Origin of the sequence: Sinomonas sp. ASV486, assembly GCF_030908215.1 — a bacterium.
Classification (GTDB): Bacteria; Actinomycetota; Actinomycetes; order Actinomycetales; family Micrococcaceae; genus Sinomonas; species Sinomonas puerhi.
Genome location: NZ_JAVFJK010000007.1, coordinates 114,648 through 158,095, shown reverse-complemented (window position 1 = coordinate 158,095; position 43,448 = coordinate 114,648). Strand labels below are relative to the sequence as shown.

Sequence of the window (43,448 nt, the reverse complement as noted above, 5' to 3'; positions counted from 1 at the left end):
GTGTTTGTGGTGTTTTTTTTTTTTTTTTTTTTGGGGGGTTTGTGTGGGGCGGGCCGGGGCCCCCCACCACTCAGCCTTTTAAGGCCAGAAGAGCCCGGCTTTAAGCCCGGAAGGCCCCTTTCGAGGCCCGGCCCCTTCAGGCCCGACGCAGCCGAAGGGTGACGAGTTCGAACGGGCGCAGCCTCAGGCTGGCAACGCCTTCGTCGCCGGACTCGATCGGCGTCGGCACGCTCCCCCTCAGGGGCCTCTCGAGCAGGTCCACCGCCTCGACGCCCGCACAGTCGAAGCCAGCCCGGACTGACGCCCGCGTCCTGGCCCCCAGAGACTCGTACAGGCGCACGATCACGTCTCCACTCCCGTCCTCGGCCAGTTTGACGGCCTCAACGACGGCCCCCGGATGGTCCACAGTCACGAGGGGCTCGATCCCCCGGCCGCCGCGCACCGTCCGTGCCGGGAGATTGGCGTTGTAGCCCTCACGCACGGCGTCGGGAATCCCGGCGTTCGGCACCACGACCACTGCAAAGCTGTGCGCGCCCTCGTCTGCCGTCGGGTCCGGGTACAGCGGCGCCTTGAGCAGCGAGAGCCGCACGGTCGTGGTCGTGCCCCCGTCGCCCTTTGCCCACTCGCCGGACGCTCCAGCGGGCCGCTCGCCGGTGCGCACCGTGCGAGTGACGTCGTGACCGTACGCCGTGCAGTTGGCAATCGCGACGCCGTAGCCCGGCTCGGCGACGTGGATCCAACGGTGGGCGCAGATCTCGAACCGTGCCGCGTCCCACGAGGTGGTGACTGGGACAGGCCGGAAGACGTGGCCGAACTGCGTCTCCGAGGCGCTGCGGTCCGCGCGCAGGTCGAGGCCGAAGCCGAGCTTGAGGAGCTTCTGCCGCTCGTGCCAGTCGACGTCCGTCTCGATCCGCAGCCCCGCCGCCCCTGCCTCGAGCACGAGCCGCTGCCGCACGCTGGACTCGCCGAACGCTCGCTCGACCTCCAGCACCGCCACGCCCTGCACGCCGCTTCCCTCGCCGTGCGGGGCGGCCGCGGCGGGCGCCACCCGCACCGCCCCGGTCAGCTGCACGACGTTATGCCGGTAGAACTCATCGAGGTCCCAGGCGTCCCACTCGTTGGGCGTATCCCGGTGGAGCTCGAGGAGGTTGCCGAACGAGCCCGGCGCGATCGCGTTCCGACCGGTCGCCGCGTCGACGAGCGCCACGAGGAGTCCATCACCGTCGATCTCCGCACGGACCACGCCGTTGTCGAGCACCCAGCCGCCCGCCGCACGTGGTTCGAGGCGCGCCTCGCCTCGCGCGTCATCTTCAGGTCCGCGCACGACGGCGCCCCCTCCGAGCGCGGGCACGCCGCCTCGCGCGTGGGGCGCCGCGTTGAGGAAGATGTCGCGCTCGCCCGTGCCGACGAGCGCCTTCGCCGCGCTGCCGATGAGGACCTCGAGGTCCCGCTCGATCGCAGCATAGTTCCGTTCGGCATCGCGGTGCACCCAGGCGATCGAGCTGCCCGGCAGGATGTCGTGGAACTGCTGTAGGAGCGTCAGGCGCCAGAGGCGGTGGAGCTCGTCCGCCGGGTAGGGCATACCGAACCGGACCGCGGCGGTAGAGCACCAGAGCTCGGCCTCGCGCAGGAGGTGCTCGCTCCGCCGGTTCCCCGCTTTGGTCCGCGCCTGCGCGGTGTACGTCCCGCGGTGCTTCTCGAGGTACATCTCCCCCGTCCAGACCGGCGCACTCGTGTACTCGGCCTCGGCCTCGAGGAAGAACTCCCGCGGGGTGCCGACTCGGACGCGGGGCGAGCCCTCGAGGTCGGCGTACCGGCGGGCCGCCGCCATCATCTCCCGCATGGGCCCCCCGCCGCCGTCGCCGAAACCGAACGGTACGAGTGAGACGGACGCGCGGCCGTGTTCCCGGAACGTGCGTTCGGCGTGGGCGAGATTCGAGGCGCTCAGGTCCGAGCTGTACGTGTCTGCGGGCGGGAAGTGCGTGAACACGAGGGAGCCATCGATCCCCTCCCAGAAGAAGCTGTGGTGCGGGAACCGATTCGCTTGGTTCCACGAGAGCTTCTGGGTGAGGAACCAGCGGCTGCCAGCGGCCCGGACAATCTGGGGAAGCGCGGCCGAGTACCCGAACGAGTCGGGCAGCCAGGCCTCCTCGCACTCGACGCCGAACTCTGCGAGGAAGAACCGCTTGCCCTCGACGAACTGCCTGGCCATCGCCTCCCCGCCGGGCATATTGGTGTCCGCTTCCACCCACATGCCGCCCACGGGGACGAACCGGCCCTCGGCGGCCTTCTCCTTGATCCGTTCGAAGAGCTGCGGATAACCGTCGCGGATCCACGCGAGCTGCTGCGCCGACGAGCAGGCGAACGTGAGGTCCGGGTCGCGGTCCATGAGGGCGACGACGTTCGAGAAGGTCCGGGCGCACTTGCGCTGCGTCTCGCGGAGGGGCCACAGCCACGCCGAATCGATGTGCGCATGGCCCGTGGCGACGATCCGGTGCGCGCTGGCCTCGGCCGGAGAGGCAAGCACCCCCGCGAGCGCCGCGCGGCCCGCGGCGGCCGTGCTGGCGACGTCGTGCGGGTCCATGACGTCGAGCATGCGCTCGAGGGCCCGCAGGATGAGGTGGCGCCGGGGCCGATTGTCGGGCAGCTCGTGCATGAGGCCCCGGATCGCCCAGACATCCTGGACGAGCTCCCACACGGTCGTGTCCCGCTCTGCGATGACGAGGGCACCGAGCCGGTACAGGGGCGCCTCGCCGGCCGTGGTCTTGTCCCCGAGCCGGGTCGGCTCGAAGCGCCAGTCCTGGGCCAGGTCTGGGTTCGCGGCCGCCTCGACGTAGAAGTCGACATCTTCTCGGCCAGCTGCGGCTTCCGGCCCCGCCGCGAGCGCGCTGACGGGGATGTACTGGTTGCGCGGGTTGAGCGCCTTGACGATGCCGCCGTCGCGGAGCCACACGAGTCCCTCGCACTGGAAGCCGGGCTGCTGATCGGTGTAGCCGAGGTCCACAAGGACCTCGAGATCGGTCCCAGGTCCGCCCCACCCCGGCGGGATGCGGCCGGTGAGGTGCAGCCACATGGTGCCCCACGCGGGGCCCCATTCCTCGCCCGAGGCGGCCGGCCGGAAGTCCTGTGCGAGGGCGTTCCCGAACGGCACCGGCTCACCGGGCGCATCCCATCGCTCGGCTCTGAGGGGCAGCGTGCGCCGATAGACGGCTGGAGTCAGGCGCTCCCGGAAGAACCGGTCGATGCGGGCCTCGGTGATCAGGCGATCGTCGTGCACGGGGCGAATATCCAATCAGTTGACTAACCGCTGGGTATCAAACTACTCCCCCGTACGGCGCGGCGGAACGCCGCACCTGTCACGATTCGGGCCCGGCCGCGATGTCATGCCACGCCGAGAGCCCGCTCACCTCAGGAGCCGGGGATGAGCCGCTCATGCCCCGCGTACACATTGAACCCGTCACCCCGGCTGAACCCGATGAGCGTCACGCCGGACTCCTCGGCGAGCTCGACGGCGAGCGTCGAGGGTGCACTCACCGCGGCGAGGACGGGGATGCCGGCCATCGCGGCCTTCTGCACGAGCTCGAAGGAGGCTCGTCCGGAGACCTGGAGGACCGTCCCGGAGAGGGGCAGCCGGCCCTCGCGGAGCGCCCAGCCCACCACCTTGTCCACCGCGTTGTGCCGGCCCACGTCCTCGCGGAGGCACTCGAGTTCGGCGCGGGTTCCGTCGTCGTGGATCGAGAACAGGCCCGCGGCATGCACGCCGCCCGTCCTGTCGAACAGGGCCTGGGCCGACCGCAGGCGAGCGGGCAGGCCGGCGACGAGCTCCGGGAGGAGGCGCACGCCGTCGTCCGCGGGGCTGTAGTGGGACGAGCGGCGGACGGCATCGATCGAGTCCGTCCCGCAGATCCCGCACGCGCTCGAGGTGACGACGTTCCGCCCGAGATCGGGGAGGACGACGCCGGGCCTCAGCTGCGCGTCGACCACGTTGAACGTCTGGTGCCCGTCGGCATCCTCGCCCGCGCAGAAGCGCTCGGAGACGAGCTGCTCAGACTCCCAGACCACTCCCTCCGAGACGAGGAACCCTGCCACAAGCTCGAAGTCGTTCCCGGGCGTGCGCATCGTGACGCTGTACTTGAGGGTGCCTGCGGGCCCGGTCAGGCGGATCTCGAGGGGTTCCTCCACGGCGAGGACGTCCTCCTTGTGCCGGACGGGATGCTCGCTGCCCAGGACGTACTTGTGCACCTTGCGGCGCTGGCTCAGCCGGCCCATGGCGTCCTCCTCGTCTTGTCCCTGAGGCGCATGCCTCAGCTCAATTGTCCCGCATGGGCCGTGCTGTCCCCGGGCGTGTGCCGCTCGAAGCGCACCGTGATCGCCTTGAAGCCCGGGGTGTTGGACTCGCGGGCAACGTTCTCCCGGTGCACGAGCGCGTTCGCTTCGGGGAAGTAGGCGGCCGCACAGCCCTTCGCGGTCGGGTACGAGACGAGGCGGAAACGGTCCGCGCGGCGCTCTTCGCCGTTGAAGACGCTCACCACGTCCACGAGCTCTCGGTCAGCGAGGCCGAGCGCCGCGAGGTCCTCGGGGTGGATCAGGATCACGCGGCGGCCGTCCTTGATGCCCCGGTAGCGGTCGTCCTGCCCATAGAACGTCGTGTTGTACTGGTCGTGGCTCCGGATGGTCTGGAGGATGAGGTACCCAGCGGGGGCCTCGAGGTACTCGAGCGGGCTGACCGTGAAGTGCGCCCGACCGGCATCCGTGGCGAAGGTCCGGGAATCGCGCGGCGGGTTGGGCAGCTGGAAGCCGTTCTTGTCGCGGACGCGGCGGTTGAAGTCCTCGAAGCCGGGCAGGACCCGGGCGATGTGGTCGCGGATCACGTCGTAGTCCTCGGCCATCGCGCGCCAGTCCACCGCGTGGTCCTCCCCCAGGGTGGCCGCCGCGAGGCGCGCCACGATCACGGGTTCGGAGAGGAGGTGCTCCGAGATGGGCTCGAGCCGTCCCTGGGTCGCGTGCACCATGGACATCGAGTCCTCGACGGAGAGGAACTGGCGGCCCTTGGGGTGCTTGTCGTCCCGATCGGTGCGCCCGAGCGTGGGCAGGATGAGAGACGTCTTCCCGTGGACCACGTGGGAGCGGTTCGGCTTGGTGGAGATGTGCACCGTGAGACCGGCGCGTTGCATGCCTGCCTCGAGCGCATCGGTGTCCGAGTTGGCCTGCGCGAAGTTGCCGCCGAGGGAGACGAACACATCCACCTCGTCCTTCTCGAAGGCCTCAAGCGTCTCGGTGGAGTCATGGCCGTGCTCGCGGGGCGTCGTGATGCCGAACTCACTGTCCAGGGCGGCGAGCAGCCATTCCTTGGGCTTCTCCCAGATGCCCATGGTCCTGTCGCCCTGGACATTGGAGTGCCCGCGCACGGGGCAGGCACCCGCGCCAGGCTTGCCGAAGTTGCCTTGGAGCAGGAGGACGTTGACGATCTCGCGGATCGTGTCCACCGAGTGCGGCTGCTGGGTCAGGCCCAGCGCCCAGCAGACCACCGTGGCCTTGGACTTGGCGAGGAGGTTCGCGACCGTGGCGATCTCGAGCCTCGACAGGCCCGTCGCGCGCTCAGTCTCGTCCCAGTCGATCTCGGCGCGGGCGGCCTCGTAGGCCGCGAAGCCATCGGTCCGGGCGTCGACGAACGCACGTTCCACGATGCTGCCCGGCACGCGCCGCTCCTCCTCGAGGAGGAGGTGACCGAGCGCCTGGAACAGCGCGAGGTCCCCGCCCACCTTGATCTGCAGGAACTCGTCCGCGATGGTCGCACCCTCGCCCACGTAGCCCGAGACGGTCTGCGGGTCCTTGAAGTGCAGGAGGCCGGCCTCGGGAAGCGGGTTGACGGCCACGACCTTCCCGCCGCGGTCGCGGCACTCCTTGAGCGCCGAGAGCATGCGGGGGTGGTTGGTCCCGGGGTTCTGGCCGACGACGAGGATGAGCTCGGCCTCGTGGATGTCCTCGAGGGTCACCGTCCCCTTCCCGATCCCGATCGTCGGGTTGAGCGCCGATCCGGAGGACTCGTGGCACATGTTGGAGCAGTCCGGAAGGTTGTTGGTCCCGAGGCTGCGGGCGAACAGCTGGTACATGAACGCTGTCTCGTTCGCGGTGCGGCCGGACGTGTAGAAGACGCAGCGGTCCGGCGTGGTCGCGTTGATGTGCTCAGCGACGAGGTCGAACGCGTCCGTCCAGGAGATGCGGCGATAGCGGTCGTCGCCGGGGCGCAGGACCACGGGCTCGGTGATGCGGCCATGCTTGGACAGCCAGTAGTCGGTCTTGTTGCGCAGGGTCTCGATGGGGTGGGACTCCCACCACTCGGGCGTCACGGCGGAGACGGTGGCCTCCTCGGCCACGGCCTTCGCACCGTTCTCGCAGAACTCTGCTGCCTTGCGGTGCCCGTTGGACTCTGGCCACGCGCAGCCGGGGCAGTCGAAGCCGCCGCGCTGGTTGATCCGGGCCAGGGAGCGCACCGTGCGCAGCGGGCCGGCCTGCTCGAGGCCGCGCTGGAGCGCGACGGCGACGGCCGTCAGGCCCGCCGCCGAGGTCTCGGGATGGCCGACGTGCAGGGAATCCTCGTTGATGTCCACAATGCGCGACTCGTTGCTCATGGGTCCATACTGCCCATAATCGAGGCCGATATCGACTCCGATACCATTTTCGACGGCGGCCCGCACCGCGGGGCGTATCACGCGTCGAGGGCGCTCCAGTCCACGGGGTCCTGGGAACCGACGGTCCGCCGCTTCGGCTTGGCCTTTTCGGTCGGCGCGGCCTTCGCCTTCGCGGAGGACGACGGCGCACCCTCGCCGAGCGGGCGCCCCCACGGGAGCGGGATGCACGCCACGGGAGCGCCGAGCTCGAGCCCGTGCGGCGGCACAACCATGAACCCGTCCGCGCGCGCGAGCCCCCGCAGCATGCCGGACCCGCTGCCGGCCGCGGGCGACGCCAAGCCGTACATGCGCCGGAACGGCAGGATCCGCGTGCGCCGGAGCTCGGGCTCGAACACCTCGCCCGCAGGAAGCTCGACGGCGGCGAGCGGCTCCCGTCCGGACAGCGCCGCCAGGAGAGGCTCGCCTACCGTCACGAGTCCGACGACGGCCGCGAGGGGATTCCCCGGGAGCCCGACGAAGAACCGGCCGTCCGGCAGCTCCGCCAGCACGGTGGGGTGGCCGGGGCGCATTGCCACGCCATCCACGATGAGCCGCCCGCCCATCTGTGCCACGATGTCGCGGAAGTGGTCCGACCCGCCGCGGCCTGTGCCGCCCGTGGTGATCACGACGTCCGCTGGGCCCGCGGGTGCGGCCGGCGACCCGGCGCCGTCGTGCGCGGCCCCGGCACGCGAGGCACCCTCAGCCGTGGCGTGATCAGCCGCGGCGTCCTCATCCGAGAGCGCCGCAGCCCACTCGGCGGCGGCGTCGCCGATTTTCCGGTGGCCCACAAGGATCCCGCCGTACGCCTCGACGAGCGGGGGGATGAGATAGCTGAAGACGTCCCGCACGAGGCCGGGGCCTGGGAGTCCGCTCTCGACCACTTCTCCGCCCGTGCGCACGATCCTCACGAGGGGTCGCCCGGTGACGTTCACGGCGTCGTACCCGGCGAGGGCGGCGAGCGCGAGCTGGGCCGGGCCCAGAAGGGAACCGGCCTTGAGGAGGACGTCTCCCCCGTGGGCCTCCTCGCCCGCCTGCCGGAGGTCCGCGCCGCCGCCGGGCGAACCGGGCGGGGCCGAGGGCGAAACGCGCAGGTGCGGGAGTCCATCCTCATCGGGCAGGACCTCGCCATGCTCGCGGCGCAGGACCGACCGCGCACCAGGCGGGAGCGCGCCCCCCGTGACGATCGGCACGGCCTGGTGCGCGGTGAGGGGCTCGCCCGGGTCGGCGAGGATCCAGGGTCCCGTGCCGCACACAGCCCAGCCGTCCATCGCCGAGGACGTGTAGTGCGGCATGTCGCGCAGGGCTGTCAGCGGTTCTGCGAGGGACCGCCCGGCGGCGCGGACGAGAGGGACCTCGGCGGGGGGCAGCGCCCGGGCCGCCGCAGCCGCGGCCTCCCGCGCCTGTGCCCACGTGAGATGGAGCGCGTGCTCGTCGCCGGCCGCATGAGGGCCGGAGGTCATCCCTCGGTACCGGCCGTCCCGCGGGCCTTCGCGGCCGTGAGCGCTGCAGCGATCGACGATTCCATCGCGGCGCCCGGCTCAGTCTGGCCGCTTCCGGCCGCGAGGCCCGCCGCGTAGGCCGCAAGGAACGTGGTCAGGGGCGCCGCCGGGCGCACTACCGAATGCGCTGCGACGCCGGCCAGGCCGAGTACGGCGTCGATATCGATATCGAGTCCGCCCAGCCCGAGGACCTCGGAGAGCTCTGCGCACCACGCCCGCAGCACCGCGTCCTTATCGGGCGCGTCGTTGGGCTCGTCCCTCGACGGCTCACTCATGGGGCTTCCTCCTGCCGTGGCGCTGCACCCGGCACTCGTTCGGTGCCCGGCCGTTCGATGCCCCAGCGCCGCGCCGCATCCCAGGTGTCGACGTCGTCGGACACCCCCGGGGGCAGCTTCAGGGGCAGCAAGTCCAGCCTAGCAATGAGGTGCCTCATCGGACGGTCGGCGAGGCCGCCGTCCGTCGAAAGCTGACTCAGCGCGGCCGTCAGCGCCTCCCGTCGGTACACCGCCAGAAGCGGTTGGATGCGGCCCTCGCCGTCCTCGCCGACCACGCCGCCGAGGGATCGTTCGGGCCTCACGGGATCCGGCGTCGCCGCATCACGTGCGCGCCCGAGGAGTGCTGCGACGGCGTCGGGGGCGCGCGGCAGGTCTGCCGCAACGACGACGATCCAGTCCGGCGCTACCTCCGCATCGTGGCCGGAGGACTGCCCCACATCGTGCACCGCATCCTGCCCCGAAGGAGACCCGAGCGCTGCCACACCCGCGCCCAGCGCCGCGAGCGGCCCGGCGTAAAGGGGCACCTCGCGGGTGTACAGCACGTGGCGCGAGGGGCGCGGCACCGCCCCGGGGGTTACCGGCGTTGCCCGACCCTCGACCGGCACGTCGGGACCGCCCGGCTCTCCCGGTCCGGGACCGACGACGACAGTGAGACGCGCGCCGTCGACCGCGTCGAGGGCATGGTCCAGCAGCGTCGCGCCCCGGTAGGTGAGCTGCGGCTTGGGGTGCCCGCCGAGTCTGGACGCGCGCCCTCCTGCGAGGACGATGGCGTCGAAGCCGAAGATCAGGCCGCCGTCTCCGGCACGAGGAAGGCGCTCCACTGTGCTGCGGGCTTCTCCAGTTCCTTGATCTGCCATACGACGCCGACGGGTTCGGCAGGCGTGAAGCGCAGCTTCCAGCCCATTTCCGACGGGGTGTGGTCTCCCTTGACGTTGTTGCACCGGAGGCAGCAGGCCACGAGGTTCTCCCACGAGTCTGCACCGCCGCGGGAGCGTGGGAGTACGTGGTCCACCGTGTGTGCCGGCTTGCCGCAGTAGCCGCAGGCATGCGCGTCCCGGCGCAGCACCCCGCGTCTGCTGACAGCGGTGACGTAGGTCCGCCGGGGCCTGATGTAGCGATGGAGGAGAATCACCGACGGCCGCCCGAGCACATCGCGCGGTCCGACGACTGGTTCGCCGTCTTCCGCGACCACGCTCGCCTTTCCGGCGAGCACGAGCACGAGCGCGCGGCGGAAGGTGACCACCGCGAGCGGTTCATATCCAGCATTGAGAACGAGTGTGCGCATGCGCATTCCTCACGGCCGCACCCGGTCAGGGGCACAGGGCCGGCTGCCCTGTGCTTAGCCGGGCTGATCGACTCTCCAAGAGTACTGAACCGTGCTGTGATTCAACGAACTGCCGGCCACGGCGAGCCGAGGTGTCCGGGAACGTTAACCGTCCGGTTACCTGGGAGGGCCCCCGCCGCGGGGCGAAAGCAGGCTGCGGCATGCGCTCACCCGCGGGGTGAAAAGGACGCCCCCTCCCGTGCGGGAGGGGGCGTCCTTGACTGGATCCGGAGGCCGTTCGCTGCCCCGGAATTCGGGGGGTGATCAGCCGCCGACGCGGATGAACACCGGACCGGAACCGACGTTGACGCTGAAGAGCGCCGTGGTGCCGCCGTTCCAGCCACCGTGGACGGCCATGCCGTTGCCCACGTAGACCGCGATGTGGGCCATACCCATGCCGCCGTTGGCGTAGTAGGCGAGGTCGCCCGGCTGCGCCTCGGCGGCGCTCACCGTGCGGCCGAGGGACAGGTAGCCTGCCGGCCAGCCGTGGTAGTGGATGCCGACGGCGGCCAGGGAGTTGGTCACAAGCATCGTGCAGTCCTGCGCCACGCCGAGCTGGGCGTAGGCCGCAGCGGCGATCGCCGCGCCCATGCCGGAGGACGAGGCCGGAACCTGCGTCGTTGCCGGGGTGGTCGAGGCGGCCTTGACGATGGTGGTTGCCGTCTGCGCCGCCGGAGCGGCAACGGGGGCCGGAGCCTCGACGACGGGAGCCGCGACGGACTCGACCGCGGGACGCTCGAAGCTCACGCTCGCGGTGGCCTCTGCCGAGATCGGAGCCTGGACGGCGCTCTCGACGTCGAGCGATGCCGGGGCCGAAGCCTCGCGCTGAGTGGAGACAGTCGACGCGTTGGCGGCCATGCCGCCGGTGAGGACGAGGCCACCGGCCGCAGCGATGACGGCAGCCTGACGGCCGACGCCGCCGGCGTTGTCGGTCACCGCCTTCGCGATGACGGCCAGCGAGGAGGTGTTGTCCGCGCGGTGGCGGGCAATGCCTGCACGAGTGGTCATAGGGAATTTCTCTCTTTCGTGTCCATCAAGCCGCAGGGGGTCGGCCTTCAGAGGACGACGCAGTCAGGAGAGGACCGCGCCGCCCGAGTAGCGGATAGTTCTCAGTGGCCCAGCGTGTAGAAGACCGACGTACCGGTGGCAGCAACGGCATGGAGCAGCGTGCCCTGCGAGGGGTTGAGGGCGCTGATCATCATTCCGTTGCCGACGTAGATGCCCACGTGGGCACCGCCGTTCTGGACCACCAGGTCCCCGGGCTGCGGGGTGGAAGTCGGGGTCATGATGGACCAGGCCTGCACGCGGGGGATGCTGATGCCAGCCTGTGCGTAGACCCACTGGGTGAAGCCAGAGCAGTCCCAGCCGGCGGGGGTGGTGCCACCCCAGACGTAGGGATGACCGATGCCCGTGTAGGCAATGGCTGCAAGGGTCGAACCGGCAGCGTTCACAGTGGCGGCCGCGCGGGGCGCGGACGACTGTGCGGTCAGTGCGGTCTGGGAGGCAGCAGCAGCCGTGGTCTGGACGACCGGGGCTGCGACCGACTCGACCGCGGGGCGCTCGAACGAGATCTGGGCTTCATTGGACGCGACGACGCTTGGCGCGGAAGCGCTGGCCACGTCGGAGAGTGCGGAAGCATCGCGATGGGCTTCCGCTGCCTGGGCGGGAAGCCCAGCGCTGATGATCAGACCCGACGCCGCTGCGATGACGGCCGCCTGGCGACCGATCGTGCCTGCGTTGTCGGACATGGCATTCGCAACGGCCTCAAAGGGACGCGTGCGAGCCACAGGCGCGCGGTGGCGCGCAGTCAACGTACGAGTCGACACAGAAATAGCCTCTCCCAATGCCTACGAGGTGAGCTGTCGGGTTCGGATGGAAAGTATCCGGCCTCCTGGCGGACCAGGCTGCTTAACCCCAAGGCCCTCCGAAGAGGACCAGAAGTGGTTCCCCCGCCTCTGCCAGACGGATATGTGCGAACGGCTCCAGGAAGTGGCAGAGCTCGGCGATCTTCCCGGATGTTCCAACTTGGTAGGAGCTGGAACAGTGACGACCCTACCCGACCTCGGACGAAAAGTCACATTCGGATCACGGCCAAAAAATCGACCGTTACAAAGAGGGAACGGCGTTCTCAAGCGTGGACGAGAGACTCCACAAGAGGATCCGGAGAGACGCCCGTGGCCCGAGAACACAAGGCGAGCGGCGCCGTCGTGCGCTCAGCGCCACCCACCGGGGCGGACGGTCCAGCGGACTCCCTCACGGCTCACGGCGCTTCCTGTCCGTAATATTTCCGTGATCTTTAGTGAGACTCAGCTCACAAGACGAGTCGTCGCCCGGGTTTATCCATCGGGTAGAGTTTTTGTTGCTTTGTGTGAGACCGTGTGCGTTCAGCCCGCAGGACAACCCGCAGAACAGAGGGCGGCGGCTCAGCTGACGGCGACGAAGACGTGGGCAGCAACCTCGGCCGGCAGCTCGAGGGCACCGTCCACGCTGGGCACACGCACCGAGATGTAGTCGCCCACACGCTCGAGAGAGACCTTCGCGCCGGGGCGGATGCCGCCCTCGTCCAGCTGTGCCAGGAGCTCGGGGTCCACCTGGATCGGCTCCGCGAGGCGGCAGACAACAACGCGCTGGCCGGGCGCATAGTCACCCATGGCCTCGACGAGGGTCACCATGCCGTCACTGAAGCCCTCCGAGGCCTCGCCGCCGAGTTCCTCGAGACCCGGGATCGGATTGCCGTAGGGCGACTCCGTGGGCCTCCCGAGCAGCTCGTACAGTCGGCGCTCCACCCGCTCGCTCATGACGTGCTCCCACCGGCACGCCTCGTCGTGGACGTAGGACCAATCCAGACCAATGATGTCGGAGAGCAGACGCTCAGCCAGACGGTGCTTCCGCATGACCTCGACGGCCCGTTTGCGGCCCATGTCCGTGAGCTCGAGATGCCTGTCCCCGGAGACCACCACGAGTCCGTCCCGCTCCATGCGGGCCACGGTCTGGGAGACGGTGGGGCCCGAGTGCCGAAGCCGCTCAGCGATGCGCGCACGCAGGGGCGTGATCCCCTCCTCCTCAAGCTCGAGGATGGTGCGCAGGTACATCTCGGTGGTATCGATGAGGTCGGACATGCGGGTTGCGAGCTCCTGGCGGCGAGTCGTGCGGCGGGGTTGGCCGCTTGCTTCGGAGTCTATCTTATTTTGATCTGCTCAGATTTAGCCCGAACAGGGCGGCGCCACGAATTCGCACGGTCCCCTGACGGTGCGGCACACTTGATCCGGGGTGGATGGACATGGGCCCCCACCCCCAACCCGGATCCCCCAAGGAGGCGCCCCCGTGAGCGAAACCAGCCAGCTTAAGATCCCCGCCGAGCTCCTCCCGGCGGACGGCCGCTTCGGCGCCGGACCGTCCAAGGTCCGCAAGGAGCAGGTCGACGCGATCGCCGCGGCCGGTGCAGCGCTCCTCGGCACGTCCCACCGCCAGGCGCCCGTCAAGAACCTGGTCGGCAGCGTCCGCGAGGGGCTCAAGTCCTTCTTCAAGGCCCCCGAGGACTACGAGGTGATCCTCGGCGTCGGAGGGTCGACGGCGTTCTGGGACATCGCCTCGTTCGGCCTCGTCCGTTCCAAGGCCCAGCACCTCTCCTTCGGCGAGTTCGGCTCGAAGTTCGCCAAGGCGACGGACAAGGCGCCCTTCCTCGAGGCCTCCTCGATCATCGTCTCCGAGCCCGGCACCCGGCCCGCCCCGAAGGCGGAGGCCGGCGTCGACGTCTACGCGTGGCCCCAGAACGAGACGTCGACCGGCGTCGCGGCCCCCGTGCAGCGCGTCGAGCGCGCGGATGAGGGCTCGCTCGTGGTCATCGACGCGACGAGCGCAGCGGGCGGCCTCCCCGTGGACGTCACCGAGAGTGACGTCTACTACTTCGCGCCCCAGAAGAACTTCGCCTCCGACGGCGGGCTGTGGCTCGCGCTGTTCTCTCCCGCCGCGCTCGATCGCGCCGAAGAGATCAAGGCGTCGGGCCGCTGGATCCCGGACTTCCTCGACCTCAAGACCGCGATCGACAACTCGAAGCTCAACCAGACGTACAACACGCCGAGCCTCACCACGCTCGTGGGCCTGAACAACCAGGTCGAGTGGCTCAACGCCAACGGCGGCCTCGACTGGGCCACCGCCCGCACCGCGGATTCCGCCGGCCGCATCTACTCGTGGGCCGAGGCGTCCTCGTTCGCCACGCCGTTCGTCGAGAAGCCGGAAGAGCGCTCGAACGTCATCGCGACGGTCGACTTCGACGAGTCCATCGATGCCGCACAGGTCGCCAAGATCCTCCGCGCCAACGGAATCGTGGACACCGAGCCCTACCGCAAGCTCGGCCGCAACCAGCTGCGCATCGCGACGTTCGTCGCGATCGAGCCGGACGACGTCACCAAGCTCACTCAGGCCATCGACTGGGTCGTGGGCCAGCTCAAGGGCTAGGCCCGCTCAGCTGCCTGAAGCAGCCGACGCATGACACGGGCCCCCACCTTTCCAGGTGGGGCCCGTGTCACTCTGATCCGCGCGTTCTGATCCGCACGTTCTGCTCCGCGTACTGGCGGTGGGGCGCTTCCCGCTCAGTCGTCGTGCTCGTCGGGGCCTTGCGGGCCGTCGTCGTGAGAGGTGGCGGCAGCGCCGTCGTCGTGCGTCTCGGCAGCATCCTGCTCGGAATCCTCAGGCGCGGCGTCATCCCCGTGCGCCGCGGCGTCGCGCTCTTCCGGGCGTATGCGCTCGGACCACGGCAGCCACTCGGGGGCGAGGAGCGAGCCCTCGGACGGTACGAGGCCGATCTCGTTCACCGTTGCCACCTTGGAGCGCGCGACCCGGGCCACCGTGACGAACCACTGCCAGCCGCGGTACCCGCGCAGTCGGCACTCGAAGAGGTGGGTGACAACCCGCTCTCCCTCGCTCTTCGCCGCGATGTGGCTCCCGATGTCCTCGGGCCGGGCAATGGCCGCGAGGGCGTCCCGGGCGGTGTCCACGGCCGCCGCGAGGATCGAGTCCGGCTTGCCGACGCGCCAGATCGGCACACCGGCCTTCCGCTTGGCGGCGGGGCGTGCGATCTCGGCTTCGGGAGCAGCGGCGGCGGGAGCGGCGTCAGTCATGGCTACGCATCGAGCTCGTCGGCCACGCGGCGCAGTGCAGCCGCGATGGTGTGGCCCTTCTCCGGGTAGCTGCCCTTGGAGAGCTGCCCGGAGAGGTTGTCGAGGACGCTCACGAGGTCCTGGACGATGGGCGCGAGCTCGCGGGCGGGCATCCGCTTGGCCTTGGCCACGGAGGGGAGCTTCTCAAGCACGCGGACCGAAAGGGCCTGCGGACCGCGGCGACCGTCGGCGATGCCGTATTCGAGCCTGGACCCTGTCTTGATCTCGGCCTCGGCCGGCACGGCCGAGCCTGGCAGGAAGACCTCCTGCCCGTCGTCGCCGGCGATGAACCCGAAGCCCTTCGCCTTGTCGAAGAACTTGACCTTGCCAGTGGGCACTGACACAACCCCCATCTATGAGGACTCGAAGGAATCCGCTGGTGCCGCGCGCAGTCACGAGCGGGATGCTGTACTGCCTCTAGGTTACTGGCTCCCGCTGCGTGACGGCTCCGGCCGTCAAAGTCGAAGCCGGTGCCAGCACCGCGCCGTGCACGCTGTTAGGTTGGTGCCATGGCGCCTTCTGTGCCCCATCGGGGACTCCTCCACCCATCTGCCGGTGACGATCGCGCGCGCGGCGGCGCCACTCCCGGCTGGCGGCGCGGCGTCCTGACGGCCGGCGTGGTCATCGCGGTGGTGTCACTCGCTGCGTGGGCCGTGACGCTGGGCCTCGCGGCCGCCGGTGGCACCCCGCCGGCGTGGGTGGGCGTCGTGGCCCTCTACGGGCTGCCGGTGGCGTTCGTGCTCATGGGCCTCGCAATCGTTGCCTCGGCGATGGACCGGAGGCGCCGGTAGTGTCGTCGATCCGCGCGCTCGCCGAGGAGCTGTCCTCGAGGGGCAACGACTCGCTCCGTCGGCTGTTTGTGGCTCGCCCCGACCTCATCACACCAGGGGTGCCCGACTTTGCCGCGCTCGCCGCACGGGCCTGCGCGCGGGTGAGCCTCCAGCGTGCGCTCGAGGGCCTCACCAAGCCTGAGCTCCAGGTCCTCGACGCGCTGGTCCTGACCACCAACGAGGACGAGGGCAAGAGCGGGAGCGCCGTCGAGCTGCGGCATGCGGTGGGGAACGCGACCCTCGGAACCCTCGAGGCCATCCTCGCGAACCTGTCCCAGCTGGCCCTCGTGTACCGGGCGGATCCGCCGGACACGATCCATTCCGCATCCGGGAGCCGCCGCCGCTACTACCAGCCGGTCGCCCGGGTCCGGGAGGTCCTCGGCAGCTACCCCGCGGGCCTCGGCCGGTCGTACACGGAGCTCGCTCTGGCCTCGCCGATCTTCGCCGAGCATGCGGCGCGGATCGTCAATGCCATCACGGCGCTGCAGCCGGACACGCAGCAGCACGTCGAGCATCACATTGCGGCGGCGTACGCGCTCGAACGCTGGGCGGCCCTCCCCGAGTCGCTCGACGGAGCGCCGCCCCGCACGGCAGAGGTCCTGGCGAAGTTCGCCAATTGGCCAGTCGGTGCGGTCCCGCACGCTGCGGCCCGCATCAGGCCGGGGCACCGCACGGACAATCCGGTCGACTGGCTCCTGACCCACGGCATCCTTGTCCCGCTCGACGATGAGCACGTGGAGCTCGCCAGACCAGCAGGCCTGACCCTGCGCGGCGGCCGCATCGTGCCGGACCTGACGATGATGCCGCCCTCCCCCGTGCTCACGACGACGCGCCCCGCCCTCCGCCGCAACGCCGCCCTCGGGGCGATCGGCGACGTGCTGCGGACCGTGAGCTCCCTCGCCGTCCAGGTGTCCGAGCATCCGCTCGAAACCCTGCGGGCAGGGGGCGTCGGGGCCCGCGAGGTCCGCCGGCTCGCAGCGGCCTTGCGAACCGACGCCGATCCGACGGTGTTCGCACTCGAGCTCGCGGCCGAGGCCGGCATCCTCACGCTCGACCCGGACACGTCGACGTGGCGCGCCACGGGAGCCGAGTCCTGGCTGGCCATCTCGCGGCCTGAGCAGTGGCTCATCCTCGCGACCGCGTGGCTGGACACGCCGCGCGTCCCCTCCCTCGCGATGTCCGCGGAGGGGAGCGACCAGCTTGCTCCGCTATCCGGCGAGGGCCAGCGCTCCGATGCGCCCCTCGTTCGCCGCAGGATCCTCGAGGTCGCAAACCAGCTGTCGGAAGGGGCCGCGAGGCCGGACGGCCGCAGCGTGGTCGTCGACGCCGATTCCATCCGGGCTCGCATCGACTGGGTCCAGCCACGGCTCGGCCGGCGTCTGCGCGGCCTGCTCGAGACGGTCCTGGCCGAGGCGGCGATGCTGGGCTTCACGGGGTCCGGCGCGCTGACGGATGTGGGCACCGCCGTGCTGCGCGAGGACTATGCCGCCGCCCAGGCATGCCTCGCCGACTTGCTGCCTGCCGGCGTCGAGAAGGTCCTCCTCCAGGCTGACCTCACAGCAGTGGCCCCGGGCTACCTCGATCCCGTCCTGGCCCGCAGGCTGGCCCTCCTCGCCGACCCGGAGGGCCGCGGCCCCGCCACGATCTACCGTTTCTCTGATGCAAGCCTGCGCCGCGCGCTGGATGCGGGCGAGGACGCGGCCTCGATCCATGCCTTCCTCGCGGAGCACTCCTCGACCCCAGTGCCGCAGCCGCTCAGGTACCTCATCGACGACACCGCCGCGCGGCACGGCCGCATCCGAGTGGGCCGCGCGGGCAGCTTCATTGCGAGCGACGACGACGCCGGCCTCGCCGGGATCCTCGCCGATCCGGCCACTCGACATCTCGGACTCACGCAGATCGCACCGACCGTCCTCGTGAGCAATGCCTCGCCCCAAGAAGTTGCGAATGTGCTCCGGGAGCTCGGCCACTCCCCCGCCGTCGATGCATCCCTCGATCCCGTGGTCCGTCTCCGCCGCCGCGGTGGGACGGGCCTGTTGCCTGTGCCTACCCCACGGCCGGCGGTCCCGGACCACGACGCCATCGAGGCGCAGCTGGCCGTGCTCCGCACCCAGTCCCCGGTCGGGCCGAACGGTGACGAGGCCGCACCGGCGATGGGCATCGAGACGCTTCAGAAGGCCATCCGCCTCAAGCGGGCGGTACGCTTGAATATCGTCGACGCGCTCGGCAACTCGAGCGTCGAGGAGCTACGGCCCGTTTCGATCTCGGCGGGACGCGTGCGCGTCTTCGACCCGGAGCGCGAGACCGAGCGGGTCCTGAGCGTGCACCGGATCATCGACGTCGAGCTGGCCTGACCCGGCCTGCCGGGAGACCCGCGGATCGGGGCCGCGCGAGCCAGTTCTGCGTACCCGCCCGGCCCGATGCGAAGGAGTCACCCAGTTGAGCGACGGACCCCTCATCGTCCAGAGCGACAAGACCATCCTGCTCGAGGTCGACCACCCGCAGGCCACCGAGGCGCGGCACGAGATCGCCGCGTTCGCCGAGCTCGAACGCGCCCCCGAGCACGTTCATACCTACCGGCTCACGCCGCTCGGCCTGTGGAACGCCCGCGCCGCCGGGCTCGACGCCGAGCGCGTCCTCAACACGCTCCTCACCTATTCGCGGTTCCCCGTCCCGCATGCGCTCCTCATCGATATTGACGAGACGATGTCCCGCTACGGGCGGCTGTGGCTCGAAAAGGATCCCGTCCACGGGCTCGTGCTGCGCTCCGACGATTTCCCGGTGCTCGAGGAGGTGCACCGGGCCAAGAAGATCGCGCCCATGCTCGGTCCGCGCATCGACGCGCGGACCACCGTGGTCCTCTCGTCCCAACGCGGCGCGCTCAAGCAGGCGCTGCTCAAGATCGGCTGGCCCGCGGACGACCGTGCGGGCTACGTCGACGGCACCCCGCACCCGATAGCGCTCACCGAGACCGTGCCGGCCACCGCCGCCGGTGACGCACACGACGGCGGGGAGTCGCCGGCGTCGTCCGGCCCGCCGCCCGCGACCGGCGGATGGTCCCTGCGCCCGTACCAGCGGGTGGCGGCGGAGAACTTCTGGGCCGGCGGCAGCGGCGTCGTCGTGCTCCCGTGCGGCGCGGGGAAGACCCTCGTGGGCGCGGCCGCGATGGCGCAGTCCTCCACGACGACGCTCATCCTCGTCACCAACACTGTGTCCGCGAGGCAGTGGCGCTCCGAGCTGCTCAAGCGCACCTCGCTCACCGAGGACGAGATCGGCGAGTACTCGGGCGCCGTCAAGGAGGTCCGTCCGGTCACGATCGCGACCTACCAGGTCCTCACCTCCAAGCGCGGCGGGCTGTATCCGCACCTCGAACTGCTCGACAAGAACGACTGGGGCCTCATCATCTACGACGAGGTGCACCTCCTGCCCGCGCCAATCTTCCGCATGACGGCGGACCTCCAGGCGCGCCGACGCCTCGGTCTCACCGCGACCCTCGTGCGCGAGGACGGCCGCGAAGGCGAGGTGTTCTCGCTCATCGGGCCGAAGAGGTACGACGCGCCCTGGAAGGACATCGAGGCGCAGGGCTACATCGCGCCTGCCGACTGCGTCGAGGTGCGCGTCGATCTCCCTCGCGACGAGCGCATGGCGTACGCGATGGCGGAGGACGCCGACAAGTACCGCCTGTGCGCGGGGAGCGAGACCAAGACGGCCGTCGTGGAGCGGCTCGTGGCCCGGCACGCGGACGAGCAGCTGCTCGTGATCGGGCAGTTCCTCGACCAGCTCGGGGAGATCGGCGAGCGCATTGGGGCCCCGGTCATCACCGGGGCCACGAGCGTCAAGGAGCGGCAGCGGCTGTTCGACGCTTTCCGTGCGGGGGAGGAACGGAGGCTTGTGGTCTCGAAGGTCGCGAATTTCTCGATCGACCTGCCCGAGGCGTCGGTGGCGATCCAGGTCTCGGGCTCGTTCGGCTCGCGGCAGGAGGAGGCCCAGCGGCTCGGGAGGCTGCTGCGGCCCAAGGCGGATGGACGCGCGGCGCGGTTCTACGCGCTCGTGGCCCGGGACACGCTCGACCAGGACTTCGCGGCGAAGCGGCAGCGGTTCCTCGCGGAACAGGGATACGCGTATCGGATCCTCGACGCCCGCGACATCCCGTGACTTTTTTTGTCATGACGGATGCTATCTGAATTCGTTGTGATCTGAGTGTGACCGCTCCTACACTGGCGTCGCTGGGGTCTTCGTTCCGCTACGGCGGATCCACGGAGCGGGCGCTGGGGGCCGCGCCGAAACCCGTGTTCGCACCAGCGAAAGCACACTTCCAATGAAACTCATCCACCGCAGCCGTTGGGCTGCGCTAATCGGTGCCGGCGCGCTCGTCGTCGCCACCGCAACCGCGTCGGTGGGCGCAGTGCCGCCTCCGCCTCTTAACGGGAGTACGTTCGAAGGCGGGGACGGGAACCTGACCGTTGATACTGCAGGCAACACCGACTGGGCCAATGTGGCCGGCCTCCACACCGGCATCGATCAACCTTCAGGCAGCGGCGACAACGCGTTCGGACAAGGAACCAAAGAAGACAGCTCCGCGGTGACCGTTGTGGACGGCTCCATCCCGCCCAACAAGAACGATCTCACGAGGTTCTACGAGGCCTCCGAGACGGCGAGCAACAACCACACCTACCTTTATCTGGCGTGGGAACGCCTGGTCAACATCGGCAACGCCAACCTCGACTTCGAAATCAACCAGAAGGCGACCACGGGATTCACCGGCACGACCACGGGCCCCCTGACCCTCAACCGGACGGCCGGTGACCTCTTGGTCTCCTACGACTTCGGAGGCAGCGGCACGCCGACTCTTGGCATCAACACGTGGCTCACAGCCGCGGCAGGCAACACCGTGGGCCAATGTTACTCCGCGAATGCCTTGCCCTGCTGGGGCAACCACCTCGTCCTCAACGGGACAGTCTCTCAAGGCGCCGTCAATACCGTTCAGGTGACCGATCCGATCGCGAACCAGAACCTGGGCGTCGGCCTGTTCGGAGAGGCAGCGATTGACCTGACCGCAGCCGGGGTAATTCCCCCGGGGACATGCGAGGCATTCGGCAGCGCGTTCGTCAAGAGTCGGTCATCGTCGTCGTTCACCGCGGAGATCAAGGACTTCATCGCACCCATCGCCGTCAACATCAGCAACTGCGGAAGCATCACGATCAAGAAGGTGACCCAGAACGCTCCCGCCGGGGACAAGACATCGTTCGCGTACACGACCTCTCCAAACCTGAAGGCGACGGGCAACGCGTTCAGCCTGCAGTCCGGCGGGGTGCAAGCGTTCGCTTCGCTTCCATCTGCCACCTACACCGTCAGTGAAGGCACACAGTCGGCACCATGGAACTTCGTTGACGTTGTGTGTGACCCAAACACCCACGTGACGACAACTGGCCAGATGGTGTCGATCGCCTTAGCTAACACAGAGAACGTGGTCTGCACGTACACGAATCACTACACGAACAGTCCCACCATCGCGACTACGCTCTCCGCCACAACCATTACCGCAGGCAGCTCCGCCCATGATTCCGCCACACTCAGCGGCGCATCGGCCAATGCTGGCGGCACAGTGACCTACTCGGTGTTCAGCGACAACGCCTGCTCGGTGAAAGTCTCGGATGCGGGGACAGTGACCGTCACCGCCGGTAGCGTCCCCAACTCGAACGACGTCACGTTCAACACCGCGGGAACCTACTTCTGGCAGGCGGCCTACAGCGGCGACGCCAACAACAACGGCGCCACGAGCCCCTGCACGTCCGAGCAACTCGTGGTCAAGACAAAGCCCACCATTGCCACCACGCTTTCGGCCACTTCGATCACTGTCGGCGGCTCCGTCCATGATTCCGCGGCACTGACTGGCGCGACATCCACGGCGGGCGGCAGCGTGACGTACACGGTCTACACCGACAACAAGTGCTCGGCAGGTGCTCGGGACGCGGGGACGGTGACCGTAACCAACGGGATCGTTCCGAATTCGAATGATCTCGCATTCAACACCGCCGGTGACTACTTCTGGCAGGCGGTCTACACCGGTGATGCCTTCAACAACGGAGCCACGAGCACCTGCACGGACGAGCACCTCGTGGTGAACAAAGCGCAGCCAGGCGAGTCCACGGCTCAGAATCTGATCCCGAACGACAGCTTCACGCTGACGGGCGGATTCAATCCCACGGGGACCATCACCTTCAACCTGTACGCCCCCAGCGACGCGACCTGCTCGGCAGCTCCAGCGCTGTCCCAAACAGTCAGCGTCAACAACGGCAACAATACCTACACCACCACCAACTCCACATTCCTTGCCACTTCGGTAGGAACATGGCGCTGGATGTCAACGTATTCAGGAGACGCCAACAACCAGGCCGCCACGTCCGCGTGCGGCACTGAGAACTTCACCATCAACAACGGCTGAGCCAAGCTCGTAACACAGCCTCACCAAGGACAGCGTCCCCGGCCCGCGGCCGGGGACGCTGTCTTGTCTCCGGGGGCGTTGATTCCAAGCACCGACAAATAATCCACCAATTAGCTAAACCTTCTTTACAGGGCTACGGGTCACGCTTATCCTGAAAGCGCTGACGGGACATTGCAGAGTCTTCACGGGGCGCCCTGACCGGGGCGAGAGGACTCACCATTTCGGTCCATTTCCGGCGTACACCCACACCCTCAAGGGGTCCTCCCATGCGCAAGGCATTCCTCGCCGTCTCCGCCCTCCTCTTCCTCGACACGATCGTCCAGCTCTACCTCGCCGCATTCGGCACCTTCGCCCTCGATCTCATCCCGAATCACGCCTCGTTCGACTACCACGCCTTCAACGGCCAGGTCGTCCTGCGCTCGCTCGCCCTCCTGACGATTCTGGTCGCGGCCCTCGCGAGGGCCGGGAAGAACACCATCTGGCTCACCGTCGGGATCTTCCTCCTGACGTGGGTCCAGCTGCTCGTCTTCATCGTCGGCGGCATGCTGACCGGGGCCGGCCCGGACAACCCAAGCATCCCGGGCGCCTGGGCAGTCGCGACCCACGCCGTCACCGGGCTGCTGATCATCTTCAGTTGCTACTGGCTCCTCCTGCGCGCTCGGCGCCTCGACAGGACCGGCTCGGTGACACGGCCGGAGAAGATCAGCGCTCAGGCCCCTGCCGCCTGACACCGAGCACCCGGACAGAGAGCCGATGCCCGCCTCAGCAGTCCTCGGCGTCGACCTCCTCCTCGCCGCGGCCTGCGCCGCGGCGTGGGGGACCGCCCTCGCAGCGGGCCTTGCCCTCACACGCACGACGGCGCCGGGCTGGGTCCCGCGGTGGGCTCCCGACGCCGTCGGGACCCTCGGCGTCCTGATAGGCGCCGGTCGGCTGGCAGTCCTCTTCGGAGGGCCATCGGCGCTCGTGGGCGACCGCCTCCTCGGAGCCACAGCCCTCACCGCCCCCGGCTGCCTGGCCGGCCTCGCCGCACTGGTGCTCCCGCGTCTCACGGGGCCGGAACGGCACGGCCGGCAGCTCAGCGCGCTGGCGGCGGCGAGCTCATTGACCACGGCGGGCCTCCTCGCCGTCCTGACTCTGGGCACCCCGGCGGGCTGGCTCCCAGTCGCCGTTCTCGGGGCTCTGGCCCTGCTCGCAACGGGCGCGGTCGCAGCGGGCCTAGCGAAGGGATGGCGTCACCGGGCGGTACCGGCCCTCGGGACCCTAAGTGTGGCCATCCTCGTCGGTTCGCTCGCGGTCGCATGGATGGACAGCCGGGGCGGCGCTCCGTCGTCGTTCCACGAGATGGACGGCCACTCGGGCATGTCTTCCACGGGGCCCGCGGCGAGTTCGCCTCACGCCAACCGGAGCGTGGACGCCCTCAGGGGATCCCAGACCAGCGGACCGGTGCGCGAGTTCACCCTCCATGCACGCAGCGGGAAGGTCACTCTCGACAACGGCAGCACCGTCGATGCCCTCACCTTCGGCTCGCTCCCCGGCCCCGAGCTGAGGGCGGTCCAAGGGGAGACCGTGCGCGTGACCCTCGTCAACGACTCCGTGGCGGACGGCGTGACGCTCCACTGGCACGGCTACGACGTGCCCAACGCGATGGACGGCGTGCCGGGCGTAACCCAGGACGCCGTCATGCCGGGTCAGTCGTTCACCTATGAGTTCGCCGCCGCCCAGACCGGGACGTACTGGTACCACACCCACCAGAACGGCTCGGCGGACGTGCCCCTCGGCCTCTACGGCGCGCTCGTCGTGGACCCGCCCGGCGGGCCCGCTCCGGGAGTGAAGGACCTGACCGTCCCCGTGCACTCGATCGCAGGCGCCACCCTGTTCGGCTCGCACGCGGGGGCCTGGTCCGAGACGGTGGCACCGGGGACCCCGGTGCGCGTGCGGCTCATCAACACGGACCAGCTCACGCAGCGGTTCGGTGTAGCGGGGTCCGGCTTCCGGCTCTCGGCGGTCGACGGCGGGGACCTCGCCGGCGGCGCGGAACTGGCCGGGACGGTCTTGCCCCTCGCCGCGGGCGGGCGCTACGACGTGGTGCTCACCATGCCGGACCACCCGGTGTGGATCACGGCGGAAGGTTCCCACGGCGGTGCCCTCGCCCTCATTCCGCCGGGCGACCCCGCGCCGTCGTCCGCGCCGCGCTTCGGAGGGGGAACCGAACTCGACCTTGCGGCGTACGGCGCGCCGGCGGCGTCGCCCGTCCCGCACGCCGACGCGACGGCCACCTACACCGCGGACCACCTCCTGCGGTTCGTCGACGGCACCCCGAAGTTCGCATTCACGATCAACGGCGCCGTCTATCCCAACATCCCGCCACTCGTCGTCCACGACGGCGAGAACGTACTCGTGACGATCGTCAACCGCAGCGACGACATCCACCCGATGCACCCGCACGGACACCACGTGCGCGTGGTCAGCATCGACGGACGGGCGGTCGCCGCGGACCTGCGGATGGACAGCCTCGAGGTGCGCCCGGGCCAGGTCTGGACGGTGCTCCTGACGGCCGACAACCCCGGGATCTGGATGGACCACTGCCACAACCTCAGCCACGCGCGGGACGGCATGGTGTTCCATCTCGCGTACGAGGGAGTCGGGACGCCGTTCAGCCACGACGCATCCTCGGCGAACCGGCCCGAGTGATGCGGACGGGGCTGCTAGCCGAGCGCGTCGACGGCGTCCATGAGGGCGCGGGCCATCCCGGCGCGATGGGCCAGACGCGCCCTCAGCTCGGGAGAGTCGCCGGCCGCGAGCTCCTGCGGGGCCAGCGCGCTGAGCCCACTGAAAATCGCCATCGAGAGGACGTGGCCGCGGCGCACGACGTCGGGTGGGAACCGCGCGTCCTCATCGTCGAGTCCGGCGCGGCCCAGGCGCGCGAGCTGGTCCTCGATGGTGGCCTCAAGCGCTTTCATGCGATTAGTAAACCACGTTTACTTTTGTCTAGGCTAGGGCGATGACGGAGAACATCGCGAACCTCATCGGTGCAGTCTTCGATGTGTTCCGTGCGGAACTGCAGGAGGCCTCCGACTGGGGCGGGCTTCGGGCGTCGCAGCTCCGCTTCCTCACGCGCGTCCCGGACGACGGCGTGCGGCTCGGCGAGATGGCCGGGCGCGCCGCCATGAGCAAGGCCGGAGCCGGCCAGTTCGCGGCGATCCTCGAGAAACGGGGCTTCGTTTCCCTCGCGGCGGACCCGGACGACTCCCGGGCCAAGGTGATCCGACGCACCGCGGCGGGCCGGCGACTTGCGGAGCAGGTCCTCGCGACCGTGGCGGAGATCGAGCGGGAGTGGAGCGCCTCCATCGGACCCGCGCGCTATGCGGCGATGCGCGCCGCCCTCGAGGAGATCGCCGCTCGGAACCGCGCGCCGTCGTCCGCTCCGAGCAGACCACAAGACGTCGCCGAGGAGACCGGCGACCACCACACAGCGAACGTCCAGACAATTGCCAGAAACCGGGCGCACCATGGTGAGCGTGAAGAAGACTGAACCCGAAGCCAGACTCCTCGTCGTCGACGACGAGCCCAACATCCGAGAGCTCCTCTCGACCTCGCTGCGCTTCGCGGGGTTCGAGGTCGTGGCGGCCGGGAACGGGCGCGAGGCGCTGGCTTCGGCGGAGGCGCAGTCGCCGGACCTCGTAGTCCTCGACGTCATGCTGCCGGACATGGACGGCTTCACGGTGACGCGCAAGCTCCGCGCGGCCGGTCGGCACGTCCCGGTCCTCTTCCTCACGGCCAAGGACGAGACCGAGGACAAGGTCCAGGGCCTCACTGTGGGCGGGGATGACTACGTCACCAAGCCCTTCAGCCTCGACGAGGTCGTGGCACGCATCCGCGCCGTCCTGCGGCGCACCCAGCCCGTGCTCGATGACGACGCCGTGATCCGGGTCGACGACCTCGAACTCGACGATGACGCGCACGAGGTGCGCCGCGGCGGGGTCTCGATCGACCTCTCCCCCACCGAGTTCAAGCTCCTGCGCTACCTCATGCTCAACCCGAACCGAGTGCTGTCCAAGTCGCAGATCCTCGACCACGTGTGGGAGTACGACTTCAACGGCGACGCCTCGATCGTCGAGTCGTACATCTCGTACCTGCGCCGCAAGGTCGACGCGAACGGCCCTGGGCTCATCCAGACCAAGCGCGGGGTGGGCTACGTGCTGCGGACGGCGGAGAAGCGCTAGAGGTGCTGGCCCGGTGGAAGAGCGCGTCGCTGCGGACCCAGCTCGTCGCGATCATGATGGTGCTGCTCACGGGCGCCATCTTCCTCACGGCGGCGGCCACCGTCACCCAGCTGCGCACCTACCTCGTGGGGCAGCTGGACCTCCGCCTCACCAACGCCTCTGACTACGCGAAGAAGAATCAGGACATCGACCTCCTGACGACCGCGAACCCGCTCGTCCCGCAGGACTACGTCCTCGTCATCTACCCCGAGGGCGGACAGTCGAGCGTCTACTACGAGCAGGACACCTCGCAGGGGCGTCCCGACATCCCCGCGATCTCGGCCGACGAGGCGCGGACGATGCAGCAGCAGGACGAGGTGCGCCAGGTCCGCGGAACGGTCAGCTCGATCGACTGGCGGTACACCGCTATTCCCGTGCGGATCGTGGCCAGCAATACACCCGCCGCCATCGTGATCGCGCTGCCCCTCACCGATGTCGAGGACGCGATCCAGCACACCCTAACGCTTACCGCGGGGGTCGGGATCGTGATGCTCGCGTCCGTCTTCCTCATCGCCACGTGGACGGTGACCCGTGCGTTCCGGCCCCTGCGACGGGTCGAGAAGACCGCGGCGGCCATCGCAGCAGGCGACCTTTCCCAACGTGTCGACGAGGAGGCCCCGGGCACCGAGCTCGGGCGGCTCTCCTCCTCGTTGAACGCGATGCTCGCCCACATCGAAGTGGCGTTCCAGGCCCGTATGGCCTCGGAATCACGGATGCGGCGGTTCATCTCGGATGCCTCGCACGAGCTGCGGACGCCGCTCGTGACCATCCGCGGCTTCTCTGAGCTGTACCGGCACGGGGCGCTCGCGACGGACGATGACGTCTCGACGGCGATGGGCCGGATCGAGAGCGAGGCGAAGCGCATGGGCACGATGGTCGAGGACCTGCTCACGCTGGCCAGACTCGACGAGCAGCGCCCACTCACTCTCAAGCCGATCGATCTGCTGCCCGTGGGCCACGACGCCGTGGTCGATGTCAGGGCAACCGCCCCCGACCGCACCGTGCGCCTCGTAGGCCTCGGCGGCGGCAGCCCCGCGCCCGCGCCCACGCTCGGCGACGAGGCCCGGATCCGCCAGGTGGTGGGGAACCTTGTGGGCAACGCGCTGCAGTACACGCCGAAGGGCTCGCCGCTCGAGGTGGCGGTCGGGACGCGCAGCACGGACGGGCGCTCCGTCGCCGTCCTCGAACTGCGCGACCACGGGCCCGGGATCGATGAGAAGGACGCCGCGAAGATCTTCGAGCGGTTCTACCGCGCGGACACCTCGCGCAACCGCGAGACGGGGGGCACCGGCCTCGGGCTCGCCATCGTCGCGGCCATCGTCGGCTCGCAGCACGGCACGGTCCGGTACCAGCAGACCGACGGCGGCGGCTCCACGTTCGTGATCGAGATGCCGTATGCCGCTGTGCCCGAGCGCCCGTCCGAGTCTCCCGCCGGGATGGACGGGGATTCCGACTCAGAGCGTTCCGACGGTTCGGCGGACGGCGGCTCCGAACCCACGACGGCGCGCGGAGGCTCGGGCAGCCTGCCCGCGTGACTCTGGACTCGCCTTCACCAGTTATCCACATACGGAACTCTCCTGCTGCGGGGGCACCCCGGCTTTCCTAAGGTCGAGGGGACGGCACAGAACGGCCGTGATACCCCGAGGGAAGGTACGAGGACCATGGCAATCATGAAGGTGGACACCGAGGCAATCGACTCGAGCGCACAGGCAGTGCTCGCAACGTCCGAGCGCGTGCGCGCAGAAGTCCAGGCCATGCGCAACAACCTCGAGACGCTTCGCGCGAGCTGGGAGGGCCACGCCTCGAACAGCTTCCAGGCGCTCGTCGCGGACTGGGCACGCACTCAGGCGCAGGTCGAGGCCTCGCTGGGCCAGATCGGCTCGGCACTGCGGAACGCCGGCAGCGCGTACGGCGAGATCGAGACGAGCAACGCCCAGCGCTTCGCGGGCTGACCGCTGGAGTCAGGCTGGCCATCCGGGTAGCCCTGCCCCGCAGACCCGCCCCTGACGCTGGGCAGGGCTGCGGGGCAGTACAGAGACCGAAGACCGTCGGTGTGCTCTGGCAGGATGGACCCATGACCATTACCGCCGCCGCAGACGGATCCGCCCTCGGCAACCCCGGACCCGCAGGCTGGGCCTGGTATGTCGATGACGAGCACTGGCACGCTGGCGGCTGGCCCCATGGCACCAACAACCAGGGCGAACTCATGGCCGTCCTCGACCTCTTCCGTTCCACAGCCCATATGGCTGACGAACCGCTGCTCATCCTCTGCGACAGCCAGTACGTGATCAACTGCGTCACGAAGTGGATGCCGGGCTGGAAGCGCCGCGGCTGGAAGAAGGCCGACGGCAAGCCGGTGCTCAACGTCGACCTCCTCCTGCAGATCGACCAGGAACTTGCCGGGCGGACCTACGCGTTCGAGTGGGTCAAGGGCCACGCCGGCCACCCCCTCAACGAGGCCGCCGACGACAAGGCCCGGGCCGTGGCCCTCGCGTTCCAATCCGGCAGGGCCGCCGCGGAGGGTCCGGGTTTCCAGGGAGTCGGCGCCGCGGCTGTCGCGGCGCCGAAGACTCGCGAGACCACGGCACGCCGCGGGGCCCTACCCCGAGAGACCGCACCTCCGGAGACCGCGGTGCCGCGCAAGACCGCACCTCCCGTCGAGCAGGCAGGGCTCTTCGACGACCTCTCCCCCGAATCCGCAGACGCCCAGGCCTCCCACGCTCGGCGCTCGCGGGATGCGGAGGCCGTCGTCGAGCTCGAGCAGGAGCTGCTGGACCCCCAAGTACGCAGTGACTACGGCCAGCTCGCCTATCTCCTGCACCCGGACTATCGAGAGATCGGCGCCTCGGGACGCCTCTGGGACCGAGAGGAACTCATCGAAGAGCTTGTCCAGGGCCCCGAACTGCAGGCCCGCTTCGAGCTCATCGAGGCGACGCATCTCGCCGACGACCTGCTTCAGATCCTCTACCGAACCGTCGGCTCCACCGGAGCGGCCCTGCGCTCGTCGCTGTGGCAGCGCGTGGACAGCCGCTGGCGGCTTCGCTTCCACCAAGGCACCCCCGAGGCCTGAGGACGCCCAGCGGTGAGCCCTGAACGACAGCTGACCTCATCCGTTCGGCTGCGGGTCCTCGAGGCTGGCGACGCTGCCGAGCTCGCCCACGCCCTCGCAGAGAACCGAGGCCATCTGGCGCCGTGGGAGCCTGTTCGTCCCGAGTCCTTCTTCACCGAGGAAGGCCAGCGTCAAGCCGTCGCGCGGCTCCTCGAGGAGAAGGCCCGCGGTGCCGCGATGCCCCTCATCCTCATCGAGGATGGGCGGGCCATCGGCCGGGTGACGCTCTCGTCAATCGTCCGGGGTCCGTTCCAGAACGCGAACGTCGGATACTGGATAGCGCGGAGTCACACGGGCGCAGGCATCATGACCCGTGCAGTCGCGGCCACTGTCGAGATCGCGAGGGACGAGCTCGGGCTGCACCGCATCGAGGCCGGTACACTCCTGCACAACACCGCGTCCCAGCGCGTCCTGCTGCGCAACGGGTTCATGCCGTATGGGATCGCGCCCCAGTACCTCCGCATCGCCGGACAGTGGCAGGACCACCGGCTGTTCCAGCGGATCCTGCACGGCTGAGCCGAATCCGATTGCGTGGTCATCTCAGCACGGTGCGCACTCTGGGGAGGCAGCCACCCAGGCCTCACTGGCTCTCTCAGCATCGTGCCTGAACAGAGTGCCTGAACCGGGTGCCTGAACGGCGGCGTTCGTTAACGCCGACGGCGGGGCCCCACCGAAGTGGTGACCCCGCCGTCGTGATTCCCAAATCCCTCGGCGTACCCGATATGCCGGATGCGCCGCGAGACCCGTACCCGAAACGAGTGGGTGATGGGGGTTAGAAGCCGCCCATGCCGCCCATGTCGTCGCCACCGGGCATGGCCGGAGCGGCCTTCTCCGGCTTGTCGGCAACGACGGCCTCGGTGGTGAGGAAGAGGCCGGCGATCGACGCGGCGTTCTGGAGCGCCGAGCGGGTCACCTTGACCGGATCGTTGACGCCGGCCGCGAGGAGGTCCTCGTAGACGCCCGTAGCAGCGTTCAGTCCGTGGCCAGCGGGCAGGCCGCGGACCTTCTCGGCCACGACGCCCGGCTCGAGGCCAGCGTTGAAGGCGATCTGCTTGAGCGGGGCCTCGATCGCGATCTTGACGATGTTCGCGCCCGTCGCCTCGTCGCCCTCGAGGGCGAGGTTGGCGAACGCCTTGGCGCCGGCCTGGATGAGGGCCACGCCGCCACCGGCAACGATGCCCTCCTCGACGGCAGCCTTGGCGTTGCGGACGGCGTCCTCGATGCGGTGCTTGCGCTCCTTGAGCTCGACCTCGGTGGCCGCGCCCGCCTTGATGACGGCCACGCCGCCGGCGAGCTTCGCGAGGCGCTCCTGGAGCTTCTCGCGGTCGTAGTCCGAGTCCGAGTTCTCGATCTCGGCGCGGATCTGAGCCACGCGACCGGCGATCTGGTCGGCGTCGCCGGCACCCTCGACGATCGTGGTCTCGTCCTTGGTCACGACGATCTTGCGGGCCTGGCCGAGGAGCTCGAGAGTGGCGTTCTCAAGCTTGAGGCCGACCTCCTCGGCGATGACCTGGCCACCGGTGAGGATCGCGATGTCGGTGAGCATGGCCTTACGGCGGTCGCCGAAGCCCGGGGCCTTGACGGCGACGGACTTGAAGGTGCCCTTGAGCTTGTTGACGATGAGCGTGGCCAGAGCCTCGCCCTCGACGTCCTCAGCGATGATGAGAAGCGGCTTGTTGGCCTGCATCACGCGCTCGAGAACCGCGACGAGGTCCTTCACCGAGGAGATCTTCGAGTTGACGATGAGGATGTACGGGTCCTCGAGGACCGTCTCCTGGCGCTCGGCGTCCGTGACGAAGTACGCGGAGAGGTAGCCCTTGTCGAAGCGCATGCCCTCGGTGAGCTCGAGCTCGAGGCCGAAGGTGTTGGACTCCTCGACGGTGATGACGCCTTCCTTGCCCACCTTGTCGAGGGCTTCGGAGATGAGCTCACCGATCTGGGTGTCACCGGCGGAGATCGACGCGGTCGCGGCGATCTCTTCCTTGGTCTCGATCTCCTTGGCGGAGGCGAGGAGCTCGGCGGTGACTGCCTCGACGGCCTTCTCGATGCCGCGCTTGAGCGAGAGCGGGTCGGCGCCGGCGGCGACGTTGCGGAGGCCTTCCTTGACGAGGGCCTGGGCGAGGACGGTGGCGGTCGTGGTGCCGTCGCCAGCGACGTCGTCAGTCTTCTTGGCGACCTCCTTGACAAGCTCCGCGCCGATCTTCTCGTACGGGTCGTCGAGCTCGATCTCCTTGGCGATCGAGACACCGTCGTTCGTGATCGTGGGGGCGCCCCACTTCTTCTCGAGGACGACGTTGCGGCCACGCGGGCCGAGGGTGACCTTGACGGCGTCGGCCAGCTGGTTCAGGCCGCGCTCGAGGCCGCGACGGGCCTCCTCGTCGAATGCAATGATCTTGGCCATGACGGCTTCGGTCCTTTCGGGACGTGTCTGTCGGTAGGCCACCTGCTGCAGCGCCCGCGACGGCCGGCGCCCCCATCCGTGATGTCACGGACCGCTGACGCCTCACCCCAGCGAGGTGTTCCTGTCTCCTGGCCAAACTGGTCGCAGCCTCGGCTGTTAGCAGTCTGAACGCAGGAGTGCTAACTCAATTTCTAGCACTCGCCCACCCCGAGTGCAAGCTCTCGCGGCCAGTGACTGCCGCTATCGCGCGACCGTGACCTCGCCGACGCGGTGCGGCTGGTTGTCAGCACCGAAATCGAACTCGAGGAAACGCGCTGTCGTGATGTCCCCGTGGGAATCGAACGCGATCGGGCCGGACATCCCATCGTAGTCAACGGTCGCGCCGCGGGCCTGCCGCGCTAGGCAGTCGGGAAGGCCTGTGCACTTCTCGCGGGCCTCCATCGGACTTCGCCCGGGAACGGTCCCGCCCGAAACGCCCGTGAGCTTGGCCGCGATGGAGGCACCGCCGTCGTCCTTCGCCTCACCTGCCGCGAGGACCGCGAGGGACGCGGCGTCGTACGCCTCGGCGGCGAAGGTCAAGTCCTTGAGGCCGGGTGAATGCTCGAGGAGCGCGGACTGGAACTCGGGGGTCGGGAAGACGCCGGGCACGACCGCGCGGGTGCCCTCGAGCGCCCGGTTCGCGAGGGCTGAACCGTAGTGGCCGATGAGCCCGCTTGAGAGCAGGAGCTTGCTGCCGGCGATGCCCGCATCCGCCGTGGCCGCGAGGATCGGCTGGCCGTCGCCCTGCGCGATGACGACGACGGCGTCGGCACCCTTCGCCCCGGCGGCAGCAGAACCGATCGCGGTGCCGGTGAACTCGGCGCTTCCCGACTCCGTGAGACCCGCAGCCCGGGCGGACGCGGAGGCAGCATCCGCCTCTGCCTTGCCACCGGCCTGACGCAGGATCGCCACGCTCTTCGCACCCGAGTGCCGGGCGAGCTCGATGAGCGCCGCACCCTCCGCGCCCTCCGGGGCGGCCGTGCGGAAGTAGAACCCGCCGCTGCGGTAGGTGCTCAGCGCCGCGGAGGCGTTGGCGGGCGAGATGAGCGGGATCTTCGCCGTCGAGAGGACGTCGATGGCCTTCGGTGCACGGCTCGAGTCGGTCGTGCCGATCACGGCGTCCGCCCCGGCCTTGGCAAGGTTTCGGGCACCGGTGGCCGTGTCGGTTCCTATTTCCGCGGGCAGGAGCTCAACGGGCTTGCCCGCGAACCCACCGGCGGCGTTGGCCTGCTGGACCGCGAGGACAACGGCGGCGCGCTGGGCATCGTTGAGGTACTGCGAGTCCCCCGTCGAGTCGAGCAGCAGGCCGAGGCGCAGCACGCCGTCGCCCGACGCCGCGGGAGTGGCGCTGCGCGCGTCCGGGGTGGCCGTGCAGGAGGTCAGGGCCAACCCGGACGCAAGCACCACCGCGCCCAGCAGCCGTCGCGACCCCCGCACCTGCATCAGCCGCCGAATCCCGGCCCGACCACGACGGCGAGGGGGAGGCCGAGCGCCGGCGCCTCCTGGACGGTGGCGATGCCGAGGTCCGCCGCGAGGGCCTTCGCAGAGTCAGCCTGGGCGGCGGTCTTGTAGTACACGACCGAAGCGCTCACAGGCGCACCGCCCCAGTTGCCGACGGTCGAGACGGCCCACCCGGCCGAACGGGCCGCCGTGGCCGCACGCGTGCCGAGCCCCCCAGTCGCAGTCGCGTTGTAGACCCCGACCTCGAGGGTCTTGTCCGCCGCTGGCGGCGCAGTCGTCTTCGCGGACGGCGGCGGGGCGGCGGATGACGCCGCTTGGCTGGGGGCCGACGAGGAGGGCGCAGCGCTCGGGGCGCCGGAAGTCGGCTTCTGGGAGCTCGAGGCCGCGGCAGTCGTGCCCGAGAGGCCGAGCCGGGGCAGCACGAAGAAGGCCAGGGCGCCGATCACCAGCGCGATGAGCCCGGCGGCGAGGATCCAGCGGAGGCCGCGCCCGGACTGGCCGCCGCCCTCGACGCTCGTCTCGCCGCGCGTCCGGTGCACGCCCTGTCTGCGGGGGGATTCGGGGATTGCATCGAATTCGTCGCGGGAGTACATGTTCATGCCTGCGTCAAGGTCCTTGTCGGTGGCCGGCTGGGGGGACGGCGCGCAGCGTCATGCGCCTCCGCCGAGTCGGCGGGCAGTGCGCGCACGCTGCCGCGACGTCCTCAGTCTACGCAACCGTTTCACGAGCATCGGATCGTGGGCCAGCGCCGCCTCGGTATCGATCAGGGCGTTGAGCAGCTGGTAGTAGTGCGTCGCGGAGAGATCGAACAGCTCGCGGATCGCCTGTTCCTTGGCCCCCGCGTACTTCCACCACCCGCGCTCGAGCGCGAGCATCTGGACTTCGCGCTCGGACAGGCCTTCGGCCTTCAGGGCATCCGCCTTCAGGGCATCCGTGCTCAGGGCATCGCTCAGGCCGTCTGCGGAGCGCGACGTCTCCGGCGCATCGTCGAGCCGAGCGTCGTCGAGCCGAGCGTCATCGAGCCGAGCCTCATCGAGCGCGTGGGCGTGGTGTGCAGCTGCCGACATGCCCTCCAGCGTAAGCCCGAACTACAGCGATGTCATTTCTCCCGGGCATGTCCGCCGCTATCTCCCCCGTATCGGCAGGCGCTGCTTGTTCCCGCCTGAGCTTCTGGCACACTGGCTTGCGTGATGGACGCTGAACCGCTCTTCGACCTGCCGATCACCCCCGGCGGCGAGGCGGCCGCGGGCGGCGACCGCTCGGCGTCGTGCGCCGTGTCCCCCGACGACAGCGCCCGCGAGCTTGACGCCATGGCCGGCGAGCCGCTCGCCAGCCTCGTGCACCCCGAGTGGGCGCCGGCGCTCGCACCCTGCGAGTCGGCACTGCGGGCCGCGCTGCGATCGCTCGCGGCCCAGGCGCACGACGGCGTCGCAATCCTTCCCGCTCCATCCCGCCTTCTGCGGGCGTTCAGTCGCCCGCTGAGCGGGGTCAAGGTCCTCCTGCTCGGCCAGGACCCCTACCCGACGCCCGGGCACGCGATCGGGCTCTCGTTCGCGTGCGACGCCTCGGTGCGGCCCCTGCCCCGCAGCCTCGCGAACATCTACCGCGAGCTCGTCTCTGACCTCGGCGCCCCGGCCCCCGCCAACGGCGACCTCTCTCCGTGGGCGGACGAGGGAGTGCTGCTCCTGAACAGAGTCCTGTCTGTGCGGGCCGGGTCTGCAGGGTCGCATCGCCGGCTCGGCTGGGAGGAGGTCACCGACGCGGCCGTGCGGGCCGTCGTGGGCCGCGGCGCGCCGCTCGTGGCGATCCTCTGGGGCAAGGACGCCCAGTCGGTCGCGCCGCTCCTGGGCACGACGCCAGTCATCGCCTCCGCCCATCCGTCTCCCCTGAGCGCTTCCCGGGGCTTCTTCGGATCGCGGCCCTTCAGCCGGGCCAACGCGCTGCTCGCCGCCCAGGGCGCGGACCCGGTCCGCTGGGTCTGACCCAGTGGGTGAGCGAAGCCGAAACCGCGCCCCGACCCGATAGTCTGGGGCGCATGACGTCGCCCGCCGGGAGCGCCCCGGATGCTCCCACCCCGTCCCCGCGACCGGCCAAGAAGCCCCGCCCGACGCTCGATCTAGTGGTGGTCCGCACCGAACAGCTCGGAGCGCACATGGTGCGGGTGGTCGTGGGGGGCGCCGGATTCGACGCGTTCGAGGACAACGGATTCACCGACAAGTACGTCAAGATCTCCTTCCCCACCGAGCTTCCCGGCGGAGCTTGGCCCGACGGGCCCGTCGACCTCGTGGCCCTCAAGGAGCAGCTGCCGCGCGAGCAGTGGCCCGTGACCCGCACCTACACCGTCCGCTCGTTCGACGCCGAGGCCCGGGAGCTCACCCTCGACTTCGTGGTGCACGGCGACGAGGGGCTCGCCGGGCCCTGGGCTGCCGCGGCGAAGCCGGGCGACAGGCTCGTGTGCAGCGGGCCGGGTGGCGCCTACTCCCCCGCCTCCGACGCCGAGTGGTACCTGTTCGCGGGCGACGAGTCCGCGCTCCCCGCCATCGCTGCGGCGATCGATGCCCTCCCGGCGCAAGCCCGCGGCATCGCGTTCCTTGAGGTCGGCTCGGGCACCGATGTCCTCGACCTCACCGTGCCGGTCGGCATCGACGTGCAGTGGCTGTCCCGCGACGGCGACCCTGCTGGCGAGACGGTCATCCTTGCCGAGGCCGTGTCCGAGGCGGAGTGGCTCCCGGGAACGCCCAACGTCTTCGCCCACGGCGAGCGCGGCGCGATGAAGGAGCTCAGGGCCGTGTTCAAGGCCCGCGGCGTGCCCCGCGAGAAGCTCTCACTTTCCGGCTACTGGGCGCACGGCCGCGCCGAGGACCAGTTCCAGGCCGAGAAGAAGCTCCCGGTCGGCCAGATCTAGCCCCTTCCCGGGGCGAGCGGTCAGCGCCGCCGGGCCCGGCGGCGTCGTTCGAGGAACGTCGCGCTGCGCGTGAACGGGCGCGCGAGGTTGTCGCCGAGAACGATCCCGGCCGCGGCGCCGAGGATCGTGGCCATCGCCGTGAGCATGCCCCCGGCGCCCCCGGCAATCTGCGCGGCGTCGACCGTCACGATGTACATGGACCGGAAGATCGTCAGACCGGGCAGCAGGATGAGCGCCGCAGGCACCGCGACGACGAGCTGCGGCGCGCCCATCCGCAGCGCGACAATCCGGGCGAGGAACCCCATGACCACCGCGCTCACCGCCGGTGCGAGCCGGTCGCCCACACCGATGAGCCCTGCCCCGGTCAGTGCCAGATACCCCGCCACGCCGACCGCCGCCGTCGGGAGGACGAGCCGCCGCGACGTCTGCTCGGTGACGGCGATCGCGGCCACCGCCGCGCCGATGAGGAGCACCTCGACCACATAGGGGTAGGCGGGCGGGAAGGTCTCGGTCACGTCGATGCGCTCGATCCCGAGCATCTCGCCCGCCGCGGTGGCGACGGAGATGCCGGCCACGAGTGCCGCGAACGTCAGGAACGCCGAGAGGTATCGGCCTGCGGCCGTGACCGGGAAGCCGTTGATCGCATCCTGGGTGGCGGAGACGAGCCTTGCGGTCGGCAGGAGCAGGAGGATCCCGCCCACCACGACGATCGCGGGCGCGATGGTGAGCTGCGCGGCGAACAGGAGCAGCGCGATCATCGTCACGAGGAACGAGCTGGCCAGCGTGGTGAAGAAGTCCGGGACACGCCACGTGCCGAACACGCGCGCCACGAGGGAAACGAGCAGGTTCGAGCCGAAGGCGATGAGGGAGGCCAGCTGCCCTCCCCCGAGCACGCCCACGAAGACGGCTGCGAACACGCCGAACGCGGCCGTCACGGCCCATTTGGGGAACGGCTTGGCCCGCCGCGAGATGCCCTGGAGCCGCCGGGACGCCTCGTTGAGGCCGACGCCGCCCGCGGCGATCTCGGTGACCAGCTGGTGCACGAGCACGAGGCCGGCGTAGTTCGACGTCCACGACCGCACGACGCGCAGGAGCGAGCTCGGCGTGCCCTCCTTGGGTGCGTAGTTGATCGTGACCGACTGGTTGGTGATGTCCACATCGACGTGGCGCAGCCCGAGGGCCGTGGTCACCGCGATCATCGACGTCTCGACCTCGAGCGCGCCAGCACCATAGCGGAACATCGTCTCCGCGAGCTCGAGCGCGAAGTCGAGTGTGCGCCGCACCGACTCGTCCGGCGCGGCAGGGATGGTGGGATTCGCGTACGGGCTTCCGGCGAGCCGGTCCACGATGCTCATGGGTGCCGTGGGTGGGTTTTCGCCGCGGATGAGCCTTGCCAGGACGCGCTTGGCGGCCGCGTTGGCGCGGATCTGGGACGCTGTGATGGGCTGGGTCGTCGGCACCGCGGAGCCCTGGGCGGGCTCCGGTACCGCGGTCGGGGCTGCGGGCGTGGCCGTGGGTGCCGTGGGTGGGGCCGTGCGCGCCGTGCCGGAGTCTGCCGACGGCACCCCGGCGGAAGGCGAGGCGGACGACGGCGCCGGGCCGCCCGCCGTCGTGCGCGTGCCTGCACCGGGGGTGCCCCCGGCCGCCCTGCCCGGTGCCGGGCCAGGGGGAACGGCTGGCGCGTCCGTGAAGGCGACGGGGGTGATCTGCGGGATCGCGCCGGCGGGGATGTCCCCGTGCGGGTCGTACCCGTCCGCGTCCGGCACGCCTCCTGGCGCCGGTTCCGATGTGTGCTCCGACTCGGCCATCGCCGGGCTCTGGATCAGTAGAACTGCTGGCCGGTGCGGCGGGTGTAGAGCTGGCGGGCAACGCGCTCGCCAGCCGTGGTCCACGCCCTGTAGCGCAGCGGGTCGATCACGTAGTCCCAGCAGCCCACGAAGTCCGTGACCGTCTTGGTGAACGACGTCTTGAACAGGCCCAGTCCATGGAACGGGTGCGAGGTGTCTTTCAGCCGGTCCGCCGGCGGGGTGCCGCAGAAGTCGTACTCGATGCAGCCGAGATCCTTCATGTGGTTGATCGCGGTCCACTGGATGAGGTGCGAGTCGCCGTACTGGGCGCGCTTCTGGAGCGAACCCCCGTCCTTGTACGTGCCCTTGCGCCCGTAGTTGATCACGAACGCACCCACGGACGGCCGGCCGTTCTCGTAGACGAAGTAGAGCCGACCCTGCCCGCGGGACGTGAACTCGGTCCAGAACTGCCGGTAGTACTCGAATCCGCGCACCCGGGCGCCCGTGTTGGACTTGGCGTTGAGCGTGCCCGTCATGAGGGCGTGCATCGTGCGGTAGTTGGCGAGCGTTGGCTCCGCCTCGACCACCTCCACGCCCTCGCGCTCGGCGCGGCGCACGGCGTTGCGGCCGCGGGAGTGGAGGCTCTTGAGCACGAGCCTGGGCTCGGGGGCGATGTCCAGGATCGCGGTCGAATCGTTGGGCTGGAGGTTCGGAACCTTCACAAACCCGGCAGCGCCGAGGACGCCGCGGGCCTCCTCGGAATCGATGATGTCCGGCTCCACCTTGACGGCGAACACGCCCAGCCGCTCCCGAACCACGAGGCCCTTGATCGCCTCGAGGGCCGCGGGCACCTCGGTGACGTCGGCGACGTCCGGGCCCTTGATGAGGTACCAGAAGCGGCCCAGGAGCGGGAAGGACTTCTCGAGGACCAGGTTGTAGCTCGCCTGTGCGGTATCCCCTGATGCGGCCCCGCCCGGCTCAAGTACGAGGTACCGGACCTCCCAGCCGAAGTTCCGCTTGACCGCCGCGAAGGCCTCCGACTGCAGCAGGTTGCCGCCGTTGGGGTTCGCGGTGACGTGCTTGTCCCAGTGCCCGATCTCGTCTGTGGTGGCGAAACGCGCTTGGAAGCGGGTCACGGTCTGGACGCTGGAACTGGTCACGAAGGCTGGTTTCCTTCCCTGGAGGTGCTGCCGGCATGGCAACGTTGGCCGTCGCCCAGTCTAGTCAGTGGACCTGACGGCGCGGCGCCGCGGTGACGCCGCGACCGCCGCTCTCAGCACTCCACGACGTTGACGGCGAGGCCCCCCATCGCGGTCTCCTTGTACTTGTGGCTCATGTCCCTGCCGGTCTCGCGCATGGTCACGATCACCTCGTCAAGCGAGACGCGGTGCGTGCCATCGCCCCACAGGGCCATCTTGGCGGCGTTGATCGCCTTCGCGGCGGCGATCGCGTTGCGCTCGATGCACGGGACCTGCACGAGCCCGCCGATGGGATCGCACGTGAGGCCGAGGTTGTGCTCCATCGCGATCTCGGCGGCGTTCTCGACCTGGGCGGGCGAGCCGCCCATGACCTCGGCGAGGCCCGCCGCGGCCATGGACGACGCCGACCCGACCTCCCCCTGGCAGCCCACCTCGGCGCCGGAGATGGAGGCCTGCTCCTTGTACAGCACGCCGACGGCACCGGCGGCGAGGAGGAACTTCACGACGACGTCGTCCTTGTCCTCCTGGGTCGCGTTCTCCATCCCGGGGGCGTAGTTGAGCGCGTAGTACAAGACTGCCGGGATGATGCCCGCAGCGCCGTTGGTCGGGGCGGTCACGACACGCCCTCCGGACGCGTTCTCCTCGTTCACGGCGAGCGCGATGAGGTTGACCCACTCCTGCCAGTACATTGGGTCGCGGTCCTTGTCCTCCTTGAGAAGCCGCTCGTGCCAGTCGGGCGCACGACGGCGCACCTTGAGTCCGCCGGGCAGGATTCCCTCGCGCTTGAGGCTGGACTCGACGCAGTCCTCCATGACGGACCAGATGTGCAGCAGCCCCTCGCGGATCTCGGCCTCGGGGCGCGAGGCCTTCTCGTTGACGAGCATGATGTCGCTGATGGACAGGCCCTTGGATGAGCAGCGGCCGAGGAGCTCTGCCGCCGTGCGGAACGGGAACGGGAGCTCCTTCTTGGACTCCTCGAGCTCCTTGCGGGCCGAATCCTCCTCGCCGTCGCGGACAATGAAGCCGCCGCCCACGGAGTAGAAGGTGGCCTCGTGCAGAACGGTCACGCCGTCAGGATCCAGGGACCCGTCGGCGCCTGCATCACCGAACACTTGGAACTTCATGCCGTTCGTGTGCCTTGGCAGCACAGTGAGCGGGTGGAGCACCATCTCCTCGACCGAGTAGGGAAGCTCGACCGACCCGGCGAGGGTCAGCGTGCCGGTCTCGGCGATCGTGGCCAGGCGTTCCTCGACCTGCTCGGGGAGGATCGCCTCGGGCTCGAAGCCCTCGAGGCCCAGGAGCACGGCCGTGAAGGTGCCGTGGCCGTGGCCGGTTGCCGCGAGGGACCCGTACAGGTCGACGCGCAACGACGTGACGCTTTCGAGGAGACCCTGATCGCGCAGTTCGCGGGCGAACACCGCGCCCGCGCGCATGGGCCCCACCGTGTGGGAGCTGGAAGGGCCGATGCCCACGGAAAACAGTTCAAAGACGCCGACGGCCATGGCCTTGGTTCCTTTCCTGAAGCTGTACTGACCCGCCGTTGCGGGGTCTCTGGCGGGACCTTGCGGGGTCTCTGGCGGGACCTTGCGGGTCTCTGGCGTGCCAGAGACCCCGCAACCGGGCGCCAGAGACCCCACAACGAGATCAGCTGAGGTCAGCCACTCCCGGGTAGAGCGGGTGGGCCGCCGCGAGTGCGTCGACCCTTGCCTTGAGGGGAGCGAGGTCCTCGTCGGGCCCGGCGATGAGCGCCTCGGCGATGATGTCCGCCACCTCGCGGAAGGCGGCCTCGCCGAAGCCGCGCGTCGCGAGCGCCGGGGTGCCGATGCGCAGGCCGGACGTGACCATCGGCGGACGCGGGTCGAACGGGACCGCGTTGCGGTTCACGGTGATGTCGATCGCCGCGAGACGGTCCTCGGCCTGCTGGCCGTCGAGCGCCGCGTCGCGCAGGTCCACGAGGACCAGGTGCACGTCGGTCCCCCCGGAGACGACGCCGATGCCGGCGGCCTTGACGTCCTCGGCCGTGAGTCGCTCGGCGAGGATCTTCGCGCCCGCGAGCACGCGCTCCATGCGCTCCTTGAACTCCGGCGAGCCGGCGATCTTGAACGCGACGGCCTTGCCCGCGATGACGTGCTCGAGCGGGCCGCCCTGCTGGCCCGGGAACACGGCCGAGTTGATCTTCTTCGCGATGGCCGCGTCGTTGGTCAGGATGATACCGCCGCGCGGGCCCGCCAGGGTCTTGTGCGTGGTAGACGTCGTGACGTGGGCGTGGGGCACGGGCGACGGGTGCAGGCCCGCGGCCACGAGGCCGGCGAAGTGGGCCATGTCCACCATGAGGTACGCGCCCACGGCGTCGGCGATGCGGCGGAACTCGGCGAAGTCGAGCTGGCGCGCGTACGCAGACCAGCCGGCCACGATGAGCTGCGGCCTGTGCTCCTGGGCGAGGCGCTCGACCTCGGCCATGTCGATCCGGTGGTCGTCCTCGCGGACCTGGTAGGGAACGATGTTGTAGAGCTTGCCGGAGAAGTTGATCTTCATGCCGTGCGTTAGGTGGCCGCCGTGGGCGAGGTTCAGGCCCATGACCGTGTCACCCGGCTTGATCAGCGCGTGCATGACGGAAGCGTTAGCCTGCGCACCGGAGTGCGGCTGGACGTTCGCGAACTCGGCACCGAAGAGCGCCTTGACGCGGTCGATCGCGAGCTGCTCGACGACGTCCACATGCTCGCAGCCGCCGTAGTAGCGCTTGCCCGGGTAGCCCTCGGCGTACTTGTTCGTCAGGACCGAGCCCTGCGCCTGCATGACGGCGACGGCCGTGTGGTTCTCCGACGCGATCATCTCGAGGCCACCGCGCTGGCGGGCGGCCTCGGCGTCGATCGATGCGGCGATCTCGGGGTCGAGATCGGCCAGGTTGGCGTCGAGCGAAGCCGAGTGGACCTGCTGGAACTGGGCGGTCGCGGCGCTCACAGCTCGCCACCATTCTTGGAGGCGTACTCCTCGGCGGTCATGAGCGGGCCTTCCTCGGAGACCTCGACCGTGAAGAGCCAGCCGGCGCCGTAGGGGTCCTCGTTGACGAGGGCCGGGTTGTCGATAGCGTCCTGGTTGACCTCGGCCACCGTGCCGGAGACGGGTGAGTAGAGGTCGGAGACGCTCTTGGTCGACTCGATCTCGCCGCAGGTCTCGCCGGCGGTGACGGTGCTGCCGGCCTCGGGCAGGTCGAGGTAGACGACGTCGCCGAGCGCATCGGCGGCGACCTGGGAGACGCCGATCTTGGCGGGCGCAGCAGTGATGTCGAGCCACTCGTGCTCTTCGGAGTACCGGAGACCGGTCTGGACCTTGCTCATGGAATGTGGATCCTCTTCTTCGTCGAACGGGGAGAACAGCACAATGGCTGGGAAATCAGTGAGAAAGCTACTTCTGGCGCTTGTAGAACGGCAGCTCGATGACCTCGAACGGCTCGGCCTTGCCGCGCAGATCGGCGTCGAGCTTCGTGCCCACGGCAGAGTGTGCGATGTCGACGTACGCGAGCGCCACCGGGTAGCCGAGGGTCGGGCTCGGCTGGCCGGAGGTGATCTCACCGACCTGCACGCCGTCCTTCATGACCGCGTAGTGCGAGCGCGCGGCGCGTCGCCCGAGGCCGCGAAGACCCACGAGACGCTGCCCGCTCGTGGTGCCCTCGCCGTCGTCCTTCTTCGCCGCCAGCGCGGCGCGGCCCACGAAGTCGCCCTCCTTGCTCTTGAGCGCGACGACGCCCCCGAGGCCCGCCGCGAACGGCGAGCGCTCGCGCGAGAGCTCGTTGCCGTAGAGCGGCATGCCCGCCTCGAGGCGCAGCGAGTCGCGAGAGGCGAGGCCGCACGGAACCAGACCGTGGCCCTCGCCAGCGGTCTCGAGCGCCTTCCACAGCTGGGCAGCGAGCTCGTTGCCGACGAACAGCTCGAAGCCGTCCTCGCCCGTGTAGCCCGTGCGGGCCAGCAGGACCGGCACGCCCGCGATATCCGCCTCGATGGCCGCGTAGTACTTGAGCGTGCGGATGTCCTCGTGGTCCTCCGAGCCGGCCACGGAGAGGAGGATCGCCTCGGCGTTGGGGC

At 69.7% G+C, this 43,448-nt stretch carries 38 protein-coding genes and 1 riboswitch (1 of these 39 only partly in view); of the genes, 15 read left to right on the top strand and 23 right to left on the bottom strand.

Annotated elements, in window-relative coordinates:
- Positions 1-136: 136 nt before the first annotated feature.
- The 10 genes from RBS60_RS11905 to RBS60_RS11860 all read right to left on the bottom strand — a co-directional run bounded on the left by RBS60_RS11905 (position 137) and on the right by RBS60_RS11860 (position 12,888).
- Positions 137-3,277 (bottom strand): glycoside hydrolase family 38 C-terminal domain-containing protein, encoded by a 3,141-nt coding sequence (locus tag RBS60_RS11905; RefSeq protein ID WP_307957771.1) that lies wholly within the window; start codon positions 3,275-3,277, stop codon positions 137-139.
- A 131-nt stretch (positions 3,278-3,408) separates the two neighbouring features.
- The gene (gene fdhD, locus RBS60_RS11900) at positions 3,409-4,269 is read right to left on the bottom strand and encodes a formate dehydrogenase accessory sulfurtransferase FdhD (RefSeq protein WP_307957770.1); all 861 of its coding nucleotides are present in this window, start codon (positions 4,267-4,269) and stop codon (positions 3,409-3,411) included.
- A 35-nt stretch (positions 4,270-4,304) separates the two neighbouring features.
- The gene (locus RBS60_RS11895) at positions 4,305-6,632 is read right to left on the bottom strand and encodes an FdhF/YdeP family oxidoreductase (protein ID WP_307957769.1); all 2,328 of its coding nucleotides are present in this window, start codon (positions 6,630-6,632) and stop codon (positions 4,305-4,307) included.
- A 77-nt stretch (positions 6,633-6,709) separates the two neighbouring features.
- Positions 6,710-8,131 (bottom strand): molybdopterin-binding protein, encoded by a 1,422-nt coding sequence (locus tag RBS60_RS11890; protein ID WP_307957768.1) that lies wholly within the window; start codon positions 8,129-8,131, stop codon positions 6,710-6,712.
- Positions 8,128-8,445, bottom strand: a complete 318-nt coding sequence (locus tag RBS60_RS11885; protein WP_307957767.1) for a DUF6457 domain-containing protein — start codon at positions 8,443-8,445, stop codon at positions 8,128-8,130. The genes RBS60_RS11890 and RBS60_RS11885 overlap by 4 nt, the downstream gene beginning before the upstream one ends.
- Positions 8,442-9,266 (bottom strand): NTP transferase domain-containing protein, encoded by an 825-nt coding sequence (locus RBS60_RS11880; protein WP_307957766.1) that lies wholly within the window; start codon positions 9,264-9,266, stop codon positions 8,442-8,444. Before RBS60_RS11880 ends, RBS60_RS11885 begins: the two co-directional genes overlap by 4 nt.
- Positions 9,230-9,730 (bottom strand): HNH endonuclease, encoded by a 501-nt coding sequence (locus tag RBS60_RS11875; RefSeq protein ID WP_307957765.1) that lies wholly within the window; start codon positions 9,728-9,730, stop codon positions 9,230-9,232. The genes RBS60_RS11880 and RBS60_RS11875 overlap by 37 nt, the downstream gene beginning before the upstream one ends.
- A gap of 303 nt (positions 9,731-10,033) precedes the next feature.
- The gene (locus RBS60_RS11870) at positions 10,034-10,777 is read right to left on the bottom strand and encodes an NlpC/P60 family protein (RefSeq protein ID WP_307957764.1); all 744 of its coding nucleotides are present in this window, start codon (positions 10,775-10,777) and stop codon (positions 10,034-10,036) included.
- Positions 10,778-10,878: 101 nt separating this feature from the next.
- Positions 10,879-11,517 carry an NlpC/P60 family protein gene (locus tag RBS60_RS11865; RefSeq protein ID WP_307957763.1) on the bottom strand — a complete coding sequence of 213 codons (639 nt, stop codon included), beginning with the start codon at positions 11,515-11,517 and terminating at the stop codon, positions 10,879-10,881.
- Positions 11,518-11,599: 82 nt separating this feature from the next.
- A riboswitch (cyclic di-AMP (ydaO/yuaA leader) is annotated at positions 11,600-11,784 on the bottom strand.
- 408 nt (positions 11,785-12,192) lie between these two features.
- Entirely contained in the window at positions 12,193-12,888 is a 696-nt protein-coding gene (locus RBS60_RS11860; RefSeq protein ID WP_307957762.1) for a metal-dependent transcriptional regulator, read from the bottom strand.
- A gap of 205 nt (positions 12,889-13,093) precedes the next feature.
- On the opposite strand from RBS60_RS11860, the gene serC reads away from it, so the two are divergent.
- Positions 13,094-14,227 (top strand): phosphoserine transaminase, encoded by a 1,134-nt coding sequence (gene serC, locus RBS60_RS11855; protein WP_307957761.1) that lies wholly within the window; start codon positions 13,094-13,096, stop codon positions 14,225-14,227.
- A gap of 134 nt (positions 14,228-14,361) precedes the next feature.
- On the opposite strand, the gene RBS60_RS11850 is transcribed toward serC, so the two are convergent.
- Both RBS60_RS11850 and RBS60_RS11845 read right to left on the bottom strand, forming a co-directional pair.
- The gene (locus tag RBS60_RS11850; RefSeq protein WP_307957760.1) at positions 14,362-14,889 is read right to left on the bottom strand and encodes a DUF3027 domain-containing protein; all 528 of its coding nucleotides are present in this window, start codon (positions 14,887-14,889) and stop codon (positions 14,362-14,364) included.
- A 2-nt stretch (positions 14,890-14,891) separates the two neighbouring features.
- On the bottom strand, positions 14,892-15,266 hold the full coding sequence (locus RBS60_RS11845; protein WP_307957848.1) for a cold shock domain-containing protein: 375 nt from the start codon (positions 15,264-15,266) through the stop codon (positions 14,892-14,894).
- A 171-nt stretch (positions 15,267-15,437) separates the two neighbouring features.
- On the opposite strand from RBS60_RS11845, the gene RBS60_RS11840 reads away from it, so the two are divergent.
- The 6 genes from RBS60_RS11840 to RBS60_RS11815 all read left to right on the top strand — a co-directional run bounded on the left by RBS60_RS11840 (position 15,438) and on the right by RBS60_RS11815 (position 24,894).
- A complete protein-coding gene (locus RBS60_RS11840) occupies positions 15,438-15,719 on the top strand; it encodes a hypothetical protein (protein WP_307957759.1) in 282 nt (93 codons plus the stop codon).
- On the top strand, positions 15,719-18,112 hold the full coding sequence (locus RBS60_RS11835) for a helicase-associated domain-containing protein (RefSeq protein ID WP_307957758.1): 2,394 nt from the start codon (positions 15,719-15,721) through the stop codon (positions 18,110-18,112). The genes RBS60_RS11840 and RBS60_RS11835 overlap by 1 nt, the downstream gene beginning before the upstream one ends.
- 85 nt (positions 18,113-18,197) lie before the next feature.
- Positions 18,198-19,913 (top strand): DNA repair helicase XPB, encoded by a 1,716-nt coding sequence (locus tag RBS60_RS11830; protein ID WP_307957757.1) that lies wholly within the window; start codon positions 18,198-18,200, stop codon positions 19,911-19,913.
- A 163-nt stretch (positions 19,914-20,076) separates the two neighbouring features.
- Complete coding sequence (locus RBS60_RS11825) at positions 20,077-22,203, top strand: hypothetical protein (protein ID WP_307957756.1); 2,127 nt, start codon at positions 20,077-20,079, stop codon at positions 22,201-22,203.
- A 266-nt stretch (positions 22,204-22,469) separates the two neighbouring features.
- Positions 22,470-22,931, top strand: a complete 462-nt coding sequence (locus RBS60_RS11820) for a DUF6220 domain-containing protein (RefSeq protein ID WP_307957755.1) — start codon at positions 22,470-22,472, stop codon at positions 22,929-22,931.
- Between the two features lie 25 nt (positions 22,932-22,956).
- Positions 22,957-24,894: a multicopper oxidase family protein gene (locus RBS60_RS11815; protein ID WP_307957754.1), complete on the top strand. Its 1,938-nt coding sequence runs from the start codon at positions 22,957-22,959 to the stop codon at positions 24,892-24,894.
- A 14-nt stretch (positions 24,895-24,908) separates the two neighbouring features.
- Here RBS60_RS11815 and RBS60_RS11810 read toward each other — a convergent pair whose 3' ends face one another.
- Positions 24,909-25,163, bottom strand: coding sequence for a hypothetical protein (locus RBS60_RS11810; RefSeq protein WP_307957753.1), 255 nt, complete (start codon positions 25,161-25,163; stop codon positions 24,909-24,911).
- A gap of 41 nt (positions 25,164-25,204) precedes the next feature.
- On the opposite strand from RBS60_RS11810, the gene RBS60_RS11805 reads away from it, so the two are divergent.
- The 6 genes from RBS60_RS11805 to RBS60_RS11780 all read left to right on the top strand — a co-directional run bounded on the left by RBS60_RS11805 (position 25,205) and on the right by RBS60_RS11780 (position 30,090).
- Entirely contained in the window at positions 25,205-25,735 is a 531-nt protein-coding gene (locus tag RBS60_RS11805; protein WP_307957752.1) for a MarR family winged helix-turn-helix transcriptional regulator, read from the top strand.
- The gene (locus RBS60_RS11800; RefSeq protein ID WP_374049269.1) at positions 25,722-26,426 is read left to right on the top strand and encodes a response regulator transcription factor; all 705 of its coding nucleotides are present in this window, start codon (positions 25,722-25,724) and stop codon (positions 26,424-26,426) included. Before RBS60_RS11805 ends, RBS60_RS11800 begins: the two co-directional genes overlap by 14 nt.
- A gap of 2 nt (positions 26,427-26,428) precedes the next feature.
- Positions 26,429-28,000 carry a HAMP domain-containing sensor histidine kinase gene (locus RBS60_RS11795; protein ID WP_307957750.1) on the top strand — a complete coding sequence of 524 codons (1,572 nt, stop codon included), beginning with the start codon at positions 26,429-26,431 and terminating at the stop codon, positions 27,998-28,000.
- A gap of 126 nt (positions 28,001-28,126) precedes the next feature.
- A complete protein-coding gene (locus RBS60_RS11790; RefSeq protein WP_307957749.1) occupies positions 28,127-28,417 on the top strand; it encodes a WXG100 family type VII secretion target in 291 nt (96 codons plus the stop codon).
- A gap of 122 nt (positions 28,418-28,539) precedes the next feature.
- Positions 28,540-29,535 (top strand): ribonuclease HI family protein, encoded by a 996-nt coding sequence (locus tag RBS60_RS11785; RefSeq protein WP_307957748.1) that lies wholly within the window; start codon positions 28,540-28,542, stop codon positions 29,533-29,535.
- Positions 29,536-29,547: 12 nt separating this feature from the next.
- Positions 29,548-30,090 (top strand): GNAT family protein, encoded by a 543-nt coding sequence (locus RBS60_RS11780; protein ID WP_307957747.1) that lies wholly within the window; start codon positions 29,548-29,550, stop codon positions 30,088-30,090.
- 256 nt (positions 30,091-30,346) lie between these two features.
- Here the strand turns inward: RBS60_RS11780 and groL are convergent, their stop codons facing one another.
- The 4 genes from groL to RBS60_RS11760 all read right to left on the bottom strand — a co-directional run bounded on the left by groL (position 30,347) and on the right by RBS60_RS11760 (position 34,542).
- Entirely contained in the window at positions 30,347-31,975 is a 1,629-nt protein-coding gene (gene groL / locus RBS60_RS11775; RefSeq protein WP_307957746.1) for a chaperonin GroEL, read from the bottom strand.
- Between the two features lie 240 nt (positions 31,976-32,215).
- Positions 32,216-33,457: an ABC transporter substrate-binding protein gene (locus tag RBS60_RS11770; protein WP_307957745.1), complete on the bottom strand. Its 1,242-nt coding sequence runs from the start codon at positions 33,455-33,457 to the stop codon at positions 32,216-32,218.
- Positions 33,457-34,074 carry a LytR C-terminal domain-containing protein gene (locus RBS60_RS11765; protein ID WP_307957744.1) on the bottom strand — a complete coding sequence of 206 codons (618 nt, stop codon included), beginning with the start codon at positions 34,072-34,074 and terminating at the stop codon, positions 33,457-33,459. The genes RBS60_RS11770 and RBS60_RS11765 overlap by 1 nt, the downstream gene beginning before the upstream one ends.
- 51 nt (positions 34,075-34,125) lie before the next feature.
- Positions 34,126-34,542 (bottom strand): DUF3263 domain-containing protein, encoded by a 417-nt coding sequence (locus RBS60_RS11760; protein WP_374049268.1) that lies wholly within the window; start codon positions 34,540-34,542, stop codon positions 34,126-34,128.
- Between the two features lie 243 nt (positions 34,543-34,785).
- On the opposite strand from RBS60_RS11760, the gene RBS60_RS11755 reads away from it, so the two are divergent.
- Both RBS60_RS11755 and RBS60_RS11750 read left to right on the top strand, forming a co-directional pair.
- A complete protein-coding gene (locus RBS60_RS11755) occupies positions 34,786-35,457 on the top strand; it encodes a uracil-DNA glycosylase (RefSeq protein WP_307957846.1) in 672 nt (223 codons plus the stop codon).
- Positions 35,458-35,510: 53 nt separating this feature from the next.
- Positions 35,511-36,380, top strand: a complete 870-nt coding sequence (locus RBS60_RS11750; protein ID WP_307957743.1) for a siderophore-interacting protein — start codon at positions 35,511-35,513, stop codon at positions 36,378-36,380.
- A gap of 20 nt (positions 36,381-36,400) precedes the next feature.
- Here the strand turns inward: RBS60_RS11750 and RBS60_RS11745 are convergent, their stop codons facing one another.
- From RBS60_RS11745 to gcvT, 6 genes are all read right to left on the bottom strand, one after another.
- The gene (locus tag RBS60_RS11745; protein WP_307957845.1) at positions 36,401-37,840 is read right to left on the bottom strand and encodes a threonine/serine exporter family protein; all 1,440 of its coding nucleotides are present in this window, start codon (positions 37,838-37,840) and stop codon (positions 36,401-36,403) included.
- Positions 37,841-38,202: 362 nt separating this feature from the next.
- Positions 38,203-39,303: a peptidoglycan bridge formation glycyltransferase FemA/FemB family protein gene (locus RBS60_RS11740; RefSeq protein WP_307957844.1), complete on the bottom strand. Its 1,101-nt coding sequence runs from the start codon at positions 39,301-39,303 to the stop codon at positions 38,203-38,205.
- Between the two features lie 137 nt (positions 39,304-39,440).
- Positions 39,441-40,868, bottom strand: a complete 1,428-nt coding sequence (locus RBS60_RS11735; protein WP_307957742.1) for an L-serine ammonia-lyase — start codon at positions 40,866-40,868, stop codon at positions 39,441-39,443.
- A 142-nt stretch (positions 40,869-41,010) separates the two neighbouring features.
- The gene (glyA, locus tag RBS60_RS11730; protein WP_307957741.1) at positions 41,011-42,327 is read right to left on the bottom strand and encodes a serine hydroxymethyltransferase; all 1,317 of its coding nucleotides are present in this window, start codon (positions 42,325-42,327) and stop codon (positions 41,011-41,013) included.
- Complete coding sequence (gene gcvH, locus RBS60_RS11725; RefSeq protein WP_307957740.1) at positions 42,324-42,704, bottom strand: glycine cleavage system protein GcvH; 381 nt, start codon at positions 42,702-42,704, stop codon at positions 42,324-42,326. The genes glyA and gcvH overlap by 4 nt, the downstream gene beginning before the upstream one ends.
- A gap of 67 nt (positions 42,705-42,771) precedes the next feature.
- Positions 42,772-43,448, bottom strand: partial view of a glycine cleavage system aminomethyltransferase GcvT gene (gcvT, locus tag RBS60_RS11720; protein ID WP_307957739.1) — the 3' portion only. 496 nt of this gene lie beyond the right edge of the window; the window shows 677 of its 1,173 coding nt (coding positions 497-1,173); the start codon falls outside the window, past its right edge; it ends in the stop codon at positions 42,772-42,774.

Bases quoted from the DNA above. Each gene is read 5' to 3' on its own strand.
- fdhD (WP_307957770.1), bottom strand. From the start codon at position 4,269: ATGGGCCGGCTGAGCCAGCGCCGCAAGGTGCACAAGTACGTCCTGGGC.
- RBS60_RS11895 (WP_307957769.1), bottom strand. From the start codon at position 6,632: ATGAGCAACGAGTCGCGCATTGTGGACATCAACGAGGATTCCCTGCAC.
- RBS60_RS11890 (WP_307957768.1), bottom strand. From the start codon at position 8,131: ATGACCTCCGGCCCTCATGCGGCCGGCGACGAGCACGCGCTCCATCTC.
- RBS60_RS11885 (WP_307957767.1), bottom strand. From the start codon at position 8,445: ATGAGTGAGCCGTCGAGGGACGAGCCCAACGACGCGCCCGATAAGGAC.
- RBS60_RS11875 (WP_307957765.1), bottom strand. From the start codon at position 9,730: ATGCGCACACTCGTTCTCAATGCTGGATATGAACCGCTCGCGGTGGTC.
- RBS60_RS11870 (WP_307957764.1), bottom strand. From the start codon at position 10,777: ATGACCACTCGTGCAGGCATTGCCCGCCACCGCGCGGACAACACCTCC.
- RBS60_RS11865 (WP_307957763.1), bottom strand. From the start codon at position 11,517: ATGTCCGACAACGCAGGCACGATCGGTCGCCAGGCGGCCGTCATCGCA.
- RBS60_RS11860 (WP_307957762.1), bottom strand. From the start codon at position 12,888: ATGTCCGACCTCATCGATACCACCGAGATGTACCTGCGCACCATCCTC.
- RBS60_RS11850 (WP_307957760.1), bottom strand. From the start codon at position 14,889: ATGACTGACGCCGCTCCCGCCGCCGCTGCTCCCGAAGCCGAGATCGCA.
- RBS60_RS11840 (WP_307957759.1), top strand. From the start codon at position 15,438: ATGGCGCCTTCTGTGCCCCATCGGGGACTCCTCCACCCATCTGCCGGT.
- RBS60_RS11825 (WP_307957756.1), top strand. From the start codon at position 20,077: ATGAAACTCATCCACCGCAGCCGTTGGGCTGCGCTAATCGGTGCCGGC.
- RBS60_RS11820 (WP_307957755.1), top strand. From the start codon at position 22,470: ATGCGCAAGGCATTCCTCGCCGTCTCCGCCCTCCTCTTCCTCGACACG.
- RBS60_RS11815 (WP_307957754.1), top strand. From the start codon at position 22,957: ATGCCCGCCTCAGCAGTCCTCGGCGTCGACCTCCTCCTCGCCGCGGCC.
- RBS60_RS11810 (WP_307957753.1), bottom strand. From the start codon at position 25,163: ATGAAAGCGCTTGAGGCCACCATCGAGGACCAGCTCGCGCGCCTGGGC.
- RBS60_RS11805 (WP_307957752.1), top strand. From the start codon at position 25,205: ATGACGGAGAACATCGCGAACCTCATCGGTGCAGTCTTCGATGTGTTC.
- RBS60_RS11790 (WP_307957749.1), top strand. From the start codon at position 28,127: ATGGCAATCATGAAGGTGGACACCGAGGCAATCGACTCGAGCGCACAG.
- RBS60_RS11785 (WP_307957748.1), top strand. From the start codon at position 28,540: ATGACCATTACCGCCGCCGCAGACGGATCCGCCCTCGGCAACCCCGGA.
- groL (WP_307957746.1), bottom strand. From the start codon at position 31,975: ATGGCCAAGATCATTGCATTCGACGAGGAGGCCCGTCGCGGCCTCGAG.
- RBS60_RS11770 (WP_307957745.1), bottom strand. From the start codon at position 33,457: ATGCAGGTGCGGGGGTCGCGACGGCTGCTGGGCGCGGTGGTGCTTGCG.
- RBS60_RS11765 (WP_307957744.1), bottom strand. From the start codon at position 34,074: ATGAACATGTACTCCCGCGACGAATTCGATGCAATCCCCGAATCCCCC.
- RBS60_RS11760 (WP_374049268.1), bottom strand. From the start codon at position 34,542: ATGTCGGCAGCTGCACACCACGCCCACGCGCTCGATGAGGCTCGGCTC.
- RBS60_RS11755 (WP_307957846.1), top strand. From the start codon at position 34,786: ATGGCCGGCGAGCCGCTCGCCAGCCTCGTGCACCCCGAGTGGGCGCCG.
- RBS60_RS11750 (WP_307957743.1), top strand. From the start codon at position 35,511: ATGACGTCGCCCGCCGGGAGCGCCCCGGATGCTCCCACCCCGTCCCCG.
- RBS60_RS11735 (WP_307957742.1), bottom strand. From the start codon at position 40,868: ATGGCCGTCGGCGTCTTTGAACTGTTTTCCGTGGGCATCGGCCCTTCC.
- gcvH (WP_307957740.1), bottom strand. From the start codon at position 42,704: ATGAGCAAGGTCCAGACCGGTCTCCGGTACTCCGAAGAGCACGAGTGG.